Annotated in this window: 53 protein-coding genes, 1 tRNA gene and 1 riboswitch (1 of these 55 only partly in view); of the genes, 29 read left to right on the top strand and 25 right to left on the bottom strand. The window is 61.0% G+C overall.

The window, feature by feature from the left end; all coding sequences use genetic code 11:
* A complete protein-coding gene (locus tag PQR40_RS04730) occupies nucleotides 1-1,233 on the top strand; it encodes an outer membrane protein assembly factor BamC (RefSeq protein WP_408228942.1) in 1,233 nt (410 codons plus the stop codon).
* 180 nt (nucleotides 1,234-1,413) lie between these two features.
* A complete protein-coding gene (locus PQR40_RS04725) occupies nucleotides 1,414-1,569 on the top strand; it encodes a hypothetical protein (protein ID WP_408228945.1) in 156 nt (51 codons plus the stop codon).
* A 586-nt stretch (nucleotides 1,570-2,155) separates the two neighbouring features.
* Here PQR40_RS04725 and PQR40_RS04720 read toward each other — a convergent pair.
* From PQR40_RS04720 to PQR40_RS04700, 5 genes are all read right to left on the bottom strand, one after another.
* The gene (locus PQR40_RS04720; protein WP_408391593.1) at nucleotides 2,156-3,082 is read right to left on the bottom strand and encodes a DMT family transporter; all 927 of its coding nucleotides are present in this window, start codon (nucleotides 3,080-3,082) and stop codon (nucleotides 2,156-2,158) included.
* 371 nt (nucleotides 3,083-3,453) lie between these two features.
* A complete protein-coding gene (locus PQR40_RS04715; RefSeq protein WP_408508520.1) occupies nucleotides 3,454-5,052 on the bottom strand; it encodes an L-lactate permease in 1,599 nt (532 codons plus the stop codon).
* A 326-nt stretch (nucleotides 5,053-5,378) separates the two neighbouring features.
* On the bottom strand, nucleotides 5,379-5,879 hold the full coding sequence (locus tag PQR40_RS04710; protein ID WP_408228954.1) for a hypothetical protein: 501 nt from the start codon (nucleotides 5,877-5,879) through the stop codon (nucleotides 5,379-5,381).
* Between the two features lie 331 nt (nucleotides 5,880-6,210).
* The gene (thiC, locus tag PQR40_RS04705; protein WP_408508519.1) at nucleotides 6,211-8,142 is read right to left on the bottom strand and encodes a phosphomethylpyrimidine synthase ThiC; all 1,932 of its coding nucleotides are present in this window, start codon (nucleotides 8,140-8,142) and stop codon (nucleotides 6,211-6,213) included.
* An 89-nt stretch (nucleotides 8,143-8,231) separates the two neighbouring features.
* Nucleotides 8,232-8,350: riboswitch (TPP riboswitch) on the bottom strand.
* 154 nt (nucleotides 8,351-8,504) lie between these two features.
* Entirely contained in the window at nucleotides 8,505-8,915 is a 411-nt protein-coding gene (locus PQR40_RS04700) for a GreA/GreB family elongation factor (RefSeq protein ID WP_408228960.1), read from the bottom strand.
* 526 nt (nucleotides 8,916-9,441) lie between these two features.
* Here PQR40_RS04700 and PQR40_RS04695 point away from each other — a divergent pair.
* The 6 genes from PQR40_RS04695 to PQR40_RS04670 all read left to right on the top strand — a co-directional run bounded on the left by PQR40_RS04695 (nucleotide 9,442) and on the right by PQR40_RS04670 (nucleotide 14,113).
* Complete coding sequence (locus PQR40_RS04695; protein ID WP_408508518.1) at nucleotides 9,442-9,900, top strand: hypothetical protein; 459 nt, start codon at nucleotides 9,442-9,444, stop codon at nucleotides 9,898-9,900.
* 189 nt (nucleotides 9,901-10,089) lie between these two features.
* The gene (locus PQR40_RS04690) at nucleotides 10,090-10,920 is read left to right on the top strand and encodes a DUF1223 domain-containing protein (RefSeq protein WP_408228966.1); all 831 of its coding nucleotides are present in this window, start codon (nucleotides 10,090-10,092) and stop codon (nucleotides 10,918-10,920) included.
* Nucleotides 10,921-10,964: 44 nt separating this feature from the next.
* A complete protein-coding gene (locus PQR40_RS04685) occupies nucleotides 10,965-11,603 on the top strand; it encodes a cytochrome b/b6 domain-containing protein (RefSeq protein ID WP_408228969.1) in 639 nt (212 codons plus the stop codon).
* Nucleotides 11,604-11,645: 42 nt separating this feature from the next.
* Nucleotides 11,646-12,449, top strand: coding sequence for a molybdopterin-dependent oxidoreductase (locus tag PQR40_RS04680; protein ID WP_408228972.1), 804 nt, complete (start codon nucleotides 11,646-11,648; stop codon nucleotides 12,447-12,449).
* 119 nt (nucleotides 12,450-12,568) lie between these two features.
* Complete coding sequence (locus PQR40_RS04675; RefSeq protein WP_408228975.1) at nucleotides 12,569-12,817, top strand: pentapeptide MXKDX repeat protein; 249 nt, start codon at nucleotides 12,569-12,571, stop codon at nucleotides 12,815-12,817.
* A 366-nt stretch (nucleotides 12,818-13,183) separates the two neighbouring features.
* On the top strand, nucleotides 13,184-14,113 hold the full coding sequence (locus tag PQR40_RS04670; protein WP_408333479.1) for an EamA family transporter: 930 nt from the start codon (nucleotides 13,184-13,186) through the stop codon (nucleotides 14,111-14,113).
* A gap of 6 nt (nucleotides 14,114-14,119) precedes the next feature.
* Here PQR40_RS04670 and PQR40_RS04665 read toward each other — a convergent pair whose 3' ends face one another.
* Nucleotides 14,120-16,219: an oxidoreductase gene (locus tag PQR40_RS04665; RefSeq protein ID WP_408508517.1), complete on the bottom strand. Its 2,100-nt coding sequence runs from the start codon at nucleotides 16,217-16,219 to the stop codon at nucleotides 14,120-14,122.
* A 358-nt stretch (nucleotides 16,220-16,577) separates the two neighbouring features.
* On the opposite strand from PQR40_RS04665, the gene PQR40_RS04660 reads away from it, so the two are divergent.
* Nucleotides 16,578-17,375 carry a DUF4397 domain-containing protein gene (locus PQR40_RS04660; RefSeq protein ID WP_408228984.1) on the top strand — a complete coding sequence of 266 codons (798 nt, stop codon included), beginning with the start codon at nucleotides 16,578-16,580 and terminating at the stop codon, nucleotides 17,373-17,375.
* A 229-nt stretch (nucleotides 17,376-17,604) separates the two neighbouring features.
* Here PQR40_RS04660 and PQR40_RS04655 read toward each other — a convergent pair whose 3' ends face one another.
* Both PQR40_RS04655 and PQR40_RS04650 read right to left on the bottom strand, forming a co-directional pair.
* A complete protein-coding gene (locus tag PQR40_RS04655; protein ID WP_007181189.1) occupies nucleotides 17,605-17,739 on the bottom strand; it encodes an entericidin A/B family lipoprotein in 135 nt (44 codons plus the stop codon).
* 234 nt (nucleotides 17,740-17,973) lie between these two features.
* Complete coding sequence (locus PQR40_RS04650) at nucleotides 17,974-19,377, bottom strand: sensor histidine kinase (RefSeq protein WP_408508564.1); 1,404 nt, start codon at nucleotides 19,375-19,377, stop codon at nucleotides 17,974-17,976.
* A gap of 324 nt (nucleotides 19,378-19,701) precedes the next feature.
* On the opposite strand from PQR40_RS04650, the gene PQR40_RS04645 reads away from it, so the two are divergent.
* The 5 genes from PQR40_RS04645 (at nucleotide 19,702) to PQR40_RS04625 (ending at nucleotide 22,173) form a co-directional block, all read left to right on the top strand.
* Nucleotides 19,702-19,878 carry a DUF1328 domain-containing protein gene (locus PQR40_RS04645; RefSeq protein WP_132373772.1) on the top strand — a complete coding sequence of 59 codons (177 nt, stop codon included), beginning with the start codon at nucleotides 19,702-19,704 and terminating at the stop codon, nucleotides 19,876-19,878.
* Nucleotides 19,879-19,989: 111 nt separating this feature from the next.
* On the top strand, nucleotides 19,990-20,151 hold the full coding sequence (locus tag PQR40_RS04640) for a DUF1328 domain-containing protein (protein WP_006052455.1): 162 nt from the start codon (nucleotides 19,990-19,992) through the stop codon (nucleotides 20,149-20,151).
* 87 nt (nucleotides 20,152-20,238) lie between these two features.
* Nucleotides 20,239-20,811, top strand: coding sequence for a ferritin-like domain-containing protein (locus PQR40_RS04635; RefSeq protein ID WP_408391598.1), 573 nt, complete (start codon nucleotides 20,239-20,241; stop codon nucleotides 20,809-20,811).
* 280 nt (nucleotides 20,812-21,091) lie between these two features.
* The gene (locus tag PQR40_RS04630; protein WP_408228990.1) at nucleotides 21,092-21,724 is read left to right on the top strand and encodes a response regulator; all 633 of its coding nucleotides are present in this window, start codon (nucleotides 21,092-21,094) and stop codon (nucleotides 21,722-21,724) included.
* 20 nt (nucleotides 21,725-21,744) lie between these two features.
* Complete coding sequence (locus tag PQR40_RS04625) at nucleotides 21,745-22,173, top strand: response regulator (RefSeq protein WP_408228993.1); 429 nt, start codon at nucleotides 21,745-21,747, stop codon at nucleotides 22,171-22,173.
* Between the two features lie 1,226 nt (nucleotides 22,174-23,399).
* Here PQR40_RS04625 and PQR40_RS04620 read toward each other — a convergent pair.
* Entirely contained in the window at nucleotides 23,400-24,599 is a 1,200-nt protein-coding gene (locus tag PQR40_RS04620) for an MFS transporter (protein WP_408508516.1), read from the bottom strand.
* Nucleotides 24,600-24,775: 176 nt separating this feature from the next.
* On the opposite strand from PQR40_RS04620, the gene PQR40_RS04615 reads away from it, so the two are divergent.
* Nucleotides 24,776-25,261, top strand: coding sequence for a DUF2569 domain-containing protein (locus tag PQR40_RS04615; RefSeq protein WP_408391603.1), 486 nt, complete (start codon nucleotides 24,776-24,778; stop codon nucleotides 25,259-25,261).
* A gap of 13 nt (nucleotides 25,262-25,274) precedes the next feature.
* Here PQR40_RS04615 and PQR40_RS04610 read toward each other — a convergent pair whose 3' ends face one another.
* The 6 genes from PQR40_RS04610 to PQR40_RS04585 all read right to left on the bottom strand — a co-directional run bounded on the left by PQR40_RS04610 (nucleotide 25,275) and on the right by PQR40_RS04585 (nucleotide 31,266).
* Nucleotides 25,275-26,102 (bottom strand): phosphodiesterase, encoded by an 828-nt coding sequence (locus PQR40_RS04610; RefSeq protein ID WP_408508515.1) that lies wholly within the window; start codon nucleotides 26,100-26,102, stop codon nucleotides 25,275-25,277.
* Nucleotides 26,103-26,148: 46 nt separating this feature from the next.
* Entirely contained in the window at nucleotides 26,149-27,195 is a 1,047-nt protein-coding gene (locus tag PQR40_RS04605; RefSeq protein ID WP_408508514.1) for an ABC transporter ATP-binding protein, read from the bottom strand.
* Nucleotides 27,192-28,106, bottom strand: coding sequence for an ABC transporter permease (locus PQR40_RS04600; RefSeq protein WP_408508513.1), 915 nt, complete (start codon nucleotides 28,104-28,106; stop codon nucleotides 27,192-27,194). Before PQR40_RS04600 ends, PQR40_RS04605 begins: the two co-directional genes overlap by 4 nt.
* A 32-nt stretch (nucleotides 28,107-28,138) precedes the next feature.
* Nucleotides 28,139-28,963: an ABC transporter permease gene (locus PQR40_RS04595; RefSeq protein WP_408508512.1), complete on the bottom strand. Its 825-nt coding sequence runs from the start codon at nucleotides 28,961-28,963 to the stop codon at nucleotides 28,139-28,141.
* Nucleotides 28,960-30,039, bottom strand: coding sequence for an ABC transporter substrate-binding protein (locus PQR40_RS04590; RefSeq protein WP_408508511.1), 1,080 nt, complete (start codon nucleotides 30,037-30,039; stop codon nucleotides 28,960-28,962). Before PQR40_RS04590 ends, PQR40_RS04595 begins: the two co-directional genes overlap by 4 nt.
* Nucleotides 30,040-30,195: 156 nt before the next feature.
* On the bottom strand, nucleotides 30,196-31,266 hold the full coding sequence (locus PQR40_RS04585; protein ID WP_408227510.1) for a substrate-binding domain-containing protein: 1,071 nt from the start codon (nucleotides 31,264-31,266) through the stop codon (nucleotides 30,196-30,198).
* A gap of 183 nt (nucleotides 31,267-31,449) precedes the next feature.
* On the opposite strand from PQR40_RS04585, the gene PQR40_RS04580 reads away from it, so the two are divergent.
* Nucleotides 31,450-31,534, top strand: a tRNA-Leu gene (locus PQR40_RS04580).
* Between the two features lie 177 nt (nucleotides 31,535-31,711).
* Here PQR40_RS04580 and PQR40_RS04575 read toward each other — a convergent pair.
* Both PQR40_RS04575 and PQR40_RS04570 read right to left on the bottom strand, forming a co-directional pair.
* Nucleotides 31,712-32,329 (bottom strand): DNA-3-methyladenine glycosylase I, encoded by a 618-nt coding sequence (locus tag PQR40_RS04575; protein WP_408508510.1) that lies wholly within the window; start codon nucleotides 32,327-32,329, stop codon nucleotides 31,712-31,714.
* A 224-nt stretch (nucleotides 32,330-32,553) separates the two neighbouring features.
* Nucleotides 32,554-33,189, bottom strand: coding sequence for a 2OG-Fe(II) oxygenase (locus tag PQR40_RS04570; RefSeq protein WP_408391740.1), 636 nt, complete (start codon nucleotides 33,187-33,189; stop codon nucleotides 32,554-32,556).
* A 378-nt stretch (nucleotides 33,190-33,567) separates the two neighbouring features.
* Here PQR40_RS04570 and PQR40_RS04565 point away from each other — a divergent pair, with 378 nt between their 5' ends.
* The 6 genes from PQR40_RS04565 to PQR40_RS04540 all read left to right on the top strand — a co-directional run bounded on the left by PQR40_RS04565 (nucleotide 33,568) and on the right by PQR40_RS04540 (nucleotide 39,703).
* Nucleotides 33,568-34,476 carry a TauD/TfdA dioxygenase family protein gene (locus PQR40_RS04565; protein WP_408508509.1) on the top strand — a complete coding sequence of 303 codons (909 nt, stop codon included), beginning with the start codon at nucleotides 33,568-33,570 and terminating at the stop codon, nucleotides 34,474-34,476.
* 49 nt (nucleotides 34,477-34,525) lie between these two features.
* The gene (locus PQR40_RS04560) at nucleotides 34,526-35,578 is read left to right on the top strand and encodes an ABC transporter substrate-binding protein (RefSeq protein WP_408508508.1); all 1,053 of its coding nucleotides are present in this window, start codon (nucleotides 34,526-34,528) and stop codon (nucleotides 35,576-35,578) included.
* A gap of 70 nt (nucleotides 35,579-35,648) precedes the next feature.
* On the top strand, nucleotides 35,649-36,479 hold the full coding sequence (locus tag PQR40_RS04555) for an ABC transporter ATP-binding protein (RefSeq protein ID WP_408227495.1): 831 nt from the start codon (nucleotides 35,649-35,651) through the stop codon (nucleotides 36,477-36,479).
* A complete protein-coding gene (locus PQR40_RS04550) occupies nucleotides 36,476-37,354 on the top strand; it encodes an ABC transporter permease (RefSeq protein ID WP_408227492.1) in 879 nt (292 codons plus the stop codon). Before PQR40_RS04555 ends, PQR40_RS04550 begins: the two co-directional genes overlap by 4 nt.
* Before the next feature lie 259 nt (nucleotides 37,355-37,613).
* Nucleotides 37,614-39,020: a selenium-binding protein SBP56-related protein gene (locus PQR40_RS04545; protein WP_408508507.1), complete on the top strand. Its 1,407-nt coding sequence runs from the start codon at nucleotides 37,614-37,616 to the stop codon at nucleotides 39,018-39,020.
* Complete coding sequence (locus tag PQR40_RS04540) at nucleotides 39,017-39,703, top strand: hypothetical protein (RefSeq protein ID WP_408227547.1); 687 nt, start codon at nucleotides 39,017-39,019, stop codon at nucleotides 39,701-39,703. The genes PQR40_RS04545 and PQR40_RS04540 overlap by 4 nt, the downstream gene beginning before the upstream one ends.
* Before the next feature lie 33 nt (nucleotides 39,704-39,736).
* On the opposite strand, the gene PQR40_RS04535 is transcribed toward PQR40_RS04540, so the two are convergent.
* The 4 genes from PQR40_RS04535 to PQR40_RS04520 form a co-directional block, all read right to left on the bottom strand.
* Nucleotides 39,737-40,639: an NAD(P)-dependent oxidoreductase gene (locus PQR40_RS04535; RefSeq protein ID WP_408333455.1), complete on the bottom strand. Its 903-nt coding sequence runs from the start codon at nucleotides 40,637-40,639 to the stop codon at nucleotides 39,737-39,739.
* A 73-nt stretch (nucleotides 40,640-40,712) separates the two neighbouring features.
* A complete protein-coding gene (locus tag PQR40_RS04530; protein WP_408508506.1) occupies nucleotides 40,713-42,014 on the bottom strand; it encodes a cation:dicarboxylate symporter family transporter in 1,302 nt (433 codons plus the stop codon).
* A gap of 211 nt (nucleotides 42,015-42,225) precedes the next feature.
* Entirely contained in the window at nucleotides 42,226-43,461 is a 1,236-nt protein-coding gene (locus PQR40_RS04525; protein WP_408508505.1) for a LysR family transcriptional regulator, read from the bottom strand.
* A 29-nt stretch (nucleotides 43,462-43,490) separates the two neighbouring features.
* Nucleotides 43,491-44,414, bottom strand: a complete 924-nt coding sequence (locus PQR40_RS04520) for a LysR family transcriptional regulator (RefSeq protein WP_408227478.1) — start codon at nucleotides 44,412-44,414, stop codon at nucleotides 43,491-43,493.
* Between the two features lie 132 nt (nucleotides 44,415-44,546).
* Between PQR40_RS04520 and PQR40_RS04515 the strand changes: the two genes are divergently transcribed.
* The 4 genes from PQR40_RS04515 (at nucleotide 44,547) to PQR40_RS04500 (ending at nucleotide 48,693) form a co-directional block, all read left to right on the top strand.
* Complete coding sequence (locus PQR40_RS04515; protein ID WP_408508504.1) at nucleotides 44,547-45,410, top strand: amidohydrolase family protein; 864 nt, start codon at nucleotides 44,547-44,549, stop codon at nucleotides 45,408-45,410.
* Nucleotides 45,411-45,592: 182 nt separating this feature from the next.
* Nucleotides 45,593-46,894 carry a dicarboxylate/amino acid:cation symporter gene (locus PQR40_RS04510; protein WP_408227472.1) on the top strand — a complete coding sequence of 434 codons (1,302 nt, stop codon included), beginning with the start codon at nucleotides 45,593-45,595 and terminating at the stop codon, nucleotides 46,892-46,894.
* A 117-nt stretch (nucleotides 46,895-47,011) separates the two neighbouring features.
* On the top strand, nucleotides 47,012-48,100 hold the full coding sequence (locus tag PQR40_RS04505; RefSeq protein WP_408508503.1) for a porin: 1,089 nt from the start codon (nucleotides 47,012-47,014) through the stop codon (nucleotides 48,098-48,100).
* 365 nt (nucleotides 48,101-48,465) lie between these two features.
* Nucleotides 48,466-48,693, top strand: coding sequence for a hypothetical protein (locus tag PQR40_RS04500; RefSeq protein ID WP_408391758.1), 228 nt, complete (start codon nucleotides 48,466-48,468; stop codon nucleotides 48,691-48,693).
* A 78-nt stretch (nucleotides 48,694-48,771) separates the two neighbouring features.
* Here the strand turns inward: PQR40_RS04500 and PQR40_RS04495 are convergent, their stop codons facing one another.
* The 3 genes from PQR40_RS04495 to PQR40_RS04485 form a co-directional block, all read right to left on the bottom strand.
* The gene (locus PQR40_RS04495; RefSeq protein WP_408508563.1) at nucleotides 48,772-50,568 is read right to left on the bottom strand and encodes a chloride channel protein; all 1,797 of its coding nucleotides are present in this window, start codon (nucleotides 50,566-50,568) and stop codon (nucleotides 48,772-48,774) included.
* 2 nt (nucleotides 50,569-50,570) lie between these two features.
* Entirely contained in the window at nucleotides 50,571-50,987 is a 417-nt protein-coding gene (locus PQR40_RS04490) for a MarR family winged helix-turn-helix transcriptional regulator (RefSeq protein WP_408508502.1), read from the bottom strand.
* Nucleotides 50,988-51,082: 95 nt separating this feature from the next.
* Nucleotides 51,083-52,249: an HPP family protein gene (locus PQR40_RS04485; RefSeq protein WP_408508501.1), complete on the bottom strand. Its 1,167-nt coding sequence runs from the start codon at nucleotides 52,247-52,249 to the stop codon at nucleotides 51,083-51,085.
* 339 nt (nucleotides 52,250-52,588) lie between these two features.
* Between PQR40_RS04485 and PQR40_RS04480 the strand changes: the two genes are divergently transcribed.
* The gene (locus tag PQR40_RS04480; RefSeq protein ID WP_408227455.1) at nucleotides 52,589-53,032 is read left to right on the top strand and encodes a universal stress protein; all 444 of its coding nucleotides are present in this window, start codon (nucleotides 52,589-52,591) and stop codon (nucleotides 53,030-53,032) included.
* Between the two features lie 117 nt (nucleotides 53,033-53,149).
* On the opposite strand, the gene PQR40_RS04475 is transcribed toward PQR40_RS04480, so the two are convergent.
* Nucleotides 53,150-54,127 carry a LysR family transcriptional regulator gene (locus PQR40_RS04475; protein ID WP_408508500.1) on the bottom strand — a complete coding sequence of 326 codons (978 nt, stop codon included), beginning with the start codon at nucleotides 54,125-54,127 and terminating at the stop codon, nucleotides 53,150-53,152.
* 129 nt (nucleotides 54,128-54,256) lie between these two features.
* Here PQR40_RS04475 and PQR40_RS04470 point away from each other — a divergent pair, with 129 nt between their 5' ends.
* Both PQR40_RS04470 and PQR40_RS04465 read left to right on the top strand, forming a co-directional pair.
* Nucleotides 54,257-55,603: an MFS transporter gene (locus tag PQR40_RS04470; protein WP_408508499.1), complete on the top strand. Its 1,347-nt coding sequence runs from the start codon at nucleotides 54,257-54,259 to the stop codon at nucleotides 55,601-55,603.
* A 133-nt stretch (nucleotides 55,604-55,736) separates the two neighbouring features.
* Nucleotides 55,737-56,709, top strand: partial view of a porin gene (locus PQR40_RS04465; RefSeq protein ID WP_408508498.1) — the 5' portion only. It continues 98 nt past the right edge of the window; 973 of the gene's 1,071 nt are visible here — the first part of the coding sequence; the start codon lies at nucleotides 55,737-55,739; its stop codon lies beyond the right edge, outside the window.

The following is a 56,709-nucleotide window of genomic DNA, read 5'->3' as shown; positions in this document are numbered from 1 at the left end:
ATGACTGATCTTCGTCTTACCAAGCGGTTTGCAGTAATGCTGATGGCAGGCGGTCTGGTCGCCGGCTGCGGCACGTCGTCGCCGACCAAAATTGACTACAAAAGCGACTCGAAATCGAAGCAGGTGTCGCTTGCCGTACCGCCGAACATGATCGATGAGACGTCCGATCAGCGTTCGTTGCCCCCGCAAGGCGGCGAAACCTCGCTGTCCACGCTCAAGCAGGTCCAGGCGCAAGCACCGGCTACCAGCACTCTGACGGTGGTGCCACAGGTCACCGGCATGCATATTCAGCGCGACGGCACGGAAAGCTGGCTCGTGATCGACAACAAGGCGCCTGACCAGGCCTGGCCGCAAATTCGCCGTTTCTGGCAGGAGCAGGGCTTCCTGCTGGTGGTCGACCAGCGCGACAAGGGCGTGATGGAAACGGACTGGAACGAAACGCACGCGCAGATCAACGACGGCCTGATCCGCGACACGCTGTCCAAGGCAATGGGCAACAGCTATGTGAGTTCTGAGCGCAACAAGTACCGCACGCGTCTCGAAACGGCGCCGAACGGCGGCACTTATGTGTTCATCAGCCAGAAGGGCATGCGCGAGGCGATCACCGGCACGAACAACGATTCGACCAGGTGGGAAGCCAAGCCGAACGATCCGGGCCTCGAACAGGAATATCTGAAGCGGCTGATGGCAGCGCTGGCGCTGACCGATTCACGCACGAAGTCGGCTGATACGCAGAGCGCCGAGTTGTCGCCGGCGGGTACGCAAACGGCGCCGAACGCGGCTACAGCGGGTGCGAAGTCGGCGGCTGCGGCCACGGCGGCGCAAAACGTGGCACTGTCGGCGCAACCGCCCATGCCGGATGACGCGGCGAACAGCACGGCGGCACAGTTCTCGTCCACCGAACTCACCCTCGGCGAGCCGTATGACCGTGCATGGCTGCGCGTGGGCCTCGCACTCGACCGCAGTAACTTCACTGTCGACGATCGCGATGCGAGCCGCGGTTTGTACTTCGTGCGCTACGTCGATCCGAAGGATATGACCTCGGCGGAGCAAGGCTTCTGGAGCCAGGTGTTCCACGGCAAGAAGGAAAAGGTCGCCAAGCAGTATCTTGTGAACGTGCGCGCGGTGACGCCTAACCAGACCCGTGTGGCAGTCGTCGACGACAAGGGCGCTATCGATCAGAGCCCGCAGGCCAAGCAGATCATGGGTCTGATGGTCGACCAGTTGCACTGAACGAAGTCGTAGCACGCAGCGAACGCTGTCTGAAAACCCGCCCGGAGTGCAGCCCGGGCGGGTTTTTTTATGTCCGTTTCATCTTTCGCGCCGCGAGTCGTCAGATCGCCGGCGTGGCGCGCACGCGTTTTGCTTCTGTCTGGAACACCGGTATAAACCGGCGCTCAACGGGAGATGGCCATGTTCGACGTGATTCCTTACTGGATGTGGGCGGCGAGCTTGCTCGTCCTGGCACTTGTATGCGGTGCGGCCTTGTCGCCGCGCGAGACGCGGCGGCCGGCGGTCGTGCGTGTCCGGCATACGGCTGCACACCGCACGAAATGGCCGATGTCCTGATGTTCGGCCTCGCTTCAAACGCAAGAAGCGAGGCATAGCGGCCGCCCCGTGCGGCCGCATGTTACGTGACGTTACCCCGGTGACGTAACCCGCCGAACCCTCTCCGCCAACCTCCCTTGCATGTTTTCATCGCAAAACAATCCAATAACAATCAATGGTTTGCGAACAATTTCTTGTGAATCTCTATAACTGGCACGCAAGCTGCTTTTATAGACTCATGGGGCCGGATTCGTAACATCCGCCGTGAGCTTGCGGCGCTTCTCGAATCGGCGATTTCCCAACCCTTTCAGTACCGGCGAACGAACCGGTGCTTAGCCCGATGATGGCCTGCGCGCGTGGCGCGCGGCCTCGGTGGCCCCGTCGCCTATCCTCGTAGGGCGACGGTTTCGCCCGCACTCCAATGGAGTGCGGGCTATTTTTTTGGGTGCTCGGGATGGATTGCGAGGCGGCCGCCGACGCGGCGACCGGTGCATGACGGGAAATGGCGACGCTGAAGAAGGCGTCGCTCGAAGGGGTGTTCCGTGTCGGCGCGATTCTCGTCAGGGCGAGAACCGGACTGCGCCGGACGTATTGCGCGAGGCGGTTTTCAGGTGTCGGCGCGGCGCGGGCCGCTCCAGGGCAGACGTTTGATCACGCCGGTGGCCAGCGCGGTGCCGACGAGAATCACACCGCAGCCTTCCAGCATGCCCGGCGACACGGTTTCGCTGAGAAATAACGCGCCCCACAGAATGCCGAAGATCGGAATCACGAAGGTCACCGTAATCGCGCGTGCCGGCCCGACCACTGCGATCAGGTGGAAGAACAGCATGTACGCGACGCCGGTACATGCGACACCCAGTGCGAAGACCGCGCCCCAGGCGTGCAGCGAGATCGGCGCAGCCGGCCAGTAGATTGCGGCGAGCGGCAGCAGCACGATGGTGGCGCCGGTCATCGTACCGGTCGCGACGGTCAATGCGTCGACGCCGGTCAGGTGGCGCTTTGTGTAATTGGCGGCGATGCCGTAAAGCAGCGTGGCGCCGAGCGCGGCTGCTGCTGCGAGCGCGGTGCTCAACGGCGTGGCGGCCGAACCGTTCGGCGCGGCGATCTGATCCCACACCAGCATCAGTACGCCGAGAAAGCCGATCACGAGACCGAGCGTGCGCAGCGCGCTCAGGCGGTCACGCAGCCAGAGAAAACCGACGAGGGCGCCCCACAGCGGTGTGCTGGCATTGATGACAGAGGTCACGCCTGCCGACAGCGTCAGCTCGGCATAGGCGAACAGGCAGAACGGCGCCGCCGAATTCAGGATGCCGACCACCAGCAGCGGAAAGGCGCGTGTGCGCAGGATCGTCGCGGACTGACGCAATGGCCGCCGCGCGACCAGTACGACTGCAAGGAAGATCGCGCCGATGCCGACCCGCAACGCCATCAGCGGCGCGACGCCGAAGTCGGCCACGCCGACACGTATAAACAGAAACGAGGCGCCCCATAGGGCGGCCAGGATCAGCAACTGCAACAGGTTCTTGGTATTCATTGTCTTGGCGCCGCGCGCGGTTGAGTCGAGACGCCTGCGCATCGTAGCAGCGCGATCGCGTGAAACGTTTCAGGCTGGAATGAAACGGCAAGATTCGCGGGATGAAAGGCGCCTGATAGTCATCATCGTAAGCGCAGCCGAGCTGGGCGCGAAACGAGCAATTCTCACGCTAATGTGAGAAAAATTGCGATGAGATTAGCGCGACCTCGGGGCGGGTCGAATGCATGCTGTCAAAAAAGCGGACGTGCCCGAAAGAGCACGTCCGCCGATTCACCCATTCAGTTGTCCACTAGCTAAGCGGATCCATCGCGCAAGCCACCGTCCCAGGGAAGTGGCAAGCGCACACCGTTACAGCCGCGATCAGGCAAACCTCAGTGCGGAATCATCCCCTGCAGGAAGTTTTGCTGCAGCCATACCAGCACGCCGAGGATCACTGTCAACAGAATCGAATGCTTGAAGGTTTTGGCGAATACGACGCCTTCCTTGCCCTTGAGTTCGGTCGTCGCCACGCCGGTCGAGATGTTTTGCGGCGAGATCATCTTGCCCATCACGCCACCTGACGAATTGGTTGCTGCCATCAGGATCGGGTTCAGGTTCAGCTGATGGGCCGCCACCACCTGCAGGTTGCCGAATAGCGCATTGCCCGAGGTATCGCTGCCGGACAGGAACACCGCGACCCAGCCGAGGAACGCCGATACCAGCGGAAAGAACGGTCCGACCGACGCAGCCCCGAGCCCGAGTGTGTAGGTGAGCCCGGAGTAGTTCATCAGATACGCGAGCGCGACGATGGTCGCCACCGTCAGAATGGCGATGCGCGTCTGGATCCACGTGTCGACAATGGCCTTGCCAAATTCGCGCACACCCAGACCCGTCACGAACGAAGTAATGATGGCGGCGACCAGAATTGCCGTGCCGGTGGCAAGCGGCTGGAAGTCCCACACCGCGCCGTATGGCGTGTTGTACAGGGTGATGTACACGGCTTTGTCGAGGCCCGGCCATGGCACCTTGACATCGCCGATCAGGAAAATTTTGGCGATGGTCCAGACGATCACCACCGCCGAGACGATGATCCACGGATACCAGCCCTGGCCGCCGCTGATCTTGCCGCGCACCTCGCCCACGCGATCGATGTTGATCGCGAACTTTGGGTCGACGGCGGGCTTCCATACACGCAGGAACGCGATCGTCAGGATCAGTGACACCATCGACGACAACACGTCGGTCAGGCTGTAGTTCACGTAGTTCGATGCGACGAACTGCGTCAGCGCGAAGCTGGCGCCCGACACCAGCAGTACCGGCCACACGCGCAGCATGTTACGAAAACCCGCATACACGCCGATCACGTAGAACGGCAGCAGCAAGGCGAAAAACGGCAACTGCCGTCCGACCATCTTGGCGAGCGTGTCGGCAGGCAGGTGCGTGACCGCGCCGAGCACCGTGATCGGTACGCCTAGCGCGCCGAACGCGACCGGCGCGGTATTGAAGATCAGCGTAAAGGTGAGCGCTTCGAGGGTGGGGAAACCGAGCAGGATCAGCAGCGAACTGGTGATCGCGACCGGCGTGCCGAAGCCGGAAATCCCTTCGAGCAGTGCGCCGAACGAAAAACCTATCACGACCAGCACGACGCGCCGGTCGTTCGGCAGGTTGTCGATCATCCACATACGGAAGGCCGCGAAGCGGCCCGAGCGTTGCGAGATGTTGTAAAGCAGGATCGCCGCGAACACGATCCACATCACCGGCCAGCAGGCGAAGACCGCACCGTTGGCCACCGAAGTGAGCGCGAGTCCGACCGGGAACTGCCATACGAAAATCGCCACGATCAGGCCGACGATCAGCCCCGCGAGCGAGGCCTGCCAGGCAGGCCGGCGTGCCCAGCCAAGCAGTAGCAGGACGACGATGATCGGCAGCGCGGCAACCAGGAACGACGGCAATAGCGCATTGCCGACGGGGGTGAGTAGTTGGTGAAACATCACGTCTCCTTCGTTGTTGTTTGAACTCGACGCGGGACTACGCACTACGGGCGCGTCGCTGTGGCAGGACGGACGGGCGTCGGCGGCGGGTGCAGGACGCGCCGGGTCGCTTATTTAAACGGGTACTGCGTGTGACTTCCCCAAGCATAGAGCCCGGATGTTGGCCGTCAAGAAGGGAAACTACGGGAGAAGGCGGGAATCGGTGAAAGCGCCGCGTTGTGCGGGCTGGACTGCGCGCGGCACGATGCGTGCGCAGGGAGCCCAGGAAGGCTCGCCATACACACGCTTCGCATAAGGGTCAGTGGGGGAAGCCAGGTCGGCAAGACTCAGTGATAGTGCCCGTGGCCACCCCATCCACCGCGGCCGCCGCCCCAATAGCCGCCGAAACCGAAGCCGATCGAGACCGACGGGCCATACCAGCCTGGGTATCCGTAATAAGCCGGATAGACCGGCGGCGGATAGTAAGCGGGATAGGCGGGATAGGGGGGAGCAACGTATACAGGCGGCTGGGCGACCGCGTAGGAGGGCGGTTGGGATTGCGCATTGGCCCGCGCCTGCTGCGCGGCTTGAGCCTGTTGTTGTTGCGAGGTTGCCGAATCGCCGGCAGTTCCGACGGCTACTTCCCGCTGAACGTCGGTGGGCGGGACGGTGCCGTAGGCGTAGTAAGGGTAGTAGCCCGGATAGTAGCCGTAAGGGTAATAGCAGCCGGATAGCGTCAGCATGCAGGCCGCGCCGGCAAGCGCGATTCCGGTTCGGGAAAGACGGGGTAAGCCGCGCGGCAGCCGCTGGCTGATTGTGCAAAGAGAATCGATGACGCGGGACTTCATGACGCGCTCCTGTTTACCATCGGACGCCGCCATCCGGGGCGTAATGGCCTGAGCTTACGCCGCTGTAGCGCCAACACGATTGCAAAACCGTAACGGCTTATTTCACCCCATTGCAAAGCATTTTTCGCAGCCATCGGCACGCATCCAGATGCACAGGCATGTGTCAGCAGACTGTCTATGTCGTGATCGCATGCTTACACTCTGTCGGCATGTGGCGTGCCGGCTTGCGCAGAAATGCAAAAGCCCGCCAGGGGCGGGCTTCTGTGCTGCAATGCAATGAGGCAGAAGGTTCGAATAGCGGGCGTGCACGTCTGCGCCCGCGATCCGTAACTTACTGCCGCTGATAAATCTCAGCGCCTTTCTTCATGAACTCGATCGACTTCACTTCCATGCCTTTCTTCAACGCGTCGTCGTCGGAGAGGCCTTGTTGCGCAGCGAATTCGCGCACGTCCTGCGTGATCTTCATCGAGCAGAAGTGCGGGCCGCACATCGAACAGAAGTGCGCGACCTTGGCAGAATCCTTCGGCAGGGTTTCGTCGTGGAATTCGCGTGCCTTGTCCGGGTCGAGACCGAGATTGAACTGGTCTTCCCAACGGAATTCGAAACGCGCCTTCGACAACGCATTGTCACGCACCTGCGCGCCCGGATGGCCCTTTGCCAGATCGGCGGCGTGCGCGGCGAGCTTATACGTAATGATGCCGGTCTTGACGTCGTCCTTGTTCGGAAGTCCAAGGTGTTCCTTCGGCGTGACGTAGCAGAGCATTGCCGTGCCGAACCAGCCGATCATCGCAGCGCCGATGCCCGAGGTGATGTGGTCGTAGCCCGGCGCGATGTCGGTCGTCAACGGTCCCAGCGTGTAGAACGGTGCTTCGTCACACCATTCCAGTTGCAGGTCCATGTTTTCCTTGATCAACTGCATTGGCACGTGGCCGGGGCCTTCGATCATGGTCTGCACGTCGTGCTTCCATGCGATCTGCGTGAGTTCGCCGAGCGTTTTCAGTTCGCCGAGTTGCGCTTCGTCGTTCGCGTCGTAGATCGAGCCGGGGCGCAAGCCGTCGCCGAGCGAGAAGGCCACGTCATACGCCTTCATGATTTCGCAGATGTCTTCGAAGTGCTCGTACAGGAAGCTTTCCTTGTGGTGAGCGAGGCACCACTTCGCCATGATCGAGCCGCCGCGCGAGACGATACCCGTCATGCGCCTGGCCGTCAGCGGCACATATTGCAGACGCACGCCCGCGTGGATCGTGAAGTAGTCGACACCTTGCTCGGCCTGCTCAATCAGCGTGTCGCGGAAGATTTCCCACGTCAGGTCTTCGGCCTTGCCGTTGACCTTTTCCAAAGCCTGGTAAATCGGCACCGTGCCGATCGGCACCGGTGAATTGCGGATGATCCACTCACGCGTTTCGTGAATGTGCTTGCCGGTGGAGAGATCCATCACCGTGTCGCCGCCCCAGCGGATCGCCCACGTCATCTTGTCGACTTCTTCGCCAATCGACGAGGTCACCGCCGAGTTGCCGATGTTCGCATTCACCTTCACGAGGAAGTTACGGCCGATGATCATCGGCTCGCTTTCCGGGTGATTGATGTTGTTCGGGATGATCGCGCGGCCACGTGCGACTTCTTCACGCACGAATTCCGCAGTGATTTCCTTCAGGCCGTCGGGACCGAATGCGCTCGCGCCGAACGCCTGGCCCGGATGCTGGCGGCCCATCATGGCCGCGAGCTTTTCGCCGTTCGGGCCGCTCGTCCTCAGGGTTTCCAGATACGCGGCGCGTTGCTGGTTCTCGCGAATCGCGATGTATTCCATTTCCGGCGTGACGATGCCCTGACGCGCGTAGTGCATCTGCGAGACGTTCTTGCCGGCGACTGCGCGGCGCGGCGTGCGATGCAGGCCCTGGAAGCGCAGTTCGGCGGTTGCCGTGTCGGCGGCGCGTTCACGGCTGAAATCGCTCGACAGACCTGTCAGCGCTTCGGTGTCGCCGCGCTCTTCGATCCAGGCTTGACGCAGCGCCGGCAGACCCGCGCGGATGTCGATCTGCGCTTGCGGATCGGAATAGGGGCCCGACGTATCGTAGACGAAGACCGGCGGATTCTTCTCGCCGCCGAAGCTATCCGGCGTGTCGGACTGCGAGATTTCGCGCATCGGCACACGGATATCGGCTCGCGAGCCGGTCACGTAGACCTTGCGGGAATTCGGCAGCGGGGCGACAGCGGCGGCATCGACGTGAGCGTCGGCGGAAAGAAACTTCGGATTGGCGTTCATGCGTATCTCCTCGCAAAGCAATGTGGGCCGCTAAGCAGGAGACGAGATGGAAGTTGTCGGAAATCGCGAGAGATGAAACGGTAGACCAGGTGCGAAATCCGTACGCTTCCCTGCGCTGGCATTATCCAGATCAGGTTCAAAGGGTATTTCTCACCCACGCAACACGGACCTCCAACCTCCGCGCTACGCAGGACCCCCGCGTTAGCAGCGCACACGATACACCGCCCGGGCGGTGCTTGGCAACCCGTCTTGAAAAAGTCAGATGTCGGAGATAACGCCGGTCAGCCACGCACTATTCTTATTGTGATAGGGCTGCCGGGGATGGTGCGGCGCAGCGGTTCTGCGTCGCGAGTGCGCCTGGCTTACAGCGTGAAATCGTCGGCGGCTTCCGGCTGAAACAGGATCTTTTCGAGCTTCAGGACTTTCTCCGTGCCGCTCGGCGGCGTGAAGCGGATGCGTTCGCCGCGTTTGGCGCCGAGCAAGGCGAGGCCGACCGGTGAGAACACGTTCAGGCGGCCGTGCGCGAAGTCCGCATCGGGCGGATAGACGACCGTCCAGGTCATCTGCTCGCCGTTGGTTTCGTCGACCAGCGTGGCTTGCGAATTCATTGTGAGGACGTTCGCGGGAATGTCGCGCGATTCGACGATTACGGCGCGTTCCAGGACGTCGTCGAGCATGTCTTGCAGTTTGGCGTCGGCGCCGGGCGCGGCCGCGTGTTTTTCAAGACGGGCGACGTCGAGCTCGGTGAGGTAGCAGGTTTTCGTCTTTTTCATGACGGGTTCTCCAATTGATCTGCATAAGGGCATTGCGTGCGAATGAGATCAGCCCGGAGCCCGACGACGTGGCTCCGGTTATGGAGGAAGCAACGTCAGATCGGGCGCCGGGCGGCGAGAAGCGGGAGCGTTCGGGACGGCTGGCCGGCATGAGGCGCTGCGATGTCCGCGCGCGCGCAACCGGTTGCGCGGCGGGGGCGCAAGCGGGTGAGGGCACGGGAGAACGGAGGACGCATGGGATAGCTGGCAGGGAGCGAAAAGTATTGGGGTAAGCGCCGGAAAGAAGACTTGATCGACGCAATCGAAAGGGGAATGTTAGCACGGGCCGGGCGTCTCCTTAATCGCCGCTGAGAGGTGCCGTGTGCGCAGGGTGCGGCGCGTCTATTTCGCACCGGGTCGTTCAAGGCCGCCGCGGCGCTGCCGTTAATCCGCCTGTAGGGGCGGCCGTTGCCCAGCCGGACGACCGGCGGTGGGTGGCGCGTCAATGGCGTGATGCGGATCGAGACGGCTTTAAGGAGATGGGCTCATGAAAACGGGACTAGTGCGGTTTGGGGCGCTCGGCGCGGTCGCGGCGATGGCGGCGCTGGTTGCATCGCCAATGCCGGCGGTGGCGGCGAGTAATGGAACGATTAGTTTTTCGGGAGCGATCGTAGCGCCGCAACTGGCGATTTCGGCGGCCCCGGCTCCGGCCGGGGCACGCGTCGATGCTACCGGCGGGCGGCTCGCGCAAACGGGTTCGGCGGTCACGCTAACCTTTAGCGCTGCGCCGGGCGTGGCGACGGGTGCCGATGTCGCACTTCAGGTGAACAACGGTGCGACGGCGCGTGATGCGGTGGCCGGACGTTTTGTCGATAGCGGTGGCCGTGTGTCTCGCGCTGCCAGTGATGGGCACTACTGGGTTGGCCGCGATGGCGGGGTGTTGTCGCTTGCACCGAAGAATGCAGCGCTGGATACCCGGGTGACGGTTGTCGTTAGTTACGATTGAGGCGTCTTCGCGGGGCAGCGGTGTATTGAGGCAGTTTGCCCTCAAGCGTACAGACACGCCGCGCCTTGCGGGCGTATACAGCATGGAACGGTCGCGACCGCAGTTGAACAACCCCAAAAAAAATCAGAACTGGCTGTCATAAGCGGGCTCGTGGATCGACAAACGTGCAGATCCTGAAGAGAGCACGCCATGCAAACCGCCCGAACCCGCCGAGCCAACCGGCATGTCACCTGCGCAATCGCGCTAGCCGTCGCGCTGACAACGCTGTCAGCCAGCGGCCTCGCCACCGCCGCCGGTGCCGTATGCGCGTCGCACAGTCCATCCCACCGCGTAGCGCTGGTGGAGCTCTACAGCAGCGAAGGCTGCAACAGTTGCCCGCCCGCGGACAACTGGCTGAGCCAGTGGAAAAACAGCGGGGCAACCCAAAGCATCGTGCCATTGGCTCTGCACGTGGATTACTGGAATAGCCTTGGCTGGACCGACCGCTTTTCGCAGCATCGCTTTACCGAACGCCAGCAAACCCTCACGGACCTCGCCGGCGGCCACACGATCTACACACCCGAGATTTTCGTATCCGGCCGCGAGCTACGCAGCTGGTCGCAGCGCGACAGTTTCCAGAGCCGCATCGGCAAGGTTGTCGCCGAACCGGCGCAGGCGAACGTGGCGCTCGAACTGAAACCGCAGGCGAAGGGCGCCTTCAATGTTGATGCGCAATTCACCAGCAAGGCGGCAGACACAACAGGCCAGCTGAATGCCTACGTCGCGGTCTACCAGAACGCGTTGAACTCGCAGGTCAGAGCCGGGGAAAACAGCGGTGCGACGCTGCATCACGAACGCGTCGTGCGGCAATGGATTGGCCCCGTGCCACTTGTTGCCGGTAACGCGCAAATCCGCCGCGATATCCGCATCGACGATGCCGATGCCAACGCCCCGGCTGACAACTTTGGCGTAGTCGCGTTCGTCGAAAACGCGGCGACCGGCGACGTGCTGCAAGTGGGCGAACTGGCCGCCTGCAATTGATCGCACAACGCCCCTCAAGTTCCCCTATTTCACCGGAGATTCTCATGGCAACGCCTCATGCTCTCAGCGAAACCGCTCCGCCCGTTATACCGAAGAGCGGCACGATTCATCCGGTGTGGGTGCGCGTCACGCATTGGCTCAATGCACTTGCAGCCATCCTGATGATGCTGTCCGGCTGGCGCATCTATGACGCGTCGCCGATCTTCAAAGGTTTTACGTTTCCCACGACGATCACGCTCGGCGGCTGGCTTGGCGGCGCGCTGCAATGGCACTTCGCGGCGATGTGGCTGCTGGTTTTCAACGGTCTGCTGTATCTCGCGCTGAACCTGGCGAGCGGGCGTTTCGTGAGCAAGTTCCTGCCGGTCTCGCCGCGCGCCGTGCTGCACGACTTCGTCGCCGCACTGACTGGCAAGCTCTCGCACGCCGATCTGCGTGTCTACAACGCAGTGCAGAAATTCGCTTACCTGTTTGTCGTCTGCGATCTGATCGCGCTGGTGCTTTCGGGTCTCGCGATCTGGAAATCGGTGCAGTTTCCGCTGCTGCGCGAGCTGATGGGCGGCTATGACAATGCGCGCATCGTCCACTTCTGCGCCATGTCGCTGATGGCTGCGTTCATCGTCGTGCATCTGGCGATGGTGGCGCTCGTGCCGCGTTCGCTGCTGGCCATGCTGCGCGGACGCTAAGTCGCGGGTTCATGGATACGCACAGCTTAAGGACATCGAATCATGACCAAGCCCGATACAAAACCTGATCGAAAGCTCGCCCCTATGGCTGGCAACAAGCTCGACCGCGAATCGATCCTGATCGACGCCCGGCGCGAACTCGCGATGCCGTCGCGGCGCCTGTTCGGCAAACGGCTTCTGACGCTCGGCGGCCTGTCGATGCTGACAGGCTGCTCGCTCACCGACAACGATTCGGTCAACGCATTCCTGAGCGCCGTGTCGCGCCTGAATGACCGGGCGCAAGCCGCACTGTTCGATCCGAAGCAACTCGCGCCGACCTACACCGAAGCGCAGATTACGCGGCCATTTCCGTTTAACGCGTTCTACGGTATCGACGACGTCCCCGAGGTCGACGCCTCCGATTACAAGCTGAAGATCAGCGGTCTCGTGACCGGTCAGCGTGCCTGGACCTTGCCCGAGTTGTATGCGCTGCCGCATGCCGAGCAGATCACGCGGCATATCTGCGTGGAAGGGTGGAGCGCGATCGGCCGCTGGGGCGGCACGCCGTTTGCCGATTTCCTGCGGCGTATCGGCGCAGACACGAGCGCGAAGTACGTCGGTTTCAAATGCGCCGACGACTACTACGAAAGCATCGACATGCCGACCGCGCTGCATCCGCAAACGCTGCTCACGTTTTCCTATGACGGCGAACGTCTGCCCGCGAAATACGGCTTTCCAATGAAGCTGCGCATGCCGACCAAGCTCGGCTACAAGAATCCGAAACACATCGTCGAGATGTTCGTCACCAACACGTTCCCCGGCGGCTATTGGGTCGACCAGGGCTACAACTGGTTCGGAGGCTCCTGACGCACGGGTCGGCGCGTGCAGGACCCAGCGCGCGACCCCGGGCGGCAGAAGCTTCGGAAGTACCCCGGCACAAGCTGGAAGCCGGTTCATAGTTATCCATAACGAAACGGAGTTATCCCATGAAAAAGTTCGCAATCGCAGCAATGGCCGTCGCTCTCCTGACCAGCGGCGGTGCCGCGTTCGCTCAGGCAAGCGGCGCAATGTCCAACGATTCGATGTCCAAGGACACGATGTCGAAGGATTCGATGTCCAAAGACACCATGTCGAAGGACAGCATGAAGAAGGACACGATGAAGCACGACAAGATGAAAAAGAGCGGCGACGCAATGGGCATGAAGCACGAAGCCTCGGGCGCGATGGCCAACTAGGCGTTGCCGGCGATGCCGGTTGCATAGCTTCAGCGCCGGTGTCACGGGCGGCTCAAAAGCCGGGGATACGTCCCCGGCTTTTCTGTTGCAAGTACGCAAAAAAGTTACGATTCTTTCAGGCGACGCGGTGGGCGCTTACTGCATAATGCGATGCGCGCCAAACTTTGGGCGCGTGTCAGCCGTGGATCGATTTTTATCGACCGCCGCGGCGTTGTGGCCCCATTGGCCATCTATCGTCTTTCTGTTCCACCAACATGTCCGCCAGCCTCGCCCGTCAGACCGCATCGCCGATGCGGTATCCGCCATCCCGACACCGGGTTTTCAGCGGGGGCGCAGCACCTCGAGCGGCATGGGCGGGTTGAACGCATGTCGCCGCAACTCCCCAGCCGTTTTCCGCGTGGTTTTCCGATCCGTTTGCCGCAGTCCCGCAATGGACAGATCGCGCTCGCGCTCGCCGTCGTTTATCTCGTGTGGGGTTCGACCTATCTCGCCGTGCACGTCGCGCTCGGTTCGTTTCCGCCGCTGTTGCTCTCGGGGCTGCGCAATCTGTTTGCCGGCATAGGGCTCTTCGTCTTCGCGGCGCGCCGCAATCCAGTCTGGCCGAGCGCCGGTGAAATCCGGAACGCAGGCCTTGTCGGCACGATGCTGGTCGGCTTATCGAGCGGCATGCTGGCCTATGGCATGCGCACCGTCGGCACCGGCACTGCGGCCGTGATGGTCGCAACTGTGCCGCTGTTCGCGACGGTGATCGCGGCGGTGGCGGGGCGCAAGATCGGCAGGGGCGAGTGGTTCGCGGTGGGCCTCGGGCTGGTGGGCATCGCGATCCTGAGTCACGGCGACAGCGCGCCGGGATCAGCCGGCGGCAGCCTGGCGATCCTGTGCGGTGCGCTTTTCTGGGCGGGTGGCGCGCATCTGGCCGGCCGGCTGAAACTGCCGTCGGACCTGTTTCTATCGACGTCGTTGCAGATTGGCCTCGGCGGCGCGATGTCGACGCTGGTCGCCTGGGTATCGGGTGAGCGGATGATGGAGGTGCATTTTCTGCCGGTGCTGGCCTTCGTCTACCTGATGCTGATCGGGACGATGGCCGCCTATGTTGCGTACGGTTTTCTGATCCGGCATACGAGTCCGATCATCGCCAGCAGTTGCATGTACGTGAATCCGGTAGTCGCGGTGGCGCTCGGCGCGTTGTTGCTCGGCGAGCCGGTCACGCATTCGACGGTGATCGCGACCTGCGTGATTCTGGCCAGCGTGGGGCTGTCTTTCTGGCTCGATTACCGGAAGAAGGGTCTCGTCTGAGGCGGGTCAAAGCGCCGCCGCCACTTCCGCGCCTTCGCGAATTGCGCGTTTCGCATCCAGTTCGGTTGCCACCTTTGCACCGCCGATCACGTGATAGCGCGGACCATTCGCGCCATTCGAACCTTTAACGCTGTTCGCGCTGCCGGTCCCATTCGCACCGGTTGCCCCAGCCGCAACCCGGGCCGTCGCCTCCGGATGCAGATCGCGCAACGATTCCTGCCCAGCGCACACGACGATCGTGTCCACCTCGAGCCATTCTTCGACACCTTCGCGCGCAATCTTCAAGCCGCGCTCGCCGATCTCCAGATACGACACGCCGTCGAGCATCTTCACACCGTTTCTCGCCAGCGTCGCGCGATGCACCCAGCCCGAGGTTTTGCCAAGCCCCATGCCGAGCTTGCCCGCTTTGCGCTGCAGCAACCAGATCTCGCGGAATGGGCGCGCCAGCGCTGGCGCTTTCAAACCGCCGCGTTCCCGCACAGTGAGATCGACGCCCCATTCGTCGAGCCATGCGTCGCGCGGCATCGGTAGCGGATCGCCAGAACGATGCAGCAAAAACTCGCTGACGTCGAAGCCGATGCCGCCCGCACCGATCACCGCGACGCGTCTTCCCACCGGCGCACCGCGCAGCACGTCCACATAAGAGAGTACGTTAGCCCCGTCGATACCCGCGATCGCAGGGCTCCGTGGCACGATGCCGGTGGCGATGATCACATCGTCGTAACCACCTGCTGCGAGCAGCGCCGGATCGACGCGCGTATCGAGCCGCACGTCGACGCGATGGCGCTGCAACTGGCTCTGAAAATAGCGGATCGTTTCGCTGAATTCTTCCTTACCCGGTACGCGCATCGCCAGGTTGAACTGACCGCCGATGGTTGCGCTCGCATCGAATAATGTCACGCGATGTCCGCGCGACGCCGCGACGGTCGCCGCGGAAAGTCCCGCCGGCCCCGCACCGACTACCGCAACCGAACGCGCCGCCTGCGGGCTTGAAACCGGCAAGTAGATCAACTCGGTCTCGCGTCCCGCACGCGGATTCACGAGACAACTCGCGCGCTGGTTCTTGAACGTGTGATCGAGGCAGGCCTGATTGCAGGCGATACAGGTGTTGATTTCGTGCGCGCGTCCCTCGGCGGTCTTCAGCACGAACTCGGCGTCGGCGAGCAATGGCCTCGCCATTGAAACCAGATCACCCGCTCCCTGAGCGAGCAGTTCTTCCGCGACCTCGGGCGTATTGATGCGGTTCGACACGATCACAGGTACCCTGACCGCGTCTTTCAGACGTGCGCTCAGCGCTGCGAAGGCCGCACGCGGCACCGAGGTCACGATGGTCGGCACCCGTGCTTCATGCCAGCCGATTCCCGTGTTGAACATCGTTACGCCGGCGGCCTCGAGCGCCTGGGCGACCTGCACGGTTTCCTCCCAGGTGTTGCCGCCTTCGACCAGATCGATCAGCGAGAGGCGGTACACCACGACAAAGCGTTCGCCGCACGCCGCGCGCACGTGCTCGACAATTTCCCGCGCGAGCCGCATGCGGTTCTCGATGCTGCCGCCATAGCGGTCGCTACGATGGTTCGTGCGTGGACACAGGAACTGGTTGAGCAGATAGCCTTCGCTGCCCATGATCTCGATGCCGTCATACCCGGCGCGCTGGGCGAGGCGCGCACAGCGCGCATAGTCGCGCACCGTCCGCGCAATACCGGCTTCGGTGAGTGCGCGCGGTTTGAACTTCGAGATCGGCGATTTGAGCGCCGACGCCGACACGACGAACGGCTGGTACCCATAGCGGCCCGCATGCAGGATCTGCAACGCGATCTTGCCGCCTTCGGCATGCACGGCCTCGGTCAGCAAGCGGTGATTGCGCAGATCGAACACCGAATTCAGCGTGCCGCCGAAGGGTAGCAACCAGCCTTGCCGGTTCGGCGAAATTCCGCCCGTGATGATCAGGCCGACGCCGCCTTTGGCGCGCTCGCGGAAATACGCGGCCAGTTTCGGGTAATTCCAGAAACGGTCCTCCATGCCGGTGTGCATCGAACCCATCACCACGCGGTTGCGTAAGCGGGTGAAGCCGAGGTCGAGTTCGGCGAGTAAGTGTTGGTAAGACATGCAGGGGGCCGTGTAAGTATTGGGTGCGCACGAACAATACACCGCTCACCGATCCAATCTTCCGAGGAAAAATTCTAATCCGCGCAACTCATTGCTCCGTAAGACATTCATCAGGTGCCAGAAGCCGTATGGAGCCCTGCGGCACGCGCATTGCTGAATTCGAGCGTCCATCGACACGGACCGCGCCGCTCACCAGAACGGGCGCGATGTGCAGCAGGGAGGGGGCGCTTCCTTTCGGAGAGCCGGCCTGGAACCGTTCCAACAACCAACGAACAAGGTTTCCAGCCGGCGCATTGCCCGAAGCGGAGCGCTCGCAAATTAACGGGTCGTGGGCCCAACATAGATAGAGGTGAGCACAATGAAAATGATCCGAACCATGGCGGCTGTGGCCGCTGTTGCATCCGTTCTGAGCGCATGCGGTGGCGGCGGCTCCAGCGACGTAGGCAAGGAACTCGGCCTGACGAATCCGGAGATCCATTTCATCAACGCAGTTCCTGGCGGCCCGGCAGTCGACTTTCTCGTGAACGGTACCGCGCCCTCGGGACAGACGAACATCAGTTATAAGGGCGTGACGAACTTCACCAATATCAACACGGGCGCAACCACGGTCGCGTACTCGAACACCGGCACGACGACAGCATTGGCGAGCGGTAGCTTCCCCGATGTTGCGAAGGGCCACGATTACACCGTGCTGGCTTTACCGGGCCTGACAGCACCGGATATCGGCCTGATCGACGACCCGTTCGACAAGGGTCTGCTGTCCAACAGCGCGCGCTTGCGTGGCTTCAACGCATCGGCTAATGCGACCAACCTCGATCTGTATCTGGTTCAGGCAACCAGCACCGACATCACCAACGCCAGCCCGACGATGGCGGGTGTGTCGTTCAAGAACGCGGTGCCGGCAAGCGGTCAGGATTCGATCTATGTATCGGGCGGCCAATATGTGCTGATCGCGACGGTGGCGGGCAGCAAGACACCGATCTTCCAGTCGCAGTCCTTCTCGCTGTCGAACAACGCCGACTGGCTGGTGACGTCGGTGCCGATCGCCGGTACGCTGAGCCAGCTCGTGCCGGGTCAGATCCATCTGCTGGTCGCGCAGAACGGCAACACCAGCACGCCGAGTGTCGAGTTGACTAATACGCTGACGGGTCAATAAGCGCGCGAGCCAGCATGCGCGCATAGCATGCGAGACATACGATAAGCGACAGTCCCAGGGAGGACGGAGCGGCGATCCATGCGAGTGGATCGCCGTTTTGTTTGTGGGTCTTTTGTGGGCCTATGTCTGTGGCCAAAAAAAGCCCGCCGCGGTTTCCCGCGACGGGCTGTGGAGATCCTGCCTGGCAAGGCGCCGCGAGGCGCCATGCAGTCGCCTGGATCTCGCTAGCTTACTTGGCCTGGTCAGCCGAATTCGTGATGGCGTTGCCCCCCTTCGAAATATCCTGCCCAGCTCCCGCCATCGTGTTGCAACCCGCGAGTGCCGCCGTCCCTGCAATGAGAAGCAAAGCGATCAGTCGATTCATGAAAGTTCTCCTTGTCGAGAATGCATCGGTTGACGTGCCTATGTTTTACGGCACGCGCTAGCCGGGCTAGCTGTCGTCCGACCGGGGCCTACACCAGTCGATCCGGTCTGATTGCATGTTAAAAAAAGGGCGAAGGCCGCGCTGTCAGTTGCGTTGCGATTTTGTTGTAGGCGTGCTCCGGTGTTGACGTCGGCGCACTCCTACACGGGCTTGGTAATAGACCGCAAAGCCTTGCTAGACGGACGTTGGTGACGGCGCCGACGGCGGCAGATCGACTGACGGCGTTGCCGTGCTGACGCTGGGCATCACCACATGGATGTCGGTGCCGTTCGGCACAGCGCGCTGGATATCGAAGCGCCCGCCGTGCGCGGCGACCCGCTGACGCATGCCGAGCAGCCCGTGGGTGTGCGTACGCTTCAGATCGGCTGGCATGATGCCGACGCCGTTGTCCGCGATATGCAACGCCACTTCGTCGTCGCGGATCTGCAGGGAGATCGATACCTTCGAGGCCCGTGCGTACTTGGCCGCGTTCGTCAGCGACTCCTGCGCGACGCGAAAGAGCGCGATCTCGGTTTGCTCGTCGAGCTGGATATCGTCGGCGGGCAGGTGCGATTCGAGCGTCCAGTTGTTGCGCTGCGCGGCTTCGTCGGCGAGCGTGCGCAGCGCGGTGACGAGCCCGAAGTTCGCCAGCACGGTGGGCCGCATGTCTTCGATGATGCGCCGCTTCAGCGCGATGCCCTGGTCGAGATTGGCGAGCGCGCGCCTGAGTTTTTCGGAGATGTCCGGGTCGCTGTCCTTCAGTTTGCGGTTGGCCCAGGCCACATCCATTTTGCTCGCGGTCAGAATGGCACCGAGTTCGTCGTGCAGTTCGCGCGCGAGCTGCGTCTTTTCGTTTTCACTGACGGCCTGCAAATGCCAGCCCAGCGCTTCGAGTTGGCGCGTGCGTTCGTTGACGAGCTGGTCGAGCTCTTCCTGTTGCGTGATCAGTTGACGTTGCACACGCGCCTGCCGGTCCATCTGGATGCCGATATTGCGAAACAGCAGGATGAACAGCACGATGTTCAGTGCGGACAGCCCGGCCGCGCACAGCGTGGAGATGCGCTGGTCGGCGCGGCTTGCATCGAGTGCGTGCTGTGCGCGGCGCTCTTCGTTGTCGCGCAGCAGTGTGAGTGTGCTGTCGACCAATGCGGCGTCGGCGGGACTGGCCTCGCTCGCACTTGCGCAAGTGGAGAGATCGAGTGGGTGCGCGGCCGCGCGTTGCAATGCAGCAGCGCCCGCGCCGATGCGCGCTTCGATCAGCGCGACGATCTGCGTGAAACTCGCGAGCTCGGCGCTGTCCGGTTTGCCGCTACGGTAAAACCTGCCCAGTTGCTGTTCGTTCTGCCGTATCTGTCCGGCGGTCGCGCAAAAACCCTGCGCGGATGCATCCTGCTTCGTCAGAAGAAAATCGCTTTGGTGCGCGCTCAGGCGGGATAGCTGGCTTGCGAGCGTGCTCAGTTGCACGGTGACGTCGCGCGCTTCGAGCGCCGTTTCGTATTCCGCGGCAATGCGCTCGCGCGCGGTTTCGAGAATCACGAGCCCGCCCACGGTGATGACGATCGCCACGGCCATCGCGATCGCCCAACTGCGATTGCGCATCCAGCCGCTCAGTCGCGCTGCAGCCCCTGGATTTTGCGTGTTCGACAGGTTCGGCACATTCGGCTCCTGAGGTGGAATATCAGTGTAACGTCCGCCGGGCTCGAGGATGAAGTGAGTGCATCGCCCTTCGGATCGCAAGCTCCGTACGCCTGGGTAATCGACGCAAACGCGACGCAAACAGCGCGACGCAAGCGGCGTAACCCTGCCGTAATCCAATGTAAGCGGATTCTCACACGAAAAACGGAATGTGTCGGAATGCGCCCACCGCCGCCGGTCGATAGGATGGACCTGATCGTTCATTGATTGATTCTGGAGGAAGCCATCATGCTGAAATGGGCACTATTTTTCGCCGTCATCGCGGTGATCGCCGGCCTTCTCGGCTTTACCGGTGTCGCTGCGGGCGCGGCGGCAATTGCGAAGTTCCTGTTTATCGTGTTCGTGATTCTGTGCGTGGTGTTCCTCGTACTCGGCTTTGTGGTGACGAAGAAAATCGTCGATTAGCACCGCTCGATGAGGCGGTTGCGTGCCGTTCCCGCCGATTGTGAGGGAGCGGTTTGCCTCGGGTTGCTTCAAGTTCGTGTCACGCAGAGACCAACAACAGGGAGAGTTGCCATGCTTCACTATGCCATCGTCTTTTTCGTCATTGCGATCATTGCCGCCGTATTCGGATTTACCGGTATCGCAGCGGGCGCGGCGGAAATCGCGAAGATCCTGTTCTATATCTTCCTCGTCGTATTTGTGGTCACGTTGCTGCTCGGCGTATTCCGAACGTAGACGAATACTCCATCCTTAAACCGGCGTATCAGGCGCGATTCGTGCGGGATACGCAATTCCCCCAATACCGGATAAAGGAGAAATTCAATGGCGAAGTCTTCTGGCGCGCACAGCGCAGCATCTCAATCCAGCGATCCATTCGTGATGGACGTGAAAAAGATCCGCGACGATGCGCGCAAGCACATGTCGGATGGCGCGGTTACGCAAACTTACGGCGCGGATCGCGAGACGGTGCTGAAGTTGCTCAACGACTCGCTGGCCACTGAAATCGTCTGCGTGCTGCGCTATAAACGACATCATTTCATGGCCAAGGGCATCAACTCCGAGGGCGTGGCGGCGGAATTCGCGGCGCATGCGACGGAAGAGCAGGAGCACGCCGACCGTATCGCCGAGCGCATCGTGCAGCTTGGCGGCGAGCCGGATTTCGCACCGGACGGCTTGAAGACGCGGTCGCATTCGGAATACAAGGAAGGCGATAATCTGACGGACATGATCCGCGAAAATCTGATCGCAGAGCGTATTGCGATCGATACGTATCGCGAGATTGTGCGCTATCTCGGCGAGAAGGACGTGACGACGCGCCGGATGTTCGAAGAAATCCTCGCTGTTGAAGAAGAGCACGCTGATGATATGGCGGACCTGCTCGAAGGCCGCGAGTAACAAGGTCGAAAAGAGAGGCGGCGGCAGGCGGAAGTTGATAAGCGGGTATCGGCTGTGGATGTTGGTGTCGATAAGCGTTGGGTGGCCTAAACGCTAATTATCGCTTCCGTTGCCGCATTTGTTCGGGCGGTGCGGCCGGTGCGGGAAGGTCTGGATGGTCTCCCGCACCCGCAATGTCCGCTGCTTCTGCCGCTGTGATTCTCCATCTTCGGCCGAAGCCGGGCCGGAGATCATTACAATGTCTGTTTTGGAGCAATCCTGTTGCACGGACACCAGACCGATGATTCGAGTGTTGATAGCTGACGATCATGCGATCGTCCGAGGTGGCTTCAGGCAGTTCGTCGCCGACGAGCCGGATATGTGCGTCGCGGCCGAAGCGGCAACCGGCGACGAAACCATTAGTCTCGTGCGGGAGCAGGCATTCGATGTGGTGCTGCTCGACATCGCGATGCCGGACAAGAACGGCATCGACACGTTGCGTGTAATCAAGCAGATTCGGCCGGAGCAGGGCGTACTGATTCTGTCGGGCTATCCGGAGAGTCAATACGCGATCAACCTGCTGCGCGCGGGGGCTAACGGTTACCTCAACAAAGACTGCGAGCCCGAGGAGATCGTGCGGGCGATCCGCGCGGTGGCGCGCGGGCATCGTTACCTGTCGGAGGCGGTGGCCGATACGCTGGCCGACAACCTCGACAAGCCGGCTGCGGGGCGGCCGCACGAAGCGCTATCCGAGCGCGAGTTCCAGGTATTCTGCAAGCTCGCGGCGGGACAGATTCCGACTGACATTGCAGAGGAATTGCATTTATCCGTGAAGACCGTGAGTACTTACCGGGCTCGCGTGTTGGAGAAAATGCGGTTGGCGAACAATGCCGATCTGACTTATTACGCGATCAAGAACGGCTTGATCGAATAATGGACGATCGAGATACACCGATGAACAGCGAATCGAACACTGTTGAACCAGCCAGTCGCGCACCGTTGCGCGTGCTGCTGATCGAGGATTCGCCGCTGATCCGCAGGAGCCTGGTCGAAGCGATCGACGCGTCCGGTTTGCTGCAGGTGGCCGCGTATGCGGATTCCTCCGATCAGGCGATTGCTTTGTTGAGCGACGAGACGTTTGATGCGGTGATTGTGGACTTGCAGTTGAAGCAGGGGTCAGGGGTGCCTGTACTTGCGTATTTGCAGCGCGAGGGCATGATTGATTCGATTTTTGCTGCAGTGCTGACGAATCATGCCTTGCCGGCTTATCGGGAGCGCTGTGAACAGTATGGGGTTCGGCACTTTTACGATAAATCGTTTGAGTTTGATCGGGTTATTGATGCGCTGCATGAGTATGCGTTTGCGCGGGGCGCAGGGGGGTAGGGGTTTGTTTTTGTTTGTTCGTTTTTTTGTCTTTCGTCTTTTGTCTGTTTGCCTACGGCGTTGGCTTTTTCTTGATTAGGTTGCTTGCGCGGTGCTTGTTTGTCTGTGTTTTTATTGCGTTGGCCTTTCCTTGTTTTCTTAGTGGTCTATTAGCGTCGCCCCTGTGCGGGGCAGGCACCTACTTTTCTTTGCCTGCTGCAAAGAAAAGTAGGCAAAAGAAAGCAGCTCAAACCGCTAGCTCATAAGCGGGTCCCCTGGCTTGGAAGGGACAGTGGAGCATCTGGAATCCGTGTTCTCGCACATTCGGCATCAGTGACAAGGCCGTCATACTTCCGGCAGCGCTGCGCGCGCCGAAGCGCACTTCATAAACCCGCGCGCTGTGTTTTCGCGCTCACAACTCATTCGCCACAGTGATTCAGCCGGTATCGTGCTTATCGCTTCGCCGCTTCGCCGCTTCGCCGCTTCGCCGCTTCGCCGCTTCGCCGCTTCGCCGCTTCGCCGCTTCGCCGCTTCGCCGCTTCGCCGCTTCGCCGCTTCGCCGCTTCGCCGCTTCGCTACTTCAGTGCTTCGGTACATCGGTACATCGGTACATCGGTACTTCGGTACTTCGGTACTTCGGTACTTCGGTACTTCGGTACTTCGGTACTTCGGTACTTCGGTACTTCGGTACTTCGAATAAAGCATCGATGCTTTATTCGAAGTACAAACTATGAAAAGTTCCGACTGGGACGGCTTGCTGGTCGGTCGGAGTGAAGTAGCGATACCTGCAGAGCGCTGCGGTACTTGCGCATTTGGCGTCTTGCCAAGGCGAGGCGAGGCGAAGCGAAGTCGATGGCCCCCATCGCGCCCAAACGAAGCCCCTGGTTTCCCATGCAGACCCATCCGCGACGCACGCAGTGCGGAGTGGGAGCTGATGAGTGCTTTGTCACTAAGGCTGAATGCGCGTGGACACGGATTCCAGATGTACCACTACCGTGGCTGCGCAGGGGATCCACTTAAGAGCTAGCGGTTTGAGCTGCTTTCTTTTGCCTACTTTTCTTTGCAGCAGGCAAAGAAAAGTAGGTGCCTGCCCCGCACAGGGGCGACGCTAATAAACCACTAAGAAAACAAGGAAAGGCCAACACCATAAAAACACAGACAAACAAGCACCGCGCAGGCAACCAAAAATCAAGGAAGGCCCAACGCCACAGACAACCAGAAAAACAAGCGCCGAGCAGGCAAAACCCCTAACCTCTAACCCCGGCTGGAAGCCTCAAATGATTCCAGGCCGCCAGCCCGGCAAAAACAACCCCAGCAACGCTAACCCCCACCCACCCAAAGGTCGGCCAAACCACAGCGCCGACCCCCGACCCGACAGCTCCGCCAATAAAATACGCCACCATGTAGACCGTATTCACGCGGCTTCGCGCGTCGGGCTTGAGCGCGTAAATTCGTGATTGATTGGAAATCTGTGCCGCCTGCACGCCGATATCGAGGATGATCACGCCAATCACCAATCCGGCAATGCTCCTGGCCGACAAGGCAAAAACAACAAACGAAATCGCCACCAGCACAATCGACACTGTGATAATCGCCCGCGGCCCGCGTCGATCGGAAAACTTGCCGGCGAGCGGCGCGGCCATCGCCCCCGCCGCACCGACGATCCCGAATAAGCCGGCCGCCTGCGGCCCAAGATGAAACGGTGCGCCCGCCAGCAATAACGCCAGCACCGACCAGAAGATGCTGAACGCCGCAAACATTGCCGCGCCGGTCAAGGACGCTTCACGGAGCGCGCGATGCTCGACCACCAGATGCCACATCGAGACCAGCAGCTTGCCGTACGGCAATGTCGACGTCGGCTTGCTCTTCGGCAGACGCATGATGATCACCACCGCCAGCACCAGCAACGCGACGACCGAAGCGCCGAACACCGCACGCCAGCCGAAATACTCCGCGACAATGCCCGCCGCAGTCCGTGCCAGCAAAATTCCGAGCAACAGTCCACTCATCACCGTGCCAACGGCATGGCCACGCTCCGTTGGCGGCGCGAGTTCGGCCGCGAACGGCACCGCCTGCTGCGCGATAGTGGCGAGTACGCCGATCGCCAGGCTCGCGATAATCAGCACCGACAGCGTCGGCGCCGCGGATGCGCCCACCAGCGCGATGCACATGCCCACGATCTGCAACAGGATCAGGCGGCGTCGATCGAAGCGATCGCCGAGTGGCGCCAACAGCAGCATCCCGGCTGCGTAGCCGAGTTGCGTCACGGCCGGCACCGCGCCGACCCACGACGCGCTGTTCGGAAACGACTGCCGGAAATTGTCGAGCAGCGGCTGGTTGTAGTAGATGTTGGCGACTGCCACGCCGGCAATCGTCGCGAGCAGGAGCAGCAAGCCGCGCAAGGATCGGTCGGCGGAAGCGGGAGTGGAAGCGTCGGAAGTGGACATGAGAGGGGACTGTCGATGGACCGGCACATGCGCGGTCCTCAAGCGTGCCGATCATACCGGAGCAGGAAAGATCGTGCTGACGGCCGCGGAACGCCTCGCAGACAAAATGAGATGGTCGTTCGGTTTTCGTTCGTAGAATCCGCACGCGCAATAAGATCCATCACGTGACCGATTTCATGAACACAATCTCGAAACCCGAACCCCGACGAATCAGTGGCTGGCTGCTCATCGCCCTGATCTGCCTTGCCGCATGGGCGCTTTCAACCGCGATCACGCTGCGCGATCCGTTGAAGCTGATGCTCGAATGGGAACTCCTGGCAGTATTCGTGCGCCCTGAAACGCATGGCTGGTATCGCACCGTGATCGCCATGGTCGGCTGCGACGTGCTCATCGGGGCGTTCATCGTTGCCGGCGCAGGCTGGCTGGCGCTGCTCGTGCGGCGCAAATCGGCACGCTTTCCCGCACAGGTGCAGGCGTGGCTGCTGGCCATCGTAGTAATGCGCACCGGCGCCTATCTGCTCGGCGATCATATGACCCACGCCATTGGCATCGACATTGCCATTCCATTCGATGGCTTTGTTCAGGCCGTTGTTGCCGCCGCGCTCGGAATACCGTATTTCAGGCTGTCCCGGCGCGTACAGCAAACTTTCGTCGCCGCCTGAACTGGCGGCACGCTCAATCGATCAGGTCACCCTCGGGCTCGTAAAACGGATACGGCCCATCGGCTTTATCAACATACGCATGATGCGTGACGATGCCCGTCGCCGGATCGTAGCGATGCAGTGCATACGCAGGCGGCTCCATCACGAACGCGGATGGCGCATCGTTGCGCAAGTCGAGCCCGACCTGATGCGCGGGCGCCGGCACCGCCGACGCAATCGTGCCGCCAAAACGCACGAACATCGGCCGATGCACATGGCCGCAGATCACCCGTTCGACGTTCGGATAACGCGCGATCAACGCGGCGAGCTTGGCGGCGGCCGCGGGATCGAGCCGCAATTCATCCATATGCCCGATACCGCAGACGAACGGTGGATGATGCAACGCAATCACCGTGGGCCTGCCTTGTGCCGCATCGAGTTGCGCCGCGAGCCACGCTAAACGCACATCGCACAGATTGCCGGCGCTTTGCCCCGGCACCATCGAATCGAGCGCGATTACGCGCAGCGGTCCGACGTCGACCGCGTATTGCACGAACTCGCCGCCACTGCGCAATTCGTTGCGATCGGGAAACGCCGCGCGCAACGCGGTCCGTTCGTCATGATTGCCCACCAGCAGGAAGTAGGGGATCTCGAGCGGCGCGAGCAGGGTCTTGAGGTGCTCGTACTGTTCCGGATCGCCCTGATCGACGAGGTCGCCGGTCATGATCACTGCATCGGGACGCGGCTCCAGCGCATTGAGCGCGGCGATGGTGCGCGCGAGATAAGCGCCGGTGTCGACGCGGCGGTAAGCCAGCGCGCCGGGTCGTTTGATATGCAGGTCGCTAATTTGAGCCAGCAGCATGGGGATATCCTTTTTTATGGCGCGCTAAAAACACCGCGCTGCCTCGTTACGATAGCGCAATCAGCGCGTCCTGCGCGATCGAAATCCCGACCGGTGTGCCACGCGCGAGTTCTACCCGGCCCGCCACGTCGATCAGCAAAGCGTCCGGCGCGGCGCCACCGATCGTCAGCCGGGTGCGCTCGCCGAGAAACGCCGTGCTTTCGATATTGCCGCGCAACTGGGCGCTGGCCGGGTCGGCAAGATACGCGTCTTCAGGGCGGAAGAAAATTTCGTGTGCCGCGCTGGCGTGGGCGGGACCTGAGGGCAGCGGTACAGCACCGCCAGTCGTCGTCAGCAGGCCATCGCGCCGCTCGCCTGCCAGCCGGTTGATCGTGCCGACGAATTGCGCAACCGTGCGATTCGCCGGCCGGTAGTAAATGTCGCGTGGCGAGCCGATCTGTTCGATACGCCCCGCACTCATCACGACGATGCGGTCGCCCAACTCCATCGCCTCGGCCTGATCGTGCGTCACGTAGACGGTCGTGATGCCCAAGTCGCGCAGCAGCGTATTCATTTCGCTGCGCAAGGTGTCGCGCAAACGTGCATCGAGGGCGGTCAACGGTTCGTCGAGCAGCAGCACGCGAGGTTGCACGGCGAGCGCGCGCGCCAAGGCAACGCGCTGACGCTGGCCACCCGAAAGCTGATCGATGGATTTGTCCGCGTGCGCGGTGAGACGCATCATCGCGAGCAGTTCATCGACGCGTTGCCGTACAGCGTTCGCCGGTACGCGTTTGATCCTCAGCCCGTAGCCGATGTTGCCGCGTACGGTCAGGTTCGGAAACAGCGCGTAGCTCTGGAACACCATGCCGACCTGGCGTTTTTCGATCGGCAGCGTGGTGACGTCTTCGTCGCCGAACGCGATGTAGCCGCCTGCGTCGGGTGTCTCGAGACCCGCGATCATACGCAGCGTGGTGGTCTTGCCGCAACCGGACGGGCCGAGCAGCACCAGCGTCTCACCGGCGCCGATGCGCAGATCGAGCGGTTCGAGTACGCGCGTGCCACGAAACGTTTTCGCGCATTGCGTGAGCGTGATGGGAACGGAGTCGAGTTTCATGGCGTGGACGTTGGTATTGGCTTTGAACGGGCGGCGGCAATGCGTTTTTTCCCCGCACTGCGCTGGCCGGTCGCATCGACGCCGAGCCATTGCATTGCGACGAGTAGCGGCATCGTCATGATGAAAAACAGAATCGTGTAGGCGCTGCCGATCTCGATGCGTAACGACGCATAGGTGTCGGCGAGACCGACCGGCAGCGTCTTGGTGTCGGGCGTGTGCAGCATCCACGTCAGGTTGAATTCGCCGATCGAGAGCGTGAGTACCGCCAGCGCACCGGCGACGATTCCTGGGCGTGCATTCGGCAGCACGACCGTTATGAAACGTTGAAGGAAGCTCGCACCGAGGCTCGCCGCGCCTTCTTCGAGCGTGCGCAGATCGCTGCTCGCGCACACAGCTGCGACCGCGCGAACCATGAACGGCAGCGTGAACACCACGTGCCCGACAACGATAAACGCGACGCTCATGCGAAACATCGTGAAGCCGCCGTAGACCACCAGCAGCGCGAGCGCGGAAGCGAGGCCGGGCAGGGCGATCGGCAGCACCAGAAATTCTTCGATGATGCGCGAGAGACGCGTCTTGCTGCGCGCGAGCACGTACCCGGCGGGCACTCCGGTCAGCAGCGTAATGAACAATGTCGCCGCCGCCACTTCGAGCGAGAGAAACACCGAGTCGTGATACTGGGTCCACACTTCGCCAAGCCAGCGCAGCGTGAGTCCGCTCGATACGCCTTTGAAGTAGTTGACAGTGAGCCCGGCCATGATCGACATCACGACCGGCACGATCAGAAACACGCACAGCAACAGCGTAACGAACCACTGACCGGCTGCCAGCCACGTGCGTGCCGCGGGAAGCCTGAGCCGCCGCGCGCGCGATCTGGCGGTCGGCTGGCCTGGAGCGCTAATGGAATTCATCGAAGTCTTGTCATCGGGTTTGGAAACACCGCTCATGCGCTTGCCGCGACAGCCGAGCCGCTCACGCTGCGAGCGAACGCCAGCACGGCCCATGTGACGATGCCGAGCACAATGGACAGACCCGCGGCCGTCACCATGTTCGCGTTCAACGTGAACTCGGTATAGATGGTCATCGGCAAGACATCGATGTCGGTGGCCAGTGTGAAGGCGGTGCCGAAGGCGCCCATCGCGGTCGCGAAACACACCGCGCCCGCCGCGATCAAACCTGGCGACAACGCGGGCAGGACGATGTCGCGCGTGATACGCCACGGCGATGCGCCGAGCGAGCGCGCGGCTTCTTCGAGCGAGGCGTCGAGCTTGGTCGCCGACGCCATCACCGTGACGATCACGCGAGGAATCGAAAAGTACAGGTAGCCGAGAAAGAGGCCGCTCATCGAGTAAGCGAACACCCAGCGCTCACCGGTGAGTTTTAACGACAACGCGCCGATCAGACCCTGGCGTCCGGCCAGCATGATCACCATGAAACCGACCACGACGCCTGGGAATGCCAACGGAAACGTCAGCAGGGCGAGCAACGTGCGCTTGAGGGGAAACTCGCGGCGCGCCAGCAGCAAACCGGCGATCACTGAGAGCACCAACGTCGTCGCTGTGACCGCGGCGGACAACACGATGGTCGCGCCGAGGCTCGACATGTAGCGCGGATTCGTCAGCATCGCGCGATAGGTTGCGAACGCGTGGCCGTCGCCGCTGATTTGCGCGAGCGCCCCCATTGGCAGCAGCCAGAACGCGATGAAAATCACCAGTGCCGGCGCGATCAATGCGATGCGCCAGCGCAGCGGGAACGTGACGTCGTTCAATGCATCACCTGTAGATAACGCTCGCCGAAGCTCGACTGCCTCTCGGCCATTTTGCCGAAGTCGACTGGCTTGGCGCGGGCATAGTCGCTTGCGGGCAGGAACCTGGCGGCGGTTTCCGGGGTCATGGCATTCGCGCGCACGGGACGCAGATAGGCTTCGGCCCACAGCTTCTGGCCTTCATCCGACAGCACGAAATCCAGCACTTTCTTGCCGTTCGCTTCATGCGGCGCGCCCTTCACGAGACTCATCACGTACGGTACCGAGATCGTGCCTTCCTTCGGGATCACGAATTCGACGTTGGCGTGATCTTTGTACTTCGCGCGGTAGGCGTCGAAGTCGTAGTCGAGCAGGATCGGGATCTCACCGGACATGACGCGCGCATAGGCGGTCTGCTTCGGCACGATCGGCGCGTTGGCCTTCAGCTTGCGGAACCAGTCGAGGCCCGGCTCGAAGTTATCGAGCGTGCCGCCGAGCGCCTGATTCACCGCGACCGCGCCCGCATAGCCGACAAACGCGCTCGACGGATCGAGGTAACCGATCATGCCTTTGTACTCAGGCTTAAGAAGGTCGGCCCACGAACGCGGCACCGGTTTGCCTTCGAGCGCGTCCCTGTTGACGAAAAATCCCAGCGTGCCCGAGTGGATCGTGAACCAGTAGCCTTGCGGGTCCTTCATGTTCGCGGGGATGTCGTCCCAATGCGCGGGCTTGTAAGGCTGGATGACGCCTTTGCCCTTCGCCTGGAAGGCCGACGACACGCCGAGATACACCACGTCCGCGACCGGGCTCTTCTGCTCGGCCATCAATTGCGCAATCGATTGGCCGGAGTTCTTGTTGTCGAACGGTACGCGAATGCCGGTCTTTTGCTGGATCGCCTTGATCTGGCTCGCCCAGTCGGCCCATTCGGGCGGGCAGTTGTAGCAGATGGCGGTTTCGTCGGCGTGGGCTGCTTGCGGCGCGAGCGCTGCGAGTGCCGCGGTGACGATCATGCCGGCCGGGAGCGCGGTTGTCGCGGTGCGGGCGACGCGGCGCCAGAGCGGTTTGATCGATGAAGTAAAGCGTGTTGAAGAGCGGATCACTGCGGGTCTCCTGGAGCGGAAGAGGGCGGGTGGTTCGGCGTTGTTCGAACTGGATGATTCAACGGCGGCCTGACAACGGGGCATCGCGAACGGTTTGTGAAAACGACTGATGCAGTGAGTTGGTGCATCGAATCATGCAAAGACTCATGTGGTGGCTCATACAAAAGGCCTCTCGACCGATACCGAGGCATGCGCCGGCGGCTTTTCGTTGCTGTTCGAAATCGCCGCGATGGTGGCGCCTTCGCGCAGGCTGTGCGGCAACGTCAGCGTGAGCGACGTTTCACCTGATGTATCGTAGGTGCCGGTTACGCGAGCCAGCAAACGCTGCCAGGCGGCGCAGCCGATCTCACGATTCGGCGCGCAGATACTTGCCAGCGGCGGCGATAGTAGTTCGCCCATCGCGAGGCCGTCGAAGCCGAGAATCGACATGTCGTGCGGAATCTGCAGACGCGCACGGCGCAGGCCGCGCATCACGACCATGGCGAGCAGATCGTTGCTGCAGAAGAGGGCAGTCGGGCGGTTCGGGCCGCTGGTCAGATGAGCCAGCACGGACGGCGACAGTTCGTCGGCGTTGAAATCGACTTCGAGCGGGGGCGCGGGGGTAAGACCGGCTTGTTGCATCGCCTGCGCGTAGCCGAGATGCCGCTGACGGGCACGGTCCGAGGCGGCAAGCGTCCCGGCGAGCATCAGGATGCGGCGATGGCCGTGCGCGATCAGCATGCGTACGCCATCGAACGCGGCGAGGCGGTTATCGACCGAGACCGACGGACGCCGCACCGTGTCGTTATGCATCAGCACATAGAGCAGGCCGGCGCGGTCGAGCTCGTCGAGCAGCGGATGCGTGTCGGCATCGGCAACGGTCAGGATCAGGCCTTCCACACGATGTTCGCGCAGTGTTTCGATGGCGTGGCGTTCGCGGTCGGCATCGTACTGGGTGGTCATCAGCATGAGCCGGTAGCCTTGCGCCGCAGCGAGCTCGTCGATACCTTGCAGGCATTCGGCAAAGACGGGATTGGCGAGCGTTGGCAGGATCACGCCGATGAGGCGGGTGCGCTCACCGCGCAGTTGCCGCCCTAGCGGGCTGGGGCGGAAGTTAAGGGCGTCGATGGATTGGCGCACTGTGTCGAGCGTGACCGGGTTCACGGTGTGCGGCGCGTTGATCGCGCGAGAGACCGTGGCGATGGAAAAGCCCGCGTGGGCAGCGACATCTTTGATCGTCGGGATCATGGTTTCCGCTCGGGTTGTAAACGTTTTCGTGAGCGGATTATCGGGAAGGTTTGTGACTCCCGGATGACTCTGACTTTTGTGCTTGCGGGACGGGAGGCGGTGTGCGCTGCGGCTGGATTGCGCAGGTTTGGTGCGCTCGCCGGGCAATGGTAGAATTCGCGTCCACGAGCGGTTCTGACCCCTGCCGGGGTGATGAAATTGGTAAACATAGCGGACTTAAAATCCGCCGCTTAACAGCTTGCCGGTTCAAGTCCGGTCCCCGGCACCAGAAAGTGTTCCACCCGATTCCTGGAAATTCCTTAAACCCTTGATGCAGCAATGCTTCGAGGGTTTTTTATTTCCAATGAGTTCCATGGAGTGCTATTGCCATCCGGGGTATTTTTAGAGTATCTGCCGAATTCAATACCCTTCTTGCTCCGTCTGACCGGCAGCAACCTTTTGCCAGTCACCCGGCCGGCCAGACTCCGGAGCTCCCACGACGGTGACTGTCCAGCAAATGCGTGTCGATAATCCCCACAGCTTCCATCAGCGCGTGCATCGTCGTGGGGCCGACGAACGAAAAACCCTTTTTACGAAGTGCCTTGCTCAGTGCGGCCGATTCCTCGGAGACTGTGGGAACTTCGTCAATCGTTCGGGGACAAGGCGTGCTCGCCGGCTGAAATGACCAGATCAACCTGGCGAGACCTCCGTCCTGGCGCAGCTCGATCGTTGCGATCGCGTTTTTTATCGTCGCCAGTATCTTGGCGCGATTGCGTATGATGCCGGAATCGGCGAGAAGACGCTGCACGTGCTGCTCGTCGAACCGCGCGACTGTGTCGGGGTCGAAGTTGCAGAATGCGGCACGAAATGCGTCCCTCTTCCTGAGAATCGTCGCCCACGACAGGCCTGACTGGAACGCCTCCAGCGAAAGTCTTTCAAACAATCCTCTTTCATCTCGTACCGGCATCCCCCATTCAGTGTCGTAGTAGGCGCGTAGCATTACGTCAACCGCTGCCCATGGAGGCCGGGCCAGACCGTCATCGCCGATGACAACACTTCGCGCAGGAGCAGGCGAATTGTTCACCTCGTTCCGTCCGGTCCTGCGAGCCGATTTCGCCGTCGCTCCCAATTCAATTCTCCGTTCCCCAAGTTCCACCGCGTATCTTAGCCTCGGCCGCAAGATTCGAATCGAAACCTTTCACACCGGCACCTTCGTGACCGTACATTTAGATCCCAGGATTCGCCGATACAGCAAACTCCGGGTTGCGTAGAGATTAGCCGGGTGCGAGTGCACGAAAGCCAGCGAGATCACGCGCGGCGTCTGAACCACCCGGTGAGGGACAGGCGGTCGCGCGTCGCGGGCAATACCTCGTGCAACATATCGGCGGATAGAAACACCGCGATCCGGCTGCCAACCGGAGCGATGTCCCGCATGCTCAAGCCCTCTGGATGCAGTCGCAATGCACCGCCATGCTCAGGCAGCCAGTCGGCATTCAGATAGACGACGATCGACACCGTGCGGCTGTCGTCGTGGCGAAACTGATCGCGGTGTTGCAGATACGAAGCACCTGGCGTGTAGAACGCGAAATGGCTCTCGTATTCTTCGAGTCCCAGAAACAGCCCGTGATTCAAGGCGATACGCAGCGCTTCCATGATCGCGAGGTACCGGTCGCAGGCTTCGGATTGACCTGCTTCCAGCCACTGGATCTGGTCGCCGCGGATGTTGGGTTGGAGCGAACGCGCCGCGCCCTGGCTGACACGGGCCAGTGTGAGCATCCCGGTTGCTGCAAGCGTCGAACATTCCAGCGCCAGCGCGAGTGTCAGATCCGGCGGAAAAAAATTGTCCTGTTCCGACCAGCCATGCAGATGGAGGTCATCCACGATTCGTCGATGCCCTTCATCTCCGTGCGCATCGGAATGCGCCGGTGAGTATGATCGGTTCACTGCCTGTTCCTTCGAATGAAGGTGCTGGTTGGGAATTCGAACTGTCGTCCGGGAGATATGAGAGAGGCGGGGTCTTCTGTGCACCCGGCTGCTGTCAGTGTGATGTCAACGGGTGGACTATACGCGTCTGACGAGCAGAATTGACCGCGAGCTTACGCGATGCTCGTTCTGGCTGACGCGCCCAATCGATAAATCCCGGCATGTGCAGCTCCGGTGCGCGCACTGCCCGCAGCGCGTTAAAGCATCGGGTTTATCACTCCAGCAGATAACCGTATCGGATTTGCTTCGTTGTCGTCGCGCGCGTGCGCGGGTAAATTTGGCTGACTTCGCCTTCGCCTTCGCCGGCGCCCTCCGAACAGATTCGACGAAGAGTTTCCTGTGACGACTGCCTTTGCACCCACCGCCGCCAGCGCTGCTGGCCGTGCTAATCAAACTCAGCCCATCGAAATTCGCGCTTTCGACGGCCCCGTCGGCGCGGAAGTTCTGGGTCTCGATCTCAGCCAACCGCTGGGTCAGGATGATTTCGCACGCATCCACCGTGCGCATCTGGACCATCACGTACTGGTGTTTCGCGATCAACGCATCACGCCGGATCAGCAGATTGCCTTCAGCCGCCGCTTCGGCCCGCTGCAGATTCACGTGCTGCATCAATTCCAGTTGCCGGACTACCCGGAGGTGCTGGTCGTCTCGAACATCGTCGAGAACGGCCAGCCGATCGGTCTCGGCGACGCCGGTCATTACTGGCATTCCGATCTGTCCTACAAGGAGAAGCCGAGCCTCGGTTCGCTGCTGCATGCGCAGGAACTGCCTTCGGAAGGTGGCGACACGCTGTTCGCCAACATGCACCTCGCGTGGGAAACCTTGCCGGCACACTTGCGTAGCGCGGTGCAGGGGCGTTCGGCGGAGCACACGTATCTCGCGAAATATGCGGAATTGCAGAAACGCAGCCCATGGCGGCCGAATCTGTCGGCGGAGCAGATCGCCCAAGTGAAACCGGTGGTGCAGCCGATCGTGCGCACGCATCCTGAGACCGGGCGCCGCGCGCTCTTCGTCAGCGAGCATTTCACGACCCGTGTGATCGGCCTGCCGGAAGACGAGAGCAAGTCACTACTCGAGGAAATTTTCGCGCATAGCGTGCGCCCCGAGCACCTGTACCGGCATCGATGGGCCGAACACGACATGGTGTTCTGGGACAACCGCTCATTGATGCATCTTGCAGCCGGTACGCCCGATCATCTGCGCCGCAAACTGTACCGCACGACGATTGAAGGCGACGTGCCGTTCTGACGGCAACGCCGCCCGCCTTGACCACTATCCCATGCTGACCGGAGTTCCGATGCTTGCCAGGTTTCGCCCGACCGCTCTTCGGTCGTCTTTTGCCCGTCGTTTGACCGCGTCGCTGCTTACCTTATCGGTGGGTGCGGCCGGCTTCGGCGCAGCCGTGCCCGCCCGTGCCGAAGGCCAGATCCGCGTGGCCGAACAGTTCGGTATCGTCTATTTGCTGCTGAACGTGGCGCGTGACCAGCAGTTTGTCGAGAAAGAAGGGCGTAAGCAGGGGCTCGACATCAAGGTCGACTGGGTGAAACTATCGGGCGGCGCCGCCGTCAACGATGCGCTGCTCTCCGGCGCGGTGGATATAGCGGGCGCGGGCGTCGGCCCCTTGCTGACGATCTGGGACCGCACGCACGGCAAGCAGAACGTGAAGGGCGTGGCGTCGCTCGGTAATCTGCCGTACTACCTTGTCAGTAACAATCCCAATGTCAAGACGATCGCCGACTTTACCGAGAAGGACCGCATCGCGGTGCCGGCGGTAAATGTGTCGGTGCAGTCGCGCGTGCTGCAATACGCGGCGGCGAAGCGCTGGGGCGACAAGGATTACAACCGCCTCGACAAGTTCACGCAGGCGCTGCCGCATCCCGACGCCACAGCGGCGATCATTGCGGGCGGCACGGAAATCACCGGACACTTCGGCAATCCGCCGTTTCAGGAGCAGGAACTCGCCGGCAATCCAAAGGCGCACATCGTGCTGAATTCGTACGACGTGCTGGGTGGGCCGAGCTCGGCAACCGTCCTGTACGCGACGGAAAAATTCCGCGACAACAATCCGAAGACCTACCGCGCATTTGTCGATGCGCTGGCGGATGCCGCACGCTTTATCTCGGCGAATCCCGACGCCGCAGCCGATATCTACATCCGTACGAATCAGTCGAAGATCGACCGTAATCTGCTGCTGAAGGTCATCAAGGATCCGCGGGTGCAGTTCAAGGTCGCACCGCAGAACACGTTCGGACTCGCGCAGTTCATGTATCGAGTCGGCGCCATCAAAAACGAGCCCAAGTCATGGAAGGACTATTTCTTCGACGACCCGGCGACGGCGGCAGGAAGTTGAGCATGACTTTCTTCTTGAGCTTCGACGAACATAAATCGGCCCGCGTGGTCAGCTCACAGGGAGCGATCTGATGGTGGCAAATCCCACGCTGCTGTTTCCAGGCCACACTGAGCAAGTCGGTCCGGCGACCAGTGAAAGACTACTCGCGGTCGAGAATGTCAACCTCGAATACCGCACGCGCGAGCGGATCGTTCGCGCGACTCATGACGTGAGTTTCGATGTCTACGGCGGCGACCGCTTCGTGCTGCTGGGACCATCAGGTTGCGGCAAGTCGACCCTGCTCAAAGCCGTGGCCGGGTTTATCGAGCCGACCTCCGGCAGTATCTCGCTCGACGGCCAGACTGTGCGAGGCCCCGGTGCCGATCGCATCGTCGTGTTTCAGGAATTCGATCAGTTACCGCCATGGAAGACGGTGCTGCAGAACGTCGCCTTTCCGTTGCGTGTAGCCAAGAAGCTGTCGCGCGCGGAAGCCAACGAGCGTGCGCTGCATTATCTGGAGAAGGTGGGACTCGCGTCGTTTGCCAAGGCCTATCCGCATACGTTGTCGGGCGGCATGAAGCAGCGCGTCGCGATTGCCCGTGCACTGGCGATGCAGCCACGCGTGCTGCTGATGGACGAGCCGTTCGCCGCACTCGATGCGCTCACGCGCCGCAAGATGCAGGAAGAACTGCTGCGTCTGTGGGAAGAAGTCAACTTCACGCTGCTGTTCGTGACGCACTCGATCGAGGAAGCGCTGGTGGTTGGCAACCGTATCCTGTTGTTGTCGCCGCATCCGGGACGTGTGCGTGCCGAACTCAACAGCCATCAGTATTCGCAGGATAGTTTCGGGCGCAGTGATTTTCAACGCAGCGTCGCGCGTATTCATCATCTGTTGTTCGAGCAGACGGAGGCCGTGCAATGAGTTCCCCCGCCACCTTGTTGCCGCCGGTTCGCGAGGAGTACGAGCGTCCGCTCGAACCACTCGGTGAACTCGTGCTTGAGGCACCGCTGCCGCTCGGCAAACGCCTCTACGCGCAAAGCTGGTTGCGCAAGACGCTGATCGCGCTGGTGTTGATCGCAATCTGGGAAATCGCCGCACGGGTGATCGATAACGATCTCCTGCTGCCGACGTTCGGCGCGACATTCAGTGCGTTCGTCCAGGGCGTATGGTCCGGCGAGCTGCTGCAGAAAACGGCTGTGTCGATGTCTGTGCTGTTGCGCGGCTATCTGCTCGGCGCCGCACTCGCGTTCGTGCTGACCTCGCTTGCCGTGTCGACGCGCCTGGGGCGTGATGTTCTGTCGATGCTGACGGCGATGTTCAACCCTTTGCCTTCCATCGCGCTATTGCCGCTCGCGTTGCTCTGGTTCGGTCTCGGCACCGGCAGTCTGTTGTTCGTGCTGGTCCATTCGGTACTGTGGCCGCTGGCGCTGAACACCTACTCCGGTTTTCAATCGGTGCCGGCTACGTTGCGAATGACGGGGCGCAACTACGGGCTCACGGGCATACGCCATGTGCTGCTGATTCTGGTGCCGGCGGCGTTGCCCGCGATTCTGGCTGGCTTGCGGGTGGGTTGGGCCTTTGCGTGGCGCACGCTGATCGCTGCCGAACTCGTATTCGGTGCGAGTTCCGGCAGTGGTGGGCTTGGCTGGTATATCTTCCAGAATCGCAACGAGTTGTACACGGATCGCGTTTTTGCGGGGCTGGCCGCGGTGATCGTGATTGGTTTGCTGATCGAGCATCTGGTGTTCGATACGCTCGAGCGCGTGACTGTTCGACGCTGGGGCGTGCAGCACTAACGGTCCGAAGCCCGCGACTACTATAGTGTAGAAAAGCACTTGAACATGACGAAACGCGACGCGCGCCAAAGTTGGCGAAACTCTCGGTTGCGCTTGCTGCTACTGTGCACTACAACTCTTAAGCTGCGCCGCGGCCTGCCACGGGCGCGCTGAGCATCTCATTGACAAACGACGGTTCGCAACAAGGCGTGCGACCCGTTGGGGACTGTGAGTAGACGAGCGCCTTGGGCCCTGAACCAGATAGAAGGAGCGTCCCGTCATGCTTATGCGCCCAGATCCCACTTTCCACGCGTCGCCGAAACTCGCGATGGATGCGCCAGCGGAAGACTTCGCCTACACGCTGCTGCTCAGCCCCGATTTCTCGCAGCCTGACGCGCTCGCCGTCGTGGACGTGAAGCCCGGCTCGCCGACCTATAGCCAGGTGGTTCACACGGTGCCGGTGCCTAACAAAGGGGACGAATTCCACCACTTCGGATGGAATGCCTGCTCATCGTCACTGTCGCCGCTGACCGGCCACGCCTTTCTCGAACGGCGCTATCTGATCATTCCGGGAATGCGCTCCTCGCGCATCTACATCGTCGACACCAAGCCTCATCCGACCCAGGCGCGAATCCACAAGATCATCGAACCTGAGGAAATTTTCAACAAGACAGGCTACTCGCGTCCGCACACGGTCCATTGCGGGCCTGAAGGAATCTACGTCAGTACGCTCGGTGGCGGTGGGAAGGATGGCACAGACGGTCCTCCGGGCATCTTTATCATGGACTGCGAGACTTTCGATGTTCTCGGCCGCTGGGAGATCGACCGCGGGTCGCAGGAGAAACACTACGATTTCTGGTGGAACCTGCCGCGTGACTACATGGTGTCGAGCGAGTGGGCGTTGCCGCCGCAATTCGAGAACGGGATCGTCCCCGAAGATCTTCTGTCGAACAAGTACGGGCACCACATCCACTTCTGGGATCTGCGGGCGAGACGCAACGTGCAGACGATCGATCTCGGCGCGAACCACCAGATGGCGCTCGAAGTGCGGCCCGCGCACGATCCCAGCCGGGAGTACGGCTTTATCGGCGTGGTGGTCGACACGACGAACCTTGAAGGGTCGATCTGGACCTGGTGGCGGGAGGGTGGCAAATTCCACATCGAGAAGACCGCGACCATTCCGCCCGAGCCCGCAGCCACGGAATTGCTTCCACCGTTGCTTCAGGGATTCGGCGCGGTGCCGCCGCTCGTCACCGATATCGATCTCTCCATCGACGACAAATTCCTGTACGTCGCCTGTTGGGGAACCGGCGAGATGCGCCAGTACGATGTGACGGAGCCCCGGAAACCGAAGCTCACGGGATCGGTCCACATCGGCGGCATCGTACGGCGCACGCCCCATCCGAACGGTAAAACCTTTGCGGGTGGTCCGCAGATGGTCGAGATCAGCCGCGACGGCAAGCGGGTCTACTGGACGAACTCGCTCTACTCGACCTGGGACAACCAGTTCTATCCGGACGGCGTGCCGGCGGCACAGGTCATGGCTCGGGCTGAACCTGGCGGTGGCCTCGCGCTGGCCGACGATTACTGGGTAGCCTTTCCCGACGGATATCGGGCTCACCAGATCCGGCTTGAAGGTGGCGACTGTTCGACCGATTCGTTCTGCTATCCGTCGGTGGGGATTTGATCGGGGGCGGCTGGCCGCAGACCGGCCTTTGGTTAGCTGTCGCGGCGAGTGGTTTTTATCACGGGCTCAACCCGGCGATGGGATGGCCGCTCGCCGTCTCGAGCGGGCTGATGGAGAGACGGTCACGGGCGCTGTTCTCCGCGCTCTTATACCTCGCGGCGGGGCACGTGTTGGCCATGTTCGTGGTAATGGTGCCCTTCGCCATGCTTGCGATTCTGCTCGCCTGGCAGCGCGAAATCCAGATTGGCGCGAGTGTGCTCGTCATTGGCTTTGGTGCCTTTCTTCTGATCTGGCGGCGCCATCCGCGTGTACTCGCGCGGATCCCCCCGTCGAGGCTTGCGCTCTGGTCCTTCGCTGTTGCCATCGCGCATGGCGCAGGACTGATGCTTGTGCCGATCTACCTCGGTCTTTGCCGGTCCTACGACAGCGATCAAGGGCATCAGGCCGCACGGACCCTGATCGACGCCAATCTGGGCATGGCGCTGCTCGTTTCCGGCGTCCATGCCACCGCCATGATCGTGGTCGGTGGACTGCTGGCCTGGTGGGTCTACCGCTACGTGGGGCTGAAGTTCGTGTCACGGAGCTGGTTCAATCTGGACGCAGTCTGGGCATCGAGCCTCATTCTGGTGGGTACGCTCTCATTGGTATTCAATACCCTGGTATCAGGCAGCGACGGGCGATAGCAGCGGGCTTGCGTCGACGTGGCGTTGATCGAATTAGGCTACCCCGAGCAGGTTTCTCCACTCCGGGAGGCTTCCCTTCGGATCCAGTGCTTCGACCAATGGCGCGCCTCGCGTCGCCAGGTCCTGTTGCACGTCGGCGACAGCGTTTGCGAGGGCACTCGACATCCCTAAGGCGTCCAGCATCAATGCGGCTTCGCGCATCTCTTCGGCGCGCCGTTGCCCGTGTTCGACTACACGACCGATCAGATAGGCCTCGTAGCCCTTATCCCAGCCTACGCCCGGAAAGCTTGCCGCGAGCGATGCAAGCACGCGGCCGTCCACGTCGAACTGTCTGGCTGCCAGCATCGACTGAACGCATAGCGCCTCCATGCCCTTGATCATGATGCTGCGGCATAGCTTGATGGCTGAGGCGAGGCCGACTTTCTGCGCCACGGCTTCCGTGCGCATCCCCAACCCGTTGAGACGGTCTGCCGTTTCTACAGCGAGTCGGCCGCCCAACAGCATCGGCACCTGTATGCCGTGCGGCGGAACCGGCGCCATCACCGCGGCTTCCACGTAGTCGGCGCCATTGCGTTCGATCTGCTGGCAGTTGCGTTGTTTGACGGCGGGCGAAACTGAATTGAGGTCGAGGAAGGTCTGGCCGCTCGTCAGATATTCCGCGGAAGCGGTGGCGACCGCTTCCGCCTGGCTCGCGGTGACCGCGGAGAAAATGAGTTGCGCATCGCGCAGTGCCGCTGGGAGATCGTCGGCCACGTGAACGTTGCATTCGTGGGCCCGCTGCAAGATCGTCGAACGCGTAGCCGCATCTTGCAGCTTGATGTCGAAGATCGACACTTCATGGCCGGCCACGGTCAATGCGCGAGCGAAGATAGGCCCGACTTCTCCGAAGCCGATGATTGCGATGCGGCCAACAGGCTGAGTGCGATTCTGATCCATGCTGATTCTCTGCGAGTGAGGGTGGGAAATGACAATATGCTGTGTGTGGCGCGCCGTGATTTGCGTCGCAACCTCAACGCGGGTGCTCGGTTGCCCGAACTGTCACCGGTCCCGCTGGCGGCGCGTGGCGACCGTTAACGTAAGCGTCGAATTTTTGCTGATCGAACATGCGCTCCCATTTCGCCAGCACGAGCACCGCGACCGAGTTGCCGATCACGTTGGTCGTCGACGTGGCGATCGCGAGCACGCGATCGATGCCGAATAGCAGACCCACACCCGACAACGGTAGCGCGTGTGAAGACTGCAAGGTGGCCGCCAGTTTGACTAGTGCGCCACCGGCCGCGCCGGCGCCGCCTTTCGACGTAAGCAGCATTACCGCGAGCAGGGCCAGCTGTTGCGAGAGCGGGAGCGGGGTATCGGTCGCCTGCGCAATGAAACCGACCCCGCACGCCATATACAGGCAGGCGCCGTCAATATTGAAGCTATAACCTGCCGGCAGCACGAAACCGACCACCGCCTCGTCGCAGCCCGCCTGTTCGAGCTTGGTGATGAGACGGGGCAGCGCGACTTCGCTGGCGGCCGTGCCCATGGCGAGAATGGCTTCTTCCTTGATCAAGCCAAGAATCTTCAGAATGGAGAAGCCCGCTGTTGCCGACACAATGCCCAGTACTACGAACACAAAAAATAATGTGCTCGCGTAATAGGTCAGAACGTAGCGCAACAGATAAAGCAGCGTGACGCCGCCGTAGCTGCCCACAGCGGTCGCCATTGCACCGAATGCGCCGAGCGGCGAGAGGCGCATGATGAAACCGAGGATCCTGAAGACGACAGTTTGCGCTTCTTCGATCAGCCGGAAAATCAACCAGTCAGGCTTCGCGCAACTGCTCAACGCGAAGCCCGTCAAAAGCGAAACGAATAGAACGGGGAGGATGTCACCGCTGACGAAAGCGGAGAACAATGTGTGAGGAATGATGGAGCTCAGGAAGTGGGTGAACGAGAAGTCGCCGGAACTGCCCGCCTTGATGACGTCCGCCGCGGCGTGCACCGGACTTAGGGCGCTGGCATGCAGTCCATCGCCAGGCCGCACGATATTGACGATCGCGAAACCGACCAGCATTGCGAGCGTGCTGACCACTTCGAAATAAAGCAAGGTTTTGATGCCGAGCCGGCCTAGCCGCCTGAAGTCCTTGATATGCCCGATTCCATGAACGACGGTGCAGAAAATGATGGGTCCGAGCATCATCTTCAGGAGCGCGATGAAGCTGTCCCCGAGCGGTTTCATCATCACGGCCTGATGCGGCGCAAGCAGACCGAATGCGATCGCAAGGGCGATGGCGATCAGCACCTGGACGTACGTCTTGCTCAACAGACTCACCGTCTCCTCCGTTCTGCTTTTTCTCGATGTCGAAAGTATGGAGGGGGTGCGGACGTTTGCCCGCTGCCAAGTGTTGAATGTGCCGCCTGTTTTGTTTATCGGGGCAGGCGGGGAAGGTCTGATGTCCGCGTTTATACCGATGGAATCGATGGAAATGCGCCGTGCGTGGGGTGGCGAGCGCGGCGGATCACGCAGATCGGGGCAGGTTCGCTCAGGTTCGCCGGGTGACTTCGCGAATCGCTTCGATCAGCTTGCGGGCGGCCGGAGACGGTTCGGCCGCCGCTCGCGTTGTCAGACCGATTGCGCGTCCCGTGTGGGGCAGCGCAACGTCCAGAATCACCAGTTGTCCGGTCTCGAGTTCGTAGTAGACCTGTTGCGCAGACAGAACGGCAAGCATGTCCGTACGCAACAGGAGACCGCGAATCATCGCGAGATCCGCCGTTTCGATCGCGGGTACCGGCACTCCCAACTCCATGCGCACGAATAGCGCATCGAGAATCGAACGCGCCGGCGTGTGGTTGCGCGGTAAAAGCCACTCCGCGTCGGCCAGTTGTTGTAACTCGAGTCCCCGCTTGCCGGCGAGCGGATGGTCCGCCCGGGCGAGCACGACCATATCGTCCGATATCAACGGTTCGCCATGCAGCCCGCTCGCGGCATCGGTGGGACGCAGGGCGCCGAGAATGAAGTCGATGTCGCCGGCGCGCAGCTTCGCCACGAGCGTCTCGTAGGCGCTTTCGTCGGTAGTAATGCGCACACCCGGATAGGCACGCCTGACACACGCTACCGCCTCCGGAAGGATCAACGTACGGCTGAGCGGTAACGCGCCGACCGCAGCATGACCGCGGATACTGCCGCGCACTGCAGCGATATCGTCAGGGATGTGGCGCAGTTCGTTGAGAGCGCGCCGCACGTGCAGTGCAAAAATTTCTCCCTCGCGGGTGAGTTGCACGCCTCGCGCCGTACGGTGAAACAGCGCGATATCGGCGCCATTCTCAAGAATCCGCACTGCGCTGCTGACGGCCGGCTGGCTGACGCCGAGCGCCTGCGCCGCGCTTGGCATGTGCTGATGACGCACGAGAGCGACGAACAACTGCAAGCGCCGTGTGTTCAGCAAGTAGGACGGAATCGAGCCAGAAGTGAAGGCGCGTGCGCGCGCCTGGCGCGTCGCGCACCACTGTGCGAGCGCCTGCAATTCCGCGAAGATGCGCCGGCTGCGTTCGTCGACGGTACGCCCAACCGAGGTGGGCAGCATGCCCGATGGCCTGCGTTCCAGCAGCCGTTCGCCGAGCGTTTCTTCGAGCTCCCGCACGGAGCGTGTCACGGCTGATTGCGCGCGAAAGAGCAGCGCGGCTGCCCGGCTTGCACTGCCGTGTTCAACGACGATGGTGAACACACGCAGTTGAGCGAGATTGAGAAGATCGGTGCTCGGAGATGTCGAATTGGCCAAGAGAGCGGACGTGCGAAATAAACCCGGGGTCAGGCAGCGGTGCCGTAGAGCGGCAATATTTTCGATTCGAGCATGGCGATCGCCTGGATGGCAAGTTGCGACAGCGTGTGCTTGCTACTGGTTGCGATCGCAAGACGGCTGAAGAGCGTCGGCTCGGTAATGCGGATCACCTGGAAGCGCCGCTTGAGCGCATCGCTGCTAGTTGCATTGAGTGATAGCACCGCATAGCCGATATCCTCGCTGACCAGATCGAGAATTGAGGTCACTGCATCGACCTCCAGTTCGATCCGCAATCTTACGCCCTGTTCTGCGGCAGCCGCTTCGACCATCCGTCTGATCGCGTGCATGCGGCCGGGGATGATAAGTGGGTAGCGTACGATTTCCCGCAGCGTGATCGCTGTTGTGGGCTCGCGTACTGCCGCTGTGGGGGTGCCGCCACTGTCCGGGCCGATCAGAAACAGTTCTTCGGTAAAGATGGTTCGCTTGTCGATCAACGGCGTATCGAACGTGTCGTACAGAACCGCGACGTCGATGCGGCCCATCATCAGCCATTCGATCAGATAGGTGGACAGGCCTTGAGCCACCGAGATAGTCGCCCCGGGAAACGAGGAGCGAAAACCCCGGACGAGCTCGTGCGTGGCGACTCTCGCGAAGCTGGGGGTGATGCCGATGCCGAAATGACCGCCGGGTGCACCGTGCAACTCGTCCAGATCCTGCGAGGCGCGCTGCACCTGCTGCAGGATACCTTTCGCATGTGCGAGCATCCGCTGGCCTGCCGGCGTTAACGTCACGCCGCGGCCGGTCCGTTCGAGCAGCGTATGCCGCAATTCCACTTCCAGATGCCGCACGAGCCGGCTCAGGGCGGGCTGGTTCGTGTCCAGCGTGATCGCGGCACGTGTAAAGCTGCCGAGTTCAGCGACGTGAACGAATGCCTCGAGCTGCTTCAGGTCCATGGTTGGCAACGTATGTGAAATTCACATATCAGCTAGTTCAATATGGTGATTGTACCGATCCATCATCGTCGCCACAATGCATGCAGCCCTTACAAAGCCGCGCCATGCGGCATGACATCGAGACGACGCTTCATGAAATCCTGCCTGCCTCCTGATCCCGATCCCGTTCGACCCGTTCAGCAACTGCCTGCCGGTGCATGTGACGCGCACTGCCACGTATTCGGCCCCGCCGATCAATTTCCTTACGCACCGGAGCGCAGCTACACGCCGCCCGACGCCCCATTCGAGCGCCTTGTCGCGCTGCACGATTTTCTCGGCGCGAACCGGGGCGTGATCGTGCAGGCAAGCTGCCATGGCACCGACAACACCGCGATGCTGGATGCGATCGCGCGTGGCAATGGACGCTATCGCGGCGTCGCGATCGTCGACGGCGACGTGACCGATGAGCAATTGGCCGACCTCGACGTGCGCGGCGTGCGCGGCGTGCGCTTCAATTTCGTCGCGCATCTGGGCGGCGCGCCCGATCTCGATGTATTCGATAGGGTGCTCGAACGGATCGAGGGCCTTGGCTGGCACGTCGTGCTGCATCTCGACGCGCAAGACATCCTGCAATACGGCGAGCGGATCGCGCGTATCAAGGTGCCTTTCGTGATCGACCACATGGGCCGTGTACGCGCGGAAGCCGGCGTCGATCAGCAACCGTTCCGCCAGCTTCTGGAACTGATGCGCAACCCGCTAGCATGGGTCAAGGTATGCGGCGCCGAGCGCGTGTCCGCAGGTCACCGTCCTTTCGACGATGCGATCCCATTCGCGCACGCGCTGATCGAAGCCGCTCCCGACCGCGTGCTGTGGGGTACCGACTGGCCGCATCCGAACATCAGCCAGGACATGCCGAACGACGGCGAACTGGTCGATCTGCTGTTCCGCTTCTGTCCGGACGCGGCGCTGCGCGAGCAACTGCTCGTCACGAACCCGGCACGGCTTTACGGATTCTGAGCGAACCGTTCGCTTTACTTATTTACTACTCACTTTTGAACTGCCACGCCAAGAATGGCAGCCAGGCGGAAATCCGGAATCGACCGGCTTTCCGCTCACCATTCGTATCAGGAGACAACAATGACCGGTATGCATTGCCACCGGGCCCATTCGGCCCGTTCGGCTCATTCGCGAGCGGCGCCATGAACGACAGCGCCGTCATGACATCCCCCGCGCGCAGCGCGAAGCAACCCTTCTATCGCGCGCTGTATTTCCACGTGCTACTCGCGATCCTTCTCGGCGTGCTGCTGGGTCATTTCGCGCCGTCGCTCGCCGTGCAGATGAAGCCGCTCGGTGACGCGTTCATCAAGCTGGTCAAGATGGTGATCGGCCCAATCATCTTCTGCACTGTTGTCACCGGCATCGCCGGCATGGGCGACATCAAGAAGGTCGGGCGTGTCGGCGGCAAGGCGCTGCTGTATTTCGAAGTCGTATCGACGCTGTCGCTCGTGATCGGACTCGTGGCCGGGCATCTGTTTCATCCCGGCACCGGCTTCAATCTGAATCCCGCGACGATCGATACCAAAGCGCTCGCCGGATTCGCGACGGCCGCGCACGAACAGAACACGGTCGAGTTTCTGATGCACATCATTCCCGACACCGTGGTCAGCGCATTTTCGAGTGGCAATGTCTTGCAGATTCTGCTGGTCTCCGTGCTGTTCGGCGCCGCGCTCGCGGCTACGGGAGAATACGGCCGGCCCCTGGTTCGCATGATCGACCGCTTCGCACAGACGTTCTTCGGCATCGTTCACATCATCATGAAGGTCGCGGCGATCGGGGCGTTCGGCTCAATCGCGTTCACGATCGGCACCTATGGCATCGGCGCCGTACTACCTTTGCTCAAACTGATTGGCACGTTCTACCTGACGCTCGCCTTCTTCGTGCTGGTGGTGCTCGGTGTGATTTCGCGCTTGCTAGGCTTCAGCATCCTGCGCTTCCTGAGCTATATCCGCGAGGAAATCCTGATCGTGCTCGGCACGAGTTCGTCCGAAGCCGCGCTGCCACGGATGCTCGAAAAACTCGAACGGCTCGGCTGCTCGAAATCGGTGGTGGGTCTTGTGATTCCAGCCGGTTATTCGTTCAATCTCGACGGCACCAACATCTACCTGACGATGGCCGTGCTCTTCATCGCGCAGGCATTCAACATTGAGCTCAGCCTGACGCAGGAGCTCACGCTCGTGGGCGTGGCGATGCTGACGTCGAAGGGCGCGAGCGGTGTGGCTGGCGCGGCCTTCGTGATGCTGACTTCGACGCTGCTGGTCTTCCCGATTATTCCAGTGTCCGGCATGGTTCTTATCCTCGGCATTCACCGCTTCATGGGAACGGGGCTCGCGATCGCCAACACCATCGGAAACGGTGTCGCCACGCTAGTGGTGTCGGCATGGGAGCACGAGCTTGACCGTTCGAAACTGAACGCCGAAATGTCGCGCCGTCACGCCGAATGACGCGCTAGCCGGCGAGAAAACCCCTCGTGTGTTTCGCGGTCTGCGTGCGCTGCCCGTGCACGCAGCGGGGGAGCGCTCGCGCATAAAACAACAAACTGGTTTGGAGACGAAAACATAATGTCAGTGGAAAAAAGCGGATTGCCCGGTCGAGTGAAGCTCAACGCCGCATGCGTGGCAACGGGATTGTTGGTGGCCAGCGGCGTTGGCGTCGCGCACGCAGGCGATTCATCGGCGGTAGCCGGAGGGGCGGGGACACCATCGTCTTTCGTACAGATGTATGGACTCATCGGCATGTATATCGACAGTTCGAAACTCAGCACGACCCGTGCAAGCACGGTACAGGAAGGCGGTGGAGGGATGACGACGTCGTTCTGGGGCATGCGCGGCCGCGAAGACCTTGGTGGCGGCAATGCGGTGATCTTCGCGCTCGAGAGTTTTTTCAGGCCGAACACGGGGCAGATGGGACGCAACACCACGGATGGTTTGTTTTCGCGCAATGCCTATGTCGGCCTGACCGGCGCATATGGCACGTTCAAAGTGGGGGAGCAGACCAATCCGACTTATTCCAACCAGCAACTCGTCAATCCGTTCGGCTCGTCGGTGGTGTTCTCGCCGTTGATCGTGCAGTCGTATACCGCGAGCTATAGCAATACGCAGATCGGCGACACGGTCTGGCAAAACGCCGTCGAGTACGTTTCGCCGAACTACAGCGGTCTCACGGGCACCGTGATTTATGGCGTCAGCAGCACCACGGGTCAACAGGGGAAGGACAACATCGGTTTGCATCTGACCTACGCAAACGGGCCGCTCACGGCGGTGTTCTCGGCGCAGCGTGTACGAACGGCGGCGGTTGCGCCGTCGAGCGGTCAATATCTTTATCTCGCAGGCGCTGCTTACGATGCAAAGATCGTCAAGCTCTATGGGGCTGCGCAGATGACAAGCAACAACGACGTTGAGACCGGCTCACATACGTATGAGCTAGGAGTTTCCGTGCCGTTGTCGCCGTCGAACACGATCCTCGCCGAATGGGCGCGCACGAAGCACAGTGCGCCGTTGAACCAGAGCAATGTGCGCAATACCGGCTCCATTGCCTATAACCATATTTTGTCGAAGCGCACGTATGTGTATGCGGTCTATTCTTATGACAAGCTGACGGCCAACCCGTCGGGCAGTACATACGGTGTCGGCATGCAGCACACGTTTTAGGGCGAGGCGATCTGGCGGCCGAAGGGTGCATTTGCGAAGTCAGCGCGCATGGCACCTGGGCAGTCGCAGGCGTTCTGAATGGCTTTCGTTGAAAGCATAGATCACATTGGGAAGACGTCGACTTCTCTTTAAGCGCTCTTTATACCTGCCGCTATTCCATCAATTTCCTGGAAAATTGACGATTCCCTGCTGTTACACCGACCCGGAGATTCGGTGAACAAAACTCGACAAATCTCTACAGCGCCTGCCAACCCGGCTCGTAGGCATCACGCTAGAATTTGACTAAGGCAACGTAGAGAAAACGAACAGCCCGCGGGGAATCTGTCTGGAAACGGTTGGAGTTTGATAGGTACGAGTTAAAAGAAATGAAGTTTCGAAAACGAAATTGTACTGTCGACGCAGTCCAGTGGTTCAAGCCGGGTGATCATGCTGCGGTCGAAATGCACGATGGGCTGTGGCGTGTTTTGACGCCGGAGGGGTGGCGCACTGTCGCGCCGGGTGACTGGGTCGTGACAGACGGCGGCAAAAACTCGTTCCCCATGAAAAATCAGTTGTTCATCAACATCTACGAACCAGCAACCGAAGCCGACTGATATAACGATTAGATGAACATCGCGTAATGCTGGATTTCAGACGGACCGGCAGGTCTTTAGCGCTGCCGGTCCGTTATCTCAGGCGGTCTTGCGACGGGCAAAGCGCCGCTTTCGAAGGGCTGGCGTAATGCGCCGGAAGCGCTCCTTCTTATGCTCTTCTTCAAAATGGCTGAGCGACGGTTTGATCAGATCGCTGCGTGACACGATCCCAACCAGGCGCATCGTGTCCCGGTCAGCGACGACAGGCAAACGTTCCAGACCATGTACTGCCAGCCTGGTCGCAACGAGCCGGCAGGTTTCGTCGGGCAAGGCAAAAGCGGGGGGCCGTTGCCGCAGTACGTCAGCCAGATTCAGACGGGCTTTGAGCTCCGAGTCATCCTGACACAGCTGTTGAAGAAACATCCGGTCGATCATGCCGAGCACAGCGCCATCTTGCACCACCGGGTACGCGCGGCGCGTCTGCGTGCGACCAAAGTACGTTGCCAGTGCATCGGCAACCGTCGTGACGGCATCGATCGATTCGACCAACGGTGTCATGACCTCGTCGACATAGTGGCGCTCCAGCGGGTCAACGCCATACTCCCGATAAATGTGATAGCCGCGCCGCGCGATTTTTTCCGTCATGATCGAGCGACGCATCACTACCGTCGAAAATCCGTGTGCAACCAGTGTTGCGGTTAGAAGCGGCAGCAGCGCATTGCTGTCGTGCGTGAGGCCGAATGCGAATACGATCGCCGTCAAAGGCGCGCCGAGGGTCGCACCGAGCGTTGCAGCCATGCAGACGAGCGGCCACAGCGCCGGTTGATTGCCGGGCAGAAAGTGGGCAAGTACGGTCCCGAGTCCGGCGCCCAGCATCAGCAACGGTGCGAGCACGCCACCAGAGGTTCCCGAGCCGAGCGCAACGACCCACATGACGGCCTTGACGGCCAGTAACGCGAGCGCGATTTGCAAGGCGATATTCTGGTGAAGCAGATCGCCGATCACGTCGTATCCGACGCCGAGTGCGCGTGGCTCGATGAACCCGCCAATGCCGACGATGACACCGCCGAGCGCGGGCCACCACATCCAGTGAATCGGCAACTTGCCGAACAGATCTTCCGTCTTGTACAAGGCAGCTGAAAGGCCTGAGGCCAGCGCGCCAGATAACAGTCCGGCAATGACGCAGGAAATGAGCGACCAGCCGTCAGGCGCTCCCGTTTCCAGTGGGAACAGCGGTCCGGTGCCAAAAAACGCCGCCCGCGCGAAACCGGCGACAGCACAGGCGAGCGCGACAGGCAGGAAGCTGCGCGGCCGCCATTCGAAAAGCAGCAGTTCGACGGCGAGCAGCACAGCGGCCACCGGTGTGCCGAACACGGCGGTCATACCCGCCGCCGCGCCCGCGACCAGCAGCGTTTTGCGCTCCGCCGAGGTCACTTTCACACATTGTGCGAGCAGTGAACCGAGTGCGCCGCCCGTCATGATGATCGGTCCTTCGGCGCCGAAGGGGCCACCGCTGCCGATCACAATGCCTGACGACAGCGGTTTGAGCACGGCGATTTTCGGCGACATCTTGCTCTTTCCAAACAGGATCGCTTCAATCGCTTCCGGAATGCCATGCCCACGGATTTTTTCGGAGCCGTACCGCGCCATCAGGCCGACGATCAAACCGCCCACCACCGGCACGAGAATGACCCAGGCGCCGAGCGCATTGTGGGCGGGCGAGCGATCCTCAAACGAGAGGATTCCGAAGAAGAACAGATTGGTGAACAGATGGATCAGATTCATCAATACAAATGCGGCAACGGTACTGATTGCACCGATACATGCAGCAAGTACGAAAATGCCAGGCAGCCGTGTATTGGTTGAAAAATCGCGCTTGTGAGAATCGGTGCTCATCATTATTCGAAGTCGATTTGTGGAATCTGGAAAGCACCCTCGAGCGATTTCAGCTCGGCACGGTGCAGTTCCGCCAGTTTTGCAAGGACCTTTTCACCCGCTTTCTCCAGGTGGACCTCAACCTGACGGCGGTCCGCTTCGCTGATCTGGCGGCGGACCAGACTGAGTGCTTCACAACGCGATACCAGTGCGACGACACCGTGGTGCTGGGCCTGAAGTCGCTCCGCCAGTTCGCCAACGGTTGCCCAGTCGCGTTCCGGATATCCCTTGATGTGCAGCAGCAGCAAATACTGGAGTGGCGTGATGCCTTCGCTTTGCGCGGCCTGTTCTGAGAACCGTTCAAAGCGCCGCATCTGGTAGCGAAACTCTGACAACTGCTCGAAGTCGGTCTTGCTCAGCCCGCGAATCCGTACTTTCATTGGATACCTGCCAACGTAAAAGTCATAATTATATCATATGGTGATATAAATGATCGTAAATTGGCCGTGTTTGCTCCATCCGCCGGCTGCCGTCGTTACGTCGCCGGCCGGTCCTTCGCGAAAGTTTGACGATACAGGCCAGAGATCAGATCCACCTGCGTAATCATGCCAACGACCTGGCCCGCAGCATCGAGTACCGGAATATGATGGTGGCCGTAGTTCGCGAACATGGGCACGAGTTCGGTAATTGGCGATGCCGCGTTGACCGTGCAGACCTCGGTGCTCATCACTGAGCCGACATTCGGCGTGGAGAGCGAATCCCTGCGAAGCCAGCCATCGACGTAACTGGCAACGGAGGAAAGCCTTCCGAATGTTCGCTTATCGATCAGATCCGCGCGGGTCACGATACCAACGAGCCTGTGCGCAGGATCGGTGACCGGCAGGGCTTTCACGTGATGGCGTTTGAGCAGCCCCCACGCGGCTGCCGCCCGGGTGTCCGGCGCAACCGTCACGACGTGACGCGACATGATGTCCGCGCACGTCAGTTCGTTAAAGGTTCGCGAGAAGGCCTGAAGCTGTGTTTCGCGCAGCAGCGACTCGAGGTCGTCCGGGTCGATGTCCAGCATTTCGCCGCGCCTTTTCAGAACCACGTCCAGATCCGCGCGGGTGAAACCCGAGCGCGATGTTTGATCGGCCGCTGCGCCTGCGTTACCCTGGTTTTGACGGCCGGCGTGCGGATAGCGATGACCGGTGGCGGCGTGGTAGACGATCGCGGCGCAGAGTAGCGCAATCGACTGAACGGCAATGGGCTCAAGCACGAAAGCGTAGCCCAACGCATGTACGGCGGGGCCGCCCAGCACAGCCGTCAGCGCAACAGCACCCGAAGGCGGATGAACGCACCGAAGAGCGAACATCCCGCAGATCGAGAGGGCGACGGCGAGCGCCGACGCAAGGATCGGGTCCGCAATCACACTTGCACAGGTCACGCCAATCGTTGCAGAAACGAGGTTGCCGCCGACAATAGACCATGGCTGTGCGAGCGGACTGGCCGGCACCGCAAACAGTAATACCGCGGATGCGCCCATTGGGGCGACGAGAAGCGGAATGTTCGCCGCAGACCCGAGCAGGAGATGCATCGAGCCACCCGTGAACGCAATGCCGAGCAGCGCACCGAGGCAGGACCGCCAACGCTCTTGCCATTTAACGGCAATGGGGGCCGGGATGAAGCTGGAAATCCAGTTGAGTGCGACGGAGCGGGACAAGATCAGACCGGGAAAAAGGGTGTATGAACTCAATCGCGAGGCCGTGACCTTGAGGGCGGGAACTTTCGCGAAACGAAATAAACAATCGCAGTGATTATATCGCATTGTGATGTAACCTCGCGATCTGGCTGCTCGCTGTGCCTGTGAAACCATTCGCCAACCCCGTTGCGGACCTGTACGGATGAGATGCGCCGAACCTTCAAAGAAGTCGCCGTCTATCAAAGTGACTCATGTCGTGATATAAAATAACTGCATGGTTATTGTGCGAGTGAAACCAGTTCGACCGTGATTCACTCTGTAAGAGAGGGGCCATCGCGAGTAGGAAGAGGAGGTGGTGACATGTCGAGTTTCAGCCGTGTGCTTCTTTGTTATGACGCAACCCGTGAGGGACAGCGGGCTCTTGGAGAGGCGGCCGCGCTGGTCGAGCAACTCAAAGCGGAAACGCACGTTCTTTCCATTCTTAACAACTCTGCGTGGATACAGGGCGCGGATATCACCTCCGCTGTGCCCTTTGACGTCGTGAGCAACGCTGCCAAAGACCTGCTTCAGGAAGGGTTGAAGAAGCTCGAAGCGCGCGGAATCCAGGCAATCGGACATTTCGCCGTCGGCGACCCGTTGGATCAAATTCCGTTCTTTGCAAAAGATCTGAACGTTGACCTCATCGTGGTTGGTCACCGCCACTCCACGCGGTTGGCGCGCTGGTGGGCCGGAAAAAATGACGGGCTGCTGCTGGACAGGGTCAGTTGCAGTGTGCTCGTCGCGATGTGTCCGGACAGGCAATGACCGCGTATAACGCGGAATGTGTCCTCACACCTGTTCATGGGGGAATGGAATGCGCCCGGGGCGTCGCCGCGATCACCGGCATGTCCTGGCATATACCATCCTGAGCGGTGAGTCACCCTATCGCGCCGCACTCCGCCTGCGCGGTGATTTGCCGGAAATCTTTCCGCCGGCGCCGGCCAGTTTAGTCACGGGCAGCTCACGTGCCGTCTCCCTTAGCAGTGTGCGCAGCCATGAGATCGCGGGATCGCGTTCCTGATACTTGTGCCACTGCACCTTTTCCGCGAACGTTGGAATCTCGATTGGACACTGCAGGATGCGCAGTGGAAATCGCTGCACCATCTGCAAGGCTAACCGTGTCGGAAGGGTGGCGATTCTTGACGTACCAAGGAGCAGTTCCGGGACAAGCGTGAAGGTGGGTGAAATCACGTCCTGCCGGCGAACCTGTTTGCCGGTGGAGATCATCTGCGCGTCTAAGGTCACGCGCCTGCCGCCGCCCCATTCGACACCGACATGTGCCGATTCAAAATATTGGTCGGTGGTGATCGTACCGCCTTTGACTGGGTGGTCCGCGCAGACCAGACATGAAAACGTGTCTTCAAACAGCACTTCGGCTGGGTGTCCCGCAACCGTGTTGAATACCGGTGCGATGAGCAATTCGACTTCGCCTCCCTCGAGGTGCTCCGGCGACTGTGGGCTGAGCGCCCTCAAGTCGAACTGCATCAATGGCGCAAGCGTGGCCGCCTTTCTCACGACTTCAGAAAGAAACACGCTGATCACGTAATCGGATGACTCTATGGTGAAGCGCCGCGTCGATGTCGCCGGATCGAACGTGGGTCTGGCCCGCGTGATCGTCTGAATTTGCAGCAGAACGTCTCTGACAGGTTTGACCAGCTCGGTAGCCAGTGGCGTCAGAACCTGGGTCTTTCCTACGGGCACCAGAAGCTCGTCTTCGAAATACTCGCGCAGGCGGGCGAGGGAGCAACTCGTTGCCGGCTGGCTGAGAAACAGTCGTTCGGCCGCACGGCCGACGCTGCGGGTGGACAGGATCGCATCGAGCACGACCAGCTGGTTGAGGTCCAGTTTGTTAAAGCGCATTTTCGTGTGACATTTACAGGATAGATGCTCTTCATTTAAACAATAAATTTGGTAAATGTCCCGCGAAATCTATACTTGCTGCAAATAGCGGCCCTCTATGGCGCGCACAAATCTTCGGAGACAGAGAATATGGAGGATCGCCGTAACCGCAATTCAATTCTGCGGCAGTGGGGACTGGTTGCCTGCCTGACCGTCGTGAGCATGCTGGCCCAGATCGACAAGAACATTCTCGTACTGATGGTGGGGCCAATTCAGCGGGATTTCGGCGCGAGCGACGTCCAGATCAGCCTTCTTATCGGCGCGGCATTTGCCGTTGCCAATATTGTGGTTGGGTTGCCGTCCGGCTGGTTGGCGGATCGATTCAACCGGCGCGTTGTCATTGCCGTGGGCGTCGCGATCTGGTCGCTTGCCGTGGCTTCCAATGCAGTCGCGTCGGCGTTCGTGGCGCTCCTCGTGGCCCGAATTATCGTCGGCGGTGCGGAGGCATTGATTCCGCCTTCGTCCTATTCGTTGATTCGCGACGGGGTCGACGAACAGCGCCGGGCACGTGCATTGTCCGTGTACACCATGTCGCTGATGCTCGGAACCGGGTTGTCGCTCGTACTGGGTGGTCCGTTGCTGGGCGCAATTCAATCCGCGGGTATCCGCTCGATTCCTTTCATTGGTACGGTTTCTCCGTGGCAGGTCACGTTACTTCTGATCGGCGTTGTCGGGCTGCCCATGAGTCTGCTCATTTTTCTTGCGAAGGAGCCGGGGCGGCAACAGGAAGCATCCTTGGATGCAAGCCGCGGTCTGTCGGGAATCGGCCGTTACCTGGTCGTCAATCGGGCGATATTTCTGCCGTTGTTCATTTTTGCCGTCTCTCACGCGATGATCACTTTCGGCCTCGGGAGCTGGATGCCGACCATGACCGCGCGCCGCTTTCACCTCGGTCTGCGCGAAATCGGCCTGATGCAGGGCGGCCTGTTACTGACCATGGGCCCGCTCGGTCTGTGGCTCGCCGGCATGGCGATGGACCGGAAAGGGGGCAGAAGCCTGGCGGGCGTTGCACGTGTCGGCGTGCTCGTGACGATCGCTGTAACAGCGCTGACAGTCACGATGTGCCTGATCGGGTCGGTGACCGCATTCTGGATCGTCGACGCCATGGTGGTGCTGTTTTCATGGACGTTTATGGCAGTCACATCGACGGTCGTTGCGAAAACCGCGCCTGCGTCGATCGTGGGCGCTGTTATGGCGATCGTCCTCGTTCTGAACGGGTTGATTGGACAAGGCGGTTCTCCCACGTTGATCGCGCTTGTCAGCCAGCATGGTTTTGGGGGAGGCCACGACGCGTTGCCCCAGGCGATGGCTTCGGTATTCGCCGCCGCGGGCGCCGTCGCGCTCTGGGCTGCCGTGGTGCTTTATCGCAACTTTCTGCGTTGGGACGGCGTGGGTGTCCCCGTAGTATTGCACGTTCATATCGGCGACGCGCGATGAAAATGAACCGTCGGTCAGAAGGGTTGCAGAAGATCGCTACTCCATACAACGATTGGTCTGATCCCTGTCCGGCTTGCGAATCGCAGTTATAGCGATCGTGTTCGAGCGGGGTTTATGGAGGAGGTAAGGAGACATGGAAATGAAAACAAAGTTATTAATTAGTATAACGATGTATATGGCTATTTCGGGTACTGCTTGCGCCCAGTCTGGCGTGACCCTTTCGGGTCTGCTCGGAACGGGCATTGCGTACAGCAACAATGCGGGCAAGGGGAGCAGCCTGTATCAGATGACCGGATCCCATGCGGTGCCGTTCTGGGCAATATCGGGCAGGGAGGAACTGGATACGGATAGCTCGGCGTTCTTTCGGCTGAGCCAGTACGCCTTTCTGAACAACGGCACGAGCTCGCCTTTCGAAAGCTACCTTGGTCTGAAATCAAACAAGGTGGGAACGGTCACGCTGGGGTCCATGTATGACCTCCTTGCCGATCTTGTTCCATTCACGTCTGAACGCTTCACTTCTTTTCTGGCGACCCATCCTGGCAATCTGGACCGGACCGTGGGTAACTCGCTCAACAACCTGGTCAAGTACAAATCGCCTGTGTTCGGTGGCGCGCTTCAGTTTGGCGCTCAGTATGGGTTCGGACAGCAGGGTTCGACCACCAACACGGGTCGTACCGTTGGCGCGGAAGCCAGTTTTTCCAGCGGCCCGTTCCAGTCCGTGCTCGTTTGGGAATCGGTGGATGGCGTGCCGTACGCACCGTACACCAGGCTAGGTGTGAGCGAGCTGTACGGTATCAATTTCAGCGCCAATCCCTCGCGGACCGTTAGCCAGAACCAGAACACGACGACGATCGGCGTGGCCTACGCCGGCGACACGGTGCGTGTCATGGGCAACTACAGCTATACGCACCTGACGGCCGCGGGCCAATCGGAAACGGCGCAGTCCATCGATGTCGGTGCGTACAAATACATCACGACGCAAATGCGCATCGGTGGCGGCTATTCATACACGAAGCTGGACACCTACAAATGGAACCAGGTTCATGCCCATCTCGACTATGCGCTTTCGAAGCGCACGAGCCTTTACCTGCTTGGCGTGCTGCAAA

Origin of the sequence: Paraburkholderia sediminicola (genome assembly GCF_046026855.1) — a bacterium.
GTDB classification, from domain to species: Bacteria; Pseudomonadota; Gammaproteobacteria; order Burkholderiales; family Burkholderiaceae; genus Paraburkholderia; species Paraburkholderia sediminicola_A.
Note: the sequence above shows the minus strand (reverse complement) of the source record. Positions and strands in the feature narration are given on the sequence as shown.

Excerpts from the sequence above, each read along its gene's own strand:
- PQR40_RS04730 (WP_408228942.1), top strand. The coding sequence starts at position 1 with ATGACTGATCTTCGTCTTACCAAGCGGTTTGCAGTAATGCTGATGGCA.
- PQR40_RS04725 (WP_408228945.1), top strand. The coding sequence starts at position 1,414 with ATGTTCGACGTGATTCCTTACTGGATGTGGGCGGCGAGCTTGCTCGTC.
- PQR40_RS04720 (WP_408391593.1), bottom strand. The coding sequence starts at position 3,082 with ATGAATACCAAGAACCTGTTGCAGTTGCTGATCCTGGCCGCCCTATGG.
- PQR40_RS04715 (WP_408508520.1), bottom strand. The coding sequence starts at position 5,052 with ATGTTTCACCAACTACTCACCCCCGTCGGCAATGCGCTATTGCCGTCG.
- PQR40_RS04710 (WP_408228954.1), bottom strand. The coding sequence starts at position 5,879 with ATGAAGTCCCGCGTCATCGATTCTCTTTGCACAATCAGCCAGCGGCTG.
- thiC (WP_408508519.1), bottom strand. The coding sequence starts at position 8,142 with ATGAACGCCAATCCGAAGTTTCTTTCCGCCGACGCTCACGTCGATGCC.
- PQR40_RS04700 (WP_408228960.1), bottom strand. The coding sequence starts at position 8,915 with ATGAAAAAGACGAAAACCTGCTACCTCACCGAGCTCGACGTCGCCCGT.
- PQR40_RS04695 (WP_408508518.1), top strand. The coding sequence starts at position 9,442 with ATGAAAACGGGACTAGTGCGGTTTGGGGCGCTCGGCGCGGTCGCGGCG.
- PQR40_RS04690 (WP_408228966.1), top strand. The coding sequence starts at position 10,090 with ATGCAAACCGCCCGAACCCGCCGAGCCAACCGGCATGTCACCTGCGCA.
- PQR40_RS04685 (WP_408228969.1), top strand. The coding sequence starts at position 10,965 with ATGGCAACGCCTCATGCTCTCAGCGAAACCGCTCCGCCCGTTATACCG.
- PQR40_RS04680 (WP_408228972.1), top strand. The coding sequence starts at position 11,646 with ATGACCAAGCCCGATACAAAACCTGATCGAAAGCTCGCCCCTATGGCT.
- PQR40_RS04675 (WP_408228975.1), top strand. The coding sequence starts at position 12,569 with ATGAAAAAGTTCGCAATCGCAGCAATGGCCGTCGCTCTCCTGACCAGC.
- PQR40_RS04670 (WP_408333479.1), top strand. The coding sequence starts at position 13,184 with ATGTCGCCGCAACTCCCCAGCCGTTTTCCGCGTGGTTTTCCGATCCGT.
- PQR40_RS04665 (WP_408508517.1), bottom strand. The coding sequence starts at position 16,219 with ATGTCTTACCAACACTTACTCGCCGAACTCGACCTCGGCTTCACCCGC.
- PQR40_RS04660 (WP_408228984.1), top strand. The coding sequence starts at position 16,578 with ATGAAAATGATCCGAACCATGGCGGCTGTGGCCGCTGTTGCATCCGTT.
- PQR40_RS04655 (WP_007181189.1), bottom strand. The coding sequence starts at position 17,739 with ATGAATCGACTGATCGCTTTGCTTCTCATTGCAGGGACGGCGGCACTC.
- PQR40_RS04650 (WP_408508564.1), bottom strand. The coding sequence starts at position 19,377 with ATGCGCAATCGCAGTTGGGCGATCGCGATGGCCGTGGCGATCGTCATC.
- PQR40_RS04645 (WP_132373772.1), top strand. The coding sequence starts at position 19,702 with ATGCTGAAATGGGCACTATTTTTCGCCGTCATCGCGGTGATCGCCGGC.
- PQR40_RS04640 (WP_006052455.1), top strand. The coding sequence starts at position 19,990 with ATGCTTCACTATGCCATCGTCTTTTTCGTCATTGCGATCATTGCCGCC.
- PQR40_RS04635 (WP_408391598.1), top strand. The coding sequence starts at position 20,239 with ATGGCGAAGTCTTCTGGCGCGCACAGCGCAGCATCTCAATCCAGCGAT.
- PQR40_RS04630 (WP_408228990.1), top strand. The coding sequence starts at position 21,092 with ATGATTCGAGTGTTGATAGCTGACGATCATGCGATCGTCCGAGGTGGC.
- PQR40_RS04625 (WP_408228993.1), top strand. The coding sequence starts at position 21,745 with ATGAACAGCGAATCGAACACTGTTGAACCAGCCAGTCGCGCACCGTTG.
- PQR40_RS04620 (WP_408508516.1), bottom strand. The coding sequence starts at position 24,599 with ATGTCCACTTCCGACGCTTCCACTCCCGCTTCCGCCGACCGATCCTTG.
- PQR40_RS04615 (WP_408391603.1), top strand. The coding sequence starts at position 24,776 with ATGAACACAATCTCGAAACCCGAACCCCGACGAATCAGTGGCTGGCTG.
- PQR40_RS04610 (WP_408508515.1), bottom strand. The coding sequence starts at position 26,102 with ATGCTGCTGGCTCAAATTAGCGACCTGCATATCAAACGACCCGGCGCG.
- PQR40_RS04605 (WP_408508514.1), bottom strand. The coding sequence starts at position 27,195 with ATGAAACTCGACTCCGTTCCCATCACGCTCACGCAATGCGCGAAAACG.
- PQR40_RS04600 (WP_408508513.1), bottom strand. The coding sequence starts at position 28,106 with ATGAATTCCATTAGCGCTCCAGGCCAGCCGACCGCCAGATCGCGCGCG.
- PQR40_RS04585 (WP_408227510.1), bottom strand. The coding sequence starts at position 31,266 with ATGATCCCGACGATCAAAGATGTCGCTGCCCACGCGGGCTTTTCCATC.
- PQR40_RS04560 (WP_408508508.1), top strand. The coding sequence starts at position 34,526 with ATGCTTGCCAGGTTTCGCCCGACCGCTCTTCGGTCGTCTTTTGCCCGT.
- PQR40_RS04555 (WP_408227495.1), top strand. The coding sequence starts at position 35,649 with ATGGTGGCAAATCCCACGCTGCTGTTTCCAGGCCACACTGAGCAAGTC.
- PQR40_RS04550 (WP_408227492.1), top strand. The coding sequence starts at position 36,476 with ATGAGTTCCCCCGCCACCTTGTTGCCGCCGGTTCGCGAGGAGTACGAG.
- PQR40_RS04545 (WP_408508507.1), top strand. The coding sequence starts at position 37,614 with ATGCTTATGCGCCCAGATCCCACTTTCCACGCGTCGCCGAAACTCGCG.
- PQR40_RS04535 (WP_408333455.1), bottom strand. The coding sequence starts at position 40,639 with ATGGATCAGAATCGCACTCAGCCTGTTGGCCGCATCGCAATCATCGGC.
- PQR40_RS04520 (WP_408227478.1), bottom strand. The coding sequence starts at position 44,414 with ATGGACCTGAAGCAGCTCGAGGCATTCGTTCACGTCGCTGAACTCGGC.
- PQR40_RS04515 (WP_408508504.1), top strand. The coding sequence starts at position 44,547 with ATGAAATCCTGCCTGCCTCCTGATCCCGATCCCGTTCGACCCGTTCAG.
- PQR40_RS04510 (WP_408227472.1), top strand. The coding sequence starts at position 45,593 with ATGAACGACAGCGCCGTCATGACATCCCCCGCGCGCAGCGCGAAGCAA.
- PQR40_RS04505 (WP_408508503.1), top strand. The coding sequence starts at position 47,012 with ATGTCAGTGGAAAAAAGCGGATTGCCCGGTCGAGTGAAGCTCAACGCC.
- PQR40_RS04500 (WP_408391758.1), top strand. The coding sequence starts at position 48,466 with ATGAAGTTTCGAAAACGAAATTGTACTGTCGACGCAGTCCAGTGGTTC.
- PQR40_RS04495 (WP_408508563.1), bottom strand. The coding sequence starts at position 50,568 with ATGAGCACCGATTCTCACAAGCGCGATTTTTCAACCAATACACGGCTG.
- PQR40_RS04490 (WP_408508502.1), bottom strand. The coding sequence starts at position 50,987 with ATGAAAGTACGGATTCGCGGGCTGAGCAAGACCGACTTCGAGCAGTTG.
- PQR40_RS04480 (WP_408227455.1), top strand. The coding sequence starts at position 52,589 with ATGTCGAGTTTCAGCCGTGTGCTTCTTTGTTATGACGCAACCCGTGAG.
- PQR40_RS04475 (WP_408508500.1), bottom strand. The coding sequence starts at position 54,127 with ATGCGCTTTAACAAACTGGACCTCAACCAGCTGGTCGTGCTCGATGCG.
- PQR40_RS04470 (WP_408508499.1), top strand. The coding sequence starts at position 54,257 with ATGGAGGATCGCCGTAACCGCAATTCAATTCTGCGGCAGTGGGGACTG.